The 57671-nt window shown below is 36.3% G+C and carries 46 protein-coding genes, 26 pseudogenes and 2 other annotated features (1 of these 74 running past the window's edge); of the genes and pseudogenes, 12 read left to right on the forward strand and 60 right to left on the reverse strand.

Features of this window, described 5'->3' with window-relative positions; genetic code table 11:
* Nucleotides 1-76: 76 nt before the first annotated feature.
* The 26 genes and pseudogenes from JCM13188_RS11715 to JCM13188_RS19175 form a co-directional block, all read right to left on the reverse strand.
* Nucleotides 77-1164: pseudogene (locus JCM13188_RS11715) on the reverse strand (M42 family metallopeptidase).
* Between the two features lie 67 nt (nucleotides 1165-1231).
* Nucleotides 1232-1726: a dUTP diphosphatase gene (locus JCM13188_RS11720; RefSeq protein WP_054754254.1), complete on the reverse strand. Its 495-nt coding sequence runs from the start codon at nucleotides 1724-1726 to the stop codon at nucleotides 1232-1234.
* Between the two features lie 51 nt (nucleotides 1727-1777).
* Nucleotides 1778-2356, reverse strand: a complete 579-nt coding sequence (locus tag JCM13188_RS11725; RefSeq protein WP_054754255.1) for a TVP38/TMEM64 family protein — start codon at nucleotides 2354-2356, stop codon at nucleotides 1778-1780.
* A gap of 104 nt (nucleotides 2357-2460) precedes the next feature.
* A pseudogene (locus tag JCM13188_RS21055) lies at nucleotides 2461-2568 on the reverse strand (DUF1294 domain-containing protein); the annotation flags it as partial.
* 157 nt (nucleotides 2569-2725) lie between these two features.
* Nucleotides 2726-3082: a 50S ribosomal protein L20 gene (gene rplT, locus JCM13188_RS11730; RefSeq protein ID WP_054754256.1), complete on the reverse strand. Its 357-nt coding sequence runs from the start codon at nucleotides 3080-3082 to the stop codon at nucleotides 2726-2728.
* 34 nt (nucleotides 3083-3116) lie between these two features.
* Nucleotides 3117-3315 (reverse strand): annotated as a pseudogene (rpmI, locus tag JCM13188_RS11735) (50S ribosomal protein L35).
* 26 nt (nucleotides 3316-3341) lie between these two features.
* Nucleotides 3342-3899 (reverse strand): translation initiation factor IF-3, encoded by a 558-nt coding sequence (gene infC, locus JCM13188_RS11740; protein ID WP_279401785.1) that lies wholly within the window; start codon nucleotides 3897-3899, stop codon nucleotides 3342-3344.
* Nucleotides 3900-3959: 60 nt separating this feature from the next.
* Nucleotides 3960-4104: a sequence feature (ribosomal protein L20 leader region), on the reverse strand.
* A 112-nt stretch (nucleotides 4105-4216) separates the two neighbouring features.
* Nucleotides 4217-6157 (reverse strand): annotated as a pseudogene (gene thrS, locus JCM13188_RS11745) (threonine--tRNA ligase).
* Nucleotides 6158-6349: 192 nt separating this feature from the next.
* Nucleotides 6350-6574, reverse strand: a binding site (T-box leader).
* A gap of 198 nt (nucleotides 6575-6772) precedes the next feature.
* Nucleotides 6773-6898 carry a hypothetical protein gene (locus JCM13188_RS19165; RefSeq protein WP_279401774.1) on the reverse strand — a complete coding sequence of 42 codons (126 nt, stop codon included), beginning with the start codon at nucleotides 6896-6898 and terminating at the stop codon, nucleotides 6773-6775.
* Between the two features lie 52 nt (nucleotides 6899-6950).
* A complete protein-coding gene (locus JCM13188_RS11750) occupies nucleotides 6951-7433 on the reverse strand; it encodes a hypothetical protein (RefSeq protein ID WP_054754258.1) in 483 nt (160 codons plus the stop codon).
* A 127-nt stretch (nucleotides 7434-7560) separates the two neighbouring features.
* Nucleotides 7561-8493, reverse strand: a complete 933-nt coding sequence (gene dnaI / locus JCM13188_RS11755; RefSeq protein ID WP_054754261.1) for a primosomal protein DnaI — start codon at nucleotides 8491-8493, stop codon at nucleotides 7561-7563.
* A gap of 231 nt (nucleotides 8494-8724) precedes the next feature.
* Complete coding sequence (locus tag JCM13188_RS11760; RefSeq protein ID WP_279401775.1) at nucleotides 8725-9456, reverse strand: DnaD domain protein; 732 nt, start codon at nucleotides 9454-9456, stop codon at nucleotides 8725-8727.
* Entirely contained in the window at nucleotides 9407-9886 is a 480-nt protein-coding gene (locus JCM13188_RS11765) for a replication initiation and membrane attachment family protein (protein ID WP_054754265.1), read from the reverse strand. Before JCM13188_RS11765 ends, JCM13188_RS11760 begins: the two co-directional genes overlap by 50 nt.
* Before the next feature lie 22 nt (nucleotides 9887-9908).
* Nucleotides 9909-10368, reverse strand: a pseudogene (gene nrdR / locus JCM13188_RS11770) (transcriptional regulator NrdR).
* Nucleotides 10369-10623: 255 nt separating this feature from the next.
* Nucleotides 10624-11648 (reverse strand): annotated as a pseudogene (locus JCM13188_RS11775) (glyceraldehyde-3-phosphate dehydrogenase).
* A 91-nt stretch (nucleotides 11649-11739) separates the two neighbouring features.
* Nucleotides 11740-12369 carry a dephospho-CoA kinase gene (gene coaE, locus JCM13188_RS11780; RefSeq protein ID WP_054754267.1) on the reverse strand — a complete coding sequence of 210 codons (630 nt, stop codon included), beginning with the start codon at nucleotides 12367-12369 and terminating at the stop codon, nucleotides 11740-11742.
* 9 nt (nucleotides 12370-12378) lie between these two features.
* Nucleotides 12379-12747 carry a manganese efflux pump gene (locus JCM13188_RS11785; protein ID WP_279401776.1) on the reverse strand — a complete coding sequence of 123 codons (369 nt, stop codon included), beginning with the start codon at nucleotides 12745-12747 and terminating at the stop codon, nucleotides 12379-12381.
* Nucleotides 12707-12931: pseudogene (locus JCM13188_RS19170) on the reverse strand (manganese efflux pump); the annotation flags it as partial. The pseudogene JCM13188_RS19170 and the gene JCM13188_RS11785, both read right to left, overlap by 41 nt.
* Nucleotides 12932-13067: 136 nt before the next feature.
* Nucleotides 13068-13901, reverse strand: a complete 834-nt coding sequence (gene mutM / locus JCM13188_RS11790; protein ID WP_054754271.1) for a DNA-formamidopyrimidine glycosylase — start codon at nucleotides 13899-13901, stop codon at nucleotides 13068-13070.
* A gap of 15 nt (nucleotides 13902-13916) precedes the next feature.
* Nucleotides 13917-16572 (reverse strand): annotated as a pseudogene (polA, locus tag JCM13188_RS11795) (DNA polymerase I).
* A gap of 21 nt (nucleotides 16573-16593) precedes the next feature.
* On the reverse strand, nucleotides 16594-17349 hold the full coding sequence (locus tag JCM13188_RS11800) for a sensor histidine kinase (RefSeq protein WP_369404989.1): 756 nt from the start codon (nucleotides 17347-17349) through the stop codon (nucleotides 16594-16596).
* 5 nt (nucleotides 17350-17354) lie between these two features.
* Complete coding sequence (locus tag JCM13188_RS11805) at nucleotides 17355-17687, reverse strand: hypothetical protein (protein ID WP_279401777.1); 333 nt, start codon at nucleotides 17685-17687, stop codon at nucleotides 17355-17357.
* Between the two features lie 64 nt (nucleotides 17688-17751).
* Entirely contained in the window at nucleotides 17752-18303 is a 552-nt protein-coding gene (locus JCM13188_RS11810; RefSeq protein ID WP_054754278.1) for a hypothetical protein, read from the reverse strand.
* Nucleotides 18300-18989 (reverse strand): response regulator transcription factor, encoded by a 690-nt coding sequence (locus JCM13188_RS11815; RefSeq protein WP_054754282.1) that lies wholly within the window; start codon nucleotides 18987-18989, stop codon nucleotides 18300-18302. The genes JCM13188_RS11810 and JCM13188_RS11815 overlap by 4 nt, the downstream gene beginning before the upstream one ends.
* Before the next feature lie 57 nt (nucleotides 18990-19046).
* Nucleotides 19047-21106 (reverse strand): annotated as a pseudogene (locus tag JCM13188_RS11820) (thioredoxin domain-containing protein).
* A gap of 122 nt (nucleotides 21107-21228) precedes the next feature.
* Nucleotides 21229-21455, reverse strand: a pseudogene (locus JCM13188_RS19175) (DUF3892 domain-containing protein).
* 155 nt (nucleotides 21456-21610) lie between these two features.
* Between JCM13188_RS19175 and JCM13188_RS21060 the strand changes: the two are divergent.
* Nucleotides 21611-21987, forward strand: a pseudogene (locus JCM13188_RS21060) (TGL-type protein-glutamine gamma-glutamyltransferase).
* On the forward strand, nucleotides 21959-22408 hold the full coding sequence (locus tag JCM13188_RS21065) for a TGL-type protein-glutamine gamma-glutamyltransferase (RefSeq protein WP_369404982.1): 450 nt from the start codon (nucleotides 21959-21961) through the stop codon (nucleotides 22406-22408). The pseudogene JCM13188_RS21060 and the gene JCM13188_RS21065 overlap by 29 nt, the downstream one beginning before the upstream one ends.
* Nucleotides 22409-22670: 262 nt before the next feature.
* Here the strand turns inward: JCM13188_RS21065 and splB are convergent.
* The 11 genes and pseudogenes from splB to JCM13188_RS11875 form a co-directional block, all read right to left on the reverse strand.
* Nucleotides 22671-23700: pseudogene (splB, locus tag JCM13188_RS11830) on the reverse strand (spore photoproduct lyase).
* On the reverse strand, nucleotides 23693-23947 hold the full coding sequence (locus JCM13188_RS11835) for a transcriptional regulator SplA domain-containing protein (RefSeq protein ID WP_054754284.1): 255 nt from the start codon (nucleotides 23945-23947) through the stop codon (nucleotides 23693-23695). The pseudogene splB and the gene JCM13188_RS11835 overlap by 8 nt, the downstream one beginning before the upstream one ends.
* Nucleotides 23948-24023: 76 nt before the next feature.
* Nucleotides 24024-24638, reverse strand: a complete 615-nt coding sequence (locus tag JCM13188_RS11840) for a class I SAM-dependent methyltransferase (RefSeq protein ID WP_054754286.1) — start codon at nucleotides 24636-24638, stop codon at nucleotides 24024-24026.
* Nucleotides 24639-24701: 63 nt separating this feature from the next.
* Nucleotides 24702-25328, reverse strand: a complete 627-nt coding sequence (locus JCM13188_RS11845) for an aminotransferase class IV (protein WP_054754288.1) — start codon at nucleotides 25326-25328, stop codon at nucleotides 24702-24704.
* A gap of 65 nt (nucleotides 25329-25393) precedes the next feature.
* Entirely contained in the window at nucleotides 25394-26428 is a 1035-nt protein-coding gene (locus tag JCM13188_RS11850; protein WP_054754290.1) for a chorismate-binding protein, read from the reverse strand.
* Nucleotides 26425-27006 (reverse strand): anthranilate synthase component II, encoded by a 582-nt coding sequence (locus JCM13188_RS11855; RefSeq protein WP_054754292.1) that lies wholly within the window; start codon nucleotides 27004-27006, stop codon nucleotides 26425-26427. The genes JCM13188_RS11850 and JCM13188_RS11855 overlap by 4 nt, the downstream gene beginning before the upstream one ends.
* A gap of 253 nt (nucleotides 27007-27259) precedes the next feature.
* Nucleotides 27260-28204 carry a malate dehydrogenase gene (mdh, locus tag JCM13188_RS11860; RefSeq protein ID WP_054754293.1) on the reverse strand — a complete coding sequence of 315 codons (945 nt, stop codon included), beginning with the start codon at nucleotides 28202-28204 and terminating at the stop codon, nucleotides 27260-27262.
* Nucleotides 28205-28227: 23 nt separating this feature from the next.
* Nucleotides 28228-29498, reverse strand: a pseudogene (gene icd / locus JCM13188_RS11865) (NADP-dependent isocitrate dehydrogenase).
* A 79-nt stretch (nucleotides 29499-29577) separates the two neighbouring features.
* On the reverse strand, nucleotides 29578-30486 hold the full coding sequence (locus JCM13188_RS11870; protein WP_439646635.1) for a citrate/2-methylcitrate synthase: 909 nt from the start codon (nucleotides 30484-30486) through the stop codon (nucleotides 29578-29580).
* Nucleotides 30461-30694, reverse strand: a complete 234-nt coding sequence (locus JCM13188_RS21825; protein ID WP_439646636.1) for a citrate/2-methylcitrate synthase — start codon at nucleotides 30692-30694, stop codon at nucleotides 30461-30463. Before JCM13188_RS21825 ends, JCM13188_RS11870 begins: the two co-directional genes overlap by 26 nt.
* Nucleotides 30695-30905: 211 nt before the next feature.
* Nucleotides 30906-31379 carry a DUF441 domain-containing protein gene (locus tag JCM13188_RS11875; protein ID WP_054754295.1) on the reverse strand — a complete coding sequence of 158 codons (474 nt, stop codon included), beginning with the start codon at nucleotides 31377-31379 and terminating at the stop codon, nucleotides 30906-30908.
* 77 nt (nucleotides 31380-31456) lie between these two features.
* Between JCM13188_RS11875 and JCM13188_RS11880 the strand changes: the two genes are divergently transcribed.
* Together JCM13188_RS11880 and JCM13188_RS11885 are read left to right on the forward strand one after the other, a co-directional pair.
* The gene (locus JCM13188_RS11880) at nucleotides 31457-31960 is read left to right on the forward strand and encodes an AI-2E family transporter (RefSeq protein WP_279401787.1); all 504 of its coding nucleotides are present in this window, start codon (nucleotides 31457-31459) and stop codon (nucleotides 31958-31960) included.
* Complete coding sequence (locus tag JCM13188_RS11885) at nucleotides 31951-32520, forward strand: AI-2E family transporter (protein ID WP_500796497.1); 570 nt, start codon at nucleotides 31951-31953, stop codon at nucleotides 32518-32520. Before JCM13188_RS11880 ends, JCM13188_RS11885 begins: the two co-directional genes overlap by 10 nt.
* Here the strand turns inward: JCM13188_RS11885 and JCM13188_RS11890 are convergent.
* The 10 genes and pseudogenes from JCM13188_RS11890 to JCM13188_RS11935 all read right to left on the reverse strand — a co-directional run bounded on the left by JCM13188_RS11890 (nucleotide 32517) and on the right by JCM13188_RS11935 (nucleotide 43283).
* Entirely contained in the window at nucleotides 32517-32912 is a 396-nt protein-coding gene (locus JCM13188_RS11890) for an FxsA family protein (protein ID WP_054754302.1), read from the reverse strand. The genes JCM13188_RS11885 and JCM13188_RS11890 overlap by 4 nt on opposite strands.
* Nucleotides 32913-32928: 16 nt before the next feature.
* Nucleotides 32929-34688 (reverse strand): annotated as a pseudogene (pyk, locus tag JCM13188_RS11895) (pyruvate kinase).
* A gap of 20 nt (nucleotides 34689-34708) precedes the next feature.
* Nucleotides 34709-35667: pseudogene (pfkA, locus tag JCM13188_RS11900) on the reverse strand (6-phosphofructokinase).
* Nucleotides 35668-36013: 346 nt separating this feature from the next.
* Nucleotides 36014-36969, reverse strand: a pseudogene (accA, locus tag JCM13188_RS11905) (acetyl-CoA carboxylase carboxyl transferase subunit alpha).
* On the reverse strand, nucleotides 36966-37823 hold the full coding sequence (gene accD / locus JCM13188_RS11910) for an acetyl-CoA carboxylase, carboxyltransferase subunit beta (RefSeq protein WP_054754305.1): 858 nt from the start codon (nucleotides 37821-37823) through the stop codon (nucleotides 36966-36968). The pseudogene accA and the gene accD overlap by 4 nt, the downstream one beginning before the upstream one ends.
* 95 nt (nucleotides 37824-37918) lie before the next feature.
* The gene (locus tag JCM13188_RS11915) at nucleotides 37919-38527 is read right to left on the reverse strand and encodes a FadR/GntR family transcriptional regulator (protein ID WP_054754307.1); all 609 of its coding nucleotides are present in this window, start codon (nucleotides 38525-38527) and stop codon (nucleotides 37919-37921) included.
* A 22-nt stretch (nucleotides 38528-38549) separates the two neighbouring features.
* Nucleotides 38550-39784: pseudogene (ystJ, locus tag JCM13188_RS11920) on the reverse strand (NADP-dependent malic enzyme).
* A 157-nt stretch (nucleotides 39785-39941) separates the two neighbouring features.
* Nucleotides 39942-41021, reverse strand: coding sequence for a helix-hairpin-helix domain-containing protein (locus JCM13188_RS11925; RefSeq protein WP_054754309.1), 1080 nt, complete (start codon nucleotides 41019-41021; stop codon nucleotides 39942-39944).
* 178 nt (nucleotides 41022-41199) lie between these two features.
* Nucleotides 41200-42453, reverse strand: coding sequence for a DNA polymerase III subunit alpha (gene dnaE / locus JCM13188_RS11930; protein ID WP_054754311.1), 1254 nt, complete (start codon nucleotides 42451-42453; stop codon nucleotides 41200-41202).
* The gene (locus JCM13188_RS11935) at nucleotides 42450-43283 is read right to left on the reverse strand and encodes a PHP domain-containing protein (RefSeq protein ID WP_054754313.1); all 834 of its coding nucleotides are present in this window, start codon (nucleotides 43281-43283) and stop codon (nucleotides 42450-42452) included. Before JCM13188_RS11935 ends, dnaE begins: the two co-directional genes overlap by 4 nt.
* A gap of 132 nt (nucleotides 43284-43415) precedes the next feature.
* Here JCM13188_RS11935 and ytrH point away from each other — a divergent pair, with 132 nt between their 5' ends.
* The 3 genes from ytrH to JCM13188_RS11950 all read left to right on the forward strand — a co-directional run bounded on the left by ytrH (nucleotide 43416) and on the right by JCM13188_RS11950 (nucleotide 44542).
* A complete protein-coding gene (ytrH, locus tag JCM13188_RS11940; protein WP_054754315.1) occupies nucleotides 43416-43745 on the forward strand; it encodes a sporulation membrane protein YtrH in 330 nt (109 codons plus the stop codon).
* Entirely contained in the window at nucleotides 43745-44254 is a 510-nt protein-coding gene (ytrI, locus tag JCM13188_RS11945; protein ID WP_054754318.1) for a sporulation membrane protein YtrI, read from the forward strand. Before ytrH ends, ytrI begins: the two co-directional genes overlap by 1 nt.
* Before the next feature lie 105 nt (nucleotides 44255-44359).
* Entirely contained in the window at nucleotides 44360-44542 is a 183-nt protein-coding gene (locus JCM13188_RS11950; protein ID WP_054754320.1) for a YtzJ family protein, read from the forward strand.
* Here JCM13188_RS11950 and JCM13188_RS11955 read toward each other — a convergent pair.
* Nucleotides 44526-45518 carry a DHH family phosphoesterase gene (locus JCM13188_RS11955; protein ID WP_054754322.1) on the reverse strand — a complete coding sequence of 331 codons (993 nt, stop codon included), beginning with the start codon at nucleotides 45516-45518 and terminating at the stop codon, nucleotides 44526-44528. The two genes, JCM13188_RS11950 and JCM13188_RS11955, sit on opposite strands and share 17 nt — an antisense overlap.
* Before the next feature lie 91 nt (nucleotides 45519-45609).
* On the opposite strand from JCM13188_RS11955, the pseudogene JCM13188_RS19180 reads away from it, so the two are divergent.
* Both JCM13188_RS19180 and JCM13188_RS19185 read left to right on the forward strand, forming a co-directional pair.
* Nucleotides 45610-45690, forward strand: a pseudogene (locus tag JCM13188_RS19180) (YtpI family protein); the annotation flags it as partial.
* Between the two features lie 70 nt (nucleotides 45691-45760).
* The gene (locus JCM13188_RS19185) at nucleotides 45761-45901 is read left to right on the forward strand and encodes a YtpI family protein (RefSeq protein ID WP_279401778.1); all 141 of its coding nucleotides are present in this window, start codon (nucleotides 45761-45763) and stop codon (nucleotides 45899-45901) included.
* Here JCM13188_RS19185 and JCM13188_RS11965 read toward each other — a convergent pair.
* Nucleotides 45891-47194 (reverse strand): annotated as a pseudogene (locus JCM13188_RS11965) (DRTGG domain-containing protein). The gene JCM13188_RS19185 and the pseudogene JCM13188_RS11965 sit on opposite strands and share 11 nt — an antisense overlap.
* A gap of 96 nt (nucleotides 47195-47290) precedes the next feature.
* Nucleotides 47291-47971 (reverse strand): annotated as a pseudogene (locus tag JCM13188_RS11970) (metal-dependent hydrolase).
* A gap of 117 nt (nucleotides 47972-48088) precedes the next feature.
* Between JCM13188_RS11970 and JCM13188_RS11975 the strand changes: the two are divergent.
* Together JCM13188_RS11975 and JCM13188_RS11980 are read left to right on the forward strand one after the other, a co-directional pair.
* Nucleotides 48089-49180: pseudogene (locus JCM13188_RS11975) on the forward strand (M24 family metallopeptidase).
* Between the two features lie 212 nt (nucleotides 49181-49392).
* Nucleotides 49393-50001, forward strand: a complete 609-nt coding sequence (locus JCM13188_RS11980; protein ID WP_279401779.1) for an alpha/beta fold hydrolase — start codon at nucleotides 49393-49395, stop codon at nucleotides 49999-50001.
* Nucleotides 50002-50494: 493 nt separating this feature from the next.
* Here the strand turns inward: JCM13188_RS11980 and ald are convergent.
* Nucleotides 50495-51606, reverse strand: a pseudogene (gene ald, locus JCM13188_RS11985) (alanine dehydrogenase).
* A gap of 90 nt (nucleotides 51607-51696) precedes the next feature.
* Nucleotides 51697-52449: pseudogene (locus JCM13188_RS11990) on the reverse strand (SDR family oxidoreductase).
* A gap of 147 nt (nucleotides 52450-52596) precedes the next feature.
* Here JCM13188_RS11990 and JCM13188_RS11995 point away from each other — a divergent pair.
* A complete protein-coding gene (locus tag JCM13188_RS11995) occupies nucleotides 52597-53055 on the forward strand; it encodes a universal stress protein (protein ID WP_054754326.1) in 459 nt (152 codons plus the stop codon).
* 22 nt (nucleotides 53056-53077) lie between these two features.
* Here JCM13188_RS11995 and JCM13188_RS19190 read toward each other — a convergent pair whose 3' ends face one another.
* From JCM13188_RS19190 to JCM13188_RS21090, 8 genes and pseudogenes are all read right to left on the reverse strand, one after another.
* Nucleotides 53078-53620, reverse strand: a complete 543-nt coding sequence (locus JCM13188_RS19190) for an EcsC family protein (protein WP_369404990.1) — start codon at nucleotides 53618-53620, stop codon at nucleotides 53078-53080.
* The gene (locus JCM13188_RS19195; protein WP_279401780.1) at nucleotides 53608-53892 is read right to left on the reverse strand and encodes a hypothetical protein; all 285 of its coding nucleotides are present in this window, start codon (nucleotides 53890-53892) and stop codon (nucleotides 53608-53610) included. Before JCM13188_RS19195 ends, JCM13188_RS19190 begins: the two co-directional genes overlap by 13 nt.
* A 74-nt stretch (nucleotides 53893-53966) precedes the next feature.
* A pseudogene (locus tag JCM13188_RS21830) lies at nucleotides 53967-54951 on the reverse strand (class I SAM-dependent methyltransferase).
* Between the two features lie 84 nt (nucleotides 54952-55035).
* Nucleotides 55036-55599: a GerW family sporulation protein gene (gene ytfJ, locus JCM13188_RS12010; protein ID WP_054754328.1), complete on the reverse strand. Its 564-nt coding sequence runs from the start codon at nucleotides 55597-55599 to the stop codon at nucleotides 55036-55038.
* Complete coding sequence (locus tag JCM13188_RS12015) at nucleotides 55596-55943, reverse strand: DUF2953 domain-containing protein (protein ID WP_054754330.1); 348 nt, start codon at nucleotides 55941-55943, stop codon at nucleotides 55596-55598. Before JCM13188_RS12015 ends, ytfJ begins: the two co-directional genes overlap by 4 nt.
* A gap of 30 nt (nucleotides 55944-55973) precedes the next feature.
* Nucleotides 55974-56243 (reverse strand): hypothetical protein, encoded by a 270-nt coding sequence (locus tag JCM13188_RS12020; RefSeq protein WP_054754333.1) that lies wholly within the window; start codon nucleotides 56241-56243, stop codon nucleotides 55974-55976.
* 93 nt (nucleotides 56244-56336) lie between these two features.
* Nucleotides 56337-57319, reverse strand: a pseudogene (locus tag JCM13188_RS21085) (amidohydrolase).
* Nucleotides 57316-57671: pseudogene (locus JCM13188_RS21090) on the reverse strand (amidohydrolase family protein); it runs 250 nt beyond the window's last position. Before JCM13188_RS21090 ends, JCM13188_RS21085 begins: the two co-directional pseudogenes overlap by 4 nt.

The following is a 57671-nucleotide window of genomic DNA, read 5'->3' on the forward strand; positions in this document are numbered from 1 at the left end:
GAATATTAGGGATTGATCTCTCCTCTAATATTCGTCTTCTTCTAGATTAATACATATTTTGTCCCAGCCTCGTTTATTAATTATAAGTTAATTTTTCTACAGTTTCACGATCTAGTTTCTTAATTACATGAACTAATAAATCAACTGTATTTTCAAAATCATCACGATGAAGCATAGCTGCATGTGAGTGAATGTAACGAGTAGGAACTGTAACTGATAATGACGGAACACCATCGCCAGTTAAATGAATTTTACCTGAGTCTGTTCCACCACCAGGCATAGACTCATACTGGAATGGAATGTTATGTTCTTCCGCCGTATCAATAACTAGGTCACGTACGCCTTTGTGTGACACCATAGAAGCGTCATAAAGAACAATTTGTGGTCCTTTACCAAGCTCGCTTGCTGCATCTTTGTCATCCACGCCAGGCATGTCACCTGCGATTCCAACATCGACTCCAAAACCAATGTCCGGTTGAACAGCATGTGCTGAAGTCCCAGCACCACGTAGGCCAATTTCTTCCTGAACAGTTCCAACACCATAAACAACGTTTGGATGAGACTCATTCTTCAAACGTTTTAGAACTTCAATCGCAATCGCGCAACCAATACGGTTGTCCCATGCTTTTGCAAGAAGAACCTTTTCATTTTTCATTGGTGTAAATTCAAAGTAAGGAACAATCGAGTCACCAGGGCGAACACCGAACTCCTCAGCTTCCTCTTTGTCTTTTGCACCAATATCGATAAACATATCTTTTATCTCAACTGGCTTTTTCGTGCTTCAGCTGATAAGATATGTGGAGGCTTAGAACCAATAACACCTGTCACATCGTCACCATTACGTGTCATAATTGTCACACGCTGGGCTAACATGACTTGGTTCCACCAACCACCAACAGGCTGGAAGAAAACGAATCCATTTTTATCAATTCTAGTTACCATAAAACCAACTTCATCTAAGTGGCCAGCAACCATAACTTTTGGTCCATTTTCTTCTCCAGTTTTCTTTGCGATTAAGCTCCCCAAATGATCCTGAGTCACTTCATCCGCATGTGGAGTTATGTACTTCTTCATGACATCACGCGGTTCCTTCTCATTCCCAGGAATCCCTTTGGCATCCGTTAGATCTTTCAGCATCGTTAGAGTTTCATCTAATTTAGCCATATTCTACCTCCTATAAAATTCGATTTAAAAATACACCTTCTCCATTATAAAAGGTTTTTCAAACATTTCACAAAACTAAATAGCCAGATTGTTGTCGTTCGTGGTTCACTTTATTTTTATCCAAATAGGCATGCAATATATCGTCTTCAGTGAAATTTAACTTTAATCCCACATCTAAATATGTACTCATTAATTTTTGGTAATGCATATTAGTGGGATTCTGTTTAAATCGGTTTATTTTTCCATATAACATATGAAAAAGTTCTGTTAGTGAAGACTCGCTATTCTCCCGCAGCTGTCCATTATAATTATACCCATAATCAATCCCTATGGATAATAAAAATGAATCCCCGTCGACGAATTCTTCGAGAATCACGCTCTGTTCACTCGGTCCTTTTTGAGACCAATACTTAAAGCAGCGTGTTTCGTTTGCTAACTCGCCTACTTCAACAATTAATGCAAGTAATTTATCATCAAATACTTCTTCTCTTGTTAAAGAGTTTCGCATTAAAATATCATCATCTAATTCTTTTTGAAGCTTATAAAGGCTGTCCCATTTCATTAAAAAACCTCCTTTAAAAAACAGTATAACACGTGCATTAGCACATGTAGACTATTTTTGGAGGTCTGGTGAGAAGAAATCTTCCCATTTCAATACGATTTCTTTTTTTCTTAATAAATAAAAGACCAAAAGAATCATTGCCATTAAGATGAATATATGTTGTAAATGTAAGGATTGAAACCACTGGCCAAAAGATGTATACATAACGGCTAATGGTACATTTGAAAGGATCGATAGTTTCGCATACTCTTTAAAGTTTCGCGTCATTTCGATTAGTATAATGGATACGAGATGAAAATGAATGAAAGGTGTGACTCTAAGTAACAATACTTGTGGTAATGAGAGCTGATGGTGTCTTCCAAACATCTTTTCTCTAAGCCTATGAAAACGGTCAAACAGTTTAGGCATTAGCTTAATAAAGAAATAAAAGATTATGCTTGATAAAGTGACACCGATTAATGAATACAAGGCCCCATAGGTTAAACCAAACAGTAACCCTCCAGTAATACAAATAAATGCGACCGGAATAAATAAGAAAGGACGTACGATATGAAAAAAGATAAATAGCATCGGTGCTACATAAGGCGCTGACTCCATCGTCCCCTGTGCCCAAGCTAGAGCATTTTCCATAGCCATACCTCCTTCATTATATAACTTTATGACATAAGACGAGCTTTTATGACAAGTAAAACACAATCCCTAGTAATAATAGACTTAAGATCGGTAAGCCGAACTTAAACGCTTATGCTTAGTTTTATGTCTAAAACAGCCATTCCTAACCACATACCTGGCGCCCCACCTAATAACGCAATGATCCATAAAGTGTTTTCAGGAATTCTCCATTTTGCTTTCTTGCTTTACCCTTATCGATTCCCATAATGATAAAACCAACGGAACTCATAACCAGGACTACTATATACCATAATTTCATTTGACGATTCTCCTATTTAAATATAATAAAACCCTGAAAGGACTTATTCCTCTCAGGGTTAATCATTATTACTTAAGAGCTGATTTAGCTTGATCGACTAATTCAGTGAATGCTTTTTCATCGTTAACAGCTAAGTCTGCTAGCATTTTACGGTTAACTTCAACACCAGCAAGCTTTAATCCATGCATTAAACGGCTGTAAGAAATGTCGTTCATACGAGCTGCAGCATTAATACGTGCAATCCATAATTTACGGAAGTCACGTTTTTTCTGACGACGGTCACGGTAAGCATACTGACCTGACTTCATCACTTGCTGTTTTGCTGTTTTAAATAACGTTCTTTTAGAACCGTAATAACCTTTAGCTAATTTCAATACACGTTTACGTCTTCTACGTGTAACTGTTCCACCTTTAACACGTGGCATTGTAATCCCTCCTAGATCTTTCCGTTAATAAGTCTTATTTGTAAGGTAATAATTTGCTTAGACGACCTTCGTCTGCTTTAGAAACCATTGCGCTTTTTCTTAGTTTACGCTTCTGTTTAGTTGACTTATTTGCAAATAAGTGACTAGTGAAAGCGTGAGAACGTTTTAAATTTCCCAGTTCCTGTTTTCTTAAAACGCTTTTGTGAACCTTTATGCGATTTCATTTTTGGCATGGTAATGTCCTCCTTCTATAGTACCTTTACTTCTCTGCTTTTGGCGCAAGCATCATAAACATATTACGGCCTTCCATTTTAGGCTTCGTTTCTAGTGTAGCAAGTTCACTGCACTGGTCAGCGAAACGATCTAGCACTTCACGACCTAATTCTTTGTGCGTAATAGCACGACCGCGGAAACGAACGCTTACTTTAACTTTATCGCCTTTTTTAAGGAATTTATGAGCATTACGTAGTTTCGTATTGAAGTCATGTTCTTCGATAGCCGGTGTCAATCGTACCTCTTTGATGTTAATGACCTTTTGATTTTTACGTTGCTCTTTTTCCTTCTTCTGCTGTTCGAAGCGATATTTACCGTAGTCCATAATACGACATACTGGTGGTTTAGCGTTTGGTGCTACCAACACTAAATCGAGATTAACACGATCAGCAATCTCTAATGCTTCTTGACGAGATTTAATTCCTAATTGTTCGCCATTCGCGTCAATGAGACGTACCTCTTTGGCACGGATTCCCTCATTAACATTCATATCTCTGCTAATAGTGAGCCACCTCCACAAATTGTAAGAAAAACGAAGAATCATTTTCTTTTTAACTCTTAACAAAGTTACATTGAATAAGGCATTCTCAACAAGTGGTTTTAACCATAAAAAAAAGTGTCGGTACAAGACTGCACCCACACATGATTTCATCAAAAACATACTAAGTCCGTATGTGTCAGAAATATGATGACCTGCCAACAACTTATTGCGTCGATCAGGTGAGAAGCGGGTGCTTCTACTTGTCTATCAATGACCTTATTTAATTCACTTTTAAAAGTATATAATGACAAAGCAAATATGTCAAGAATTAATCTAATAAATTCAAGCAACTGTGCTAGTAAAAGCACAGCTGCTTGGTATTATAACTTATGATGGTTAATTTCATCAACTATTTGTTGAACAAATTCATCTAATCCAATAGTATCGCTATCTTTCTCACCATATTTACGGACGTTTACAGCTTGATCATTCATTTCTTTATCACCTAAAACTAATGAGTACGGCACTTTTTGTGTTTGTGATTCACGAATTTTATACCCTAATTTTTCATCGCGAGTATCTAACTCCACTCGAATACCTTCACGGCGCAGACGATCTTCCACTTTTTAGCATAATCCATGTGGACATCTAGTGAGACTGGAATAATTTTTGCTTGAACTGGTGCAAGCCAAGTTGGAAAAGCCCCTTTATACTCTTCAATTAAGAAGGCAACGAAGCGTTCCATTGTCGAAACAACTCCGCGGTGAATAACGACTGGGCGATGTTCTTTACCGTCTTCGCCAATGTAAGTTAAATCAAAACGTTCGGGTAGATGGAAATCTAGCTGAACAGTAGATAATGTCTCATCCTTACCTAAAGCTGTCTTAACTTGTACGTCTAATTTTGGACCGTAGAAAGCAGCTTCCCCTGTTGCTTCAACAAATTCTACTTCCATTTCTTCCATTGTCTCTTTTAAAAGTGCCTCAGCTTTATTCCACATCTCATCGTTATCAACATACTTCTCTGTATCCTCAGGGTCACGATAAGATAGACGGAAGTAGTAATCATTAATGCCAAAGTCTTTATAAACATTTTGAATTAACTCTACCACTCGAATGAATTCTTCTTTTAACTGATCAGGACGAGCAAATATATGCGCGTCATTTAATGTCATACCACGTACACGTTGTAACCCAGCAAGAGCTCCTGACATTTCGTGACGGTGCATGGTACCAAGTTCAGCGATACGAACTGGTAAATTACGATAACTATGAAGTTCATTCTTATATACCATCATATGGTGAGGACAGTTCATCGGACGAAGAACTAAATCTTCGTTATCCATTTCCATTGTTGGGAACATGTCGTCTTGATAATGATCCCAGTGTCCACTAGTTTTATATAGATCAACGCTACCTAAAACAGGTGTGTACACGTGATCGTAACCAAGTCTAGTTTCTAAATCGACAATGTATCTTTCTATAGTACGGCGAATAGTCGCTCCTTTTGGTAACCATAATGGCAAGCCTTGACCCACTTTTTGTGAAACCGTAAAAATATCTAATTCTTTACCAAGTTTACGGTGATCACGTTCTTTGGCTTCTTCTAATAATCGTAAATGCTCCTCTAATTGACTCTTCTTCTCGAACGCAGTTCCATAAATACGCTGAAGCATCTTATTATCACTATCTCCGCGCCAATAAGCACCTGAGATATTTAATAATTTAAAGACTTTAATTTTACCAGTGTGTGGTACGTGTACACCGCGGCATAAGTCAAAAAACTCACCTTGCTCATAAATAGAAATTGGCTGACCTTCTGGAATATCATCAATTAACTCAAGCTTTAAATCGTCACCAACATCTTTATAACGCTGTTTAGCCTCATCTCTGGATACTTCAACGCGGCGAATTTCAAGAGCTTCATCTACAATTTTTTTTCATTTCTTTTTCAATCTTCGGAAGGTCTTCTGGAGTGATCGTCTCTTCCATATCAAGGTCATAGTAGAACCCACCTTCAATAACAGGGCCGACACCTAATTTAACGTTTGGATATAGACGTTTGATCGCCTGAGCCATTAGGTGTGCAGTTGAGTGTCTTAACACTTCAAGACCCTCATCATCACGATGAGTAATAATTTGGATCTCACCATCATCTTGAAGTGGAGTACGTAAATCAACCATTTCATCATTATATTTACCAGCTAATGCTTGCTTCTTTAATCCAGAACTGATTGAAGCCGCAATATCTTCAGTTGTTGTCCCTTTAGAAAACTCCTTAACATTACCATCTGGGAACTTAACTTGAATCATCTCAGACATGTGATACACTCCTTTGTGATTTATTAAAATTTGAGTCGCTTTCGGCAGACGATTTCCTGGGGCACGGCGCAGGCTTCTCTGAACTCATTTCCATTCGTTCAGAGTGATTCTGCTCGTGCTATTCCCCTAGGAGTCACCGCCTACGCTCATCAAACTCAATTTTTAGATAAACAAAAAACACTCATCCCTAATAAAAGGGACGAGTGTTATACCCGTGGTTCCACCCTGATTCTGCTTTAATAAAACAGCTCTCTCAGACATCGTTAACGCCGATGATACGTCAATCGCTAATCCTAAAAGACTTCACGACTAATGCTCTGAGGTGGTAAACAAATAGTCATACTAGAAAGCTCTCAGCCTCGCTTCCTTCTCTGTAAAGCTGTTTCCACTTGTTCATGTCCTCTTCAACGCACGTTCATAATATTATATGTACGTTATTATAACCATCTGAGAGATAGAAATCAAGTTATTCTAAAATTTTGTACGGAAACTGCTCCACTGGAAACAATTTAATGCGCTCTTGGAAGATATTCATCATCCAATATAACGTATGCATGTGATCATTAGAAGCATAGACGTCAATTTGCTGAGGCGCAATAGATAGTAAGGTTGAGATTAATTTGTTGGATCATATTCTTCTACTGATGTCGTACCTGAAACTTTTCGAAAATGGGCTAGCACTTCTTCTCGAATAGGTTGTCCATGTGAATCAAAAAATCGAATGCGATCCTTAATGTTCACAATCACTTTCGGGAGCTTAGGCTTTTTTTAAACACATAATGCCTAATATCATTCATTTTTCTTGAAAATTTAGTTCAAACTGCCATTCTTCAATTCCATAGCCGACTATTTCTAACCATGCATCTTCGTTTTGAAATAAGGTTAAATATAAATGTTCCATATCGACGACGCCTCGTGTTTCGTGAGTATATAAGTAATAAATCAATCTTTCATATAATGAAAAAGATAAATCCGTGTGTAACTCTTTAGATATAGAACTCACTGATAACACGAATGGTACAATTTGTTCAATTTCATCGTCATGATAATAATAAGCATTCTTAAGTAAATAGTTAGAAACTCTCGGCACATAATAGTTCACAACGAATGGAAATATCAAATCAACTAAGCTTGTCTGTTTGATCTGGCTGTAACCGGAAAGACGTACTTCGCTCCCTTTAATAAGTACATCTCCGTTAAATGTCGATGCCAATACAAATAAATAAAATTGATTAGCATCCTTCTCATCTTGAAACAGAAATAACGTCTCTTTCATGTTTCATCCCTCTTTCCACATCATTCACAGTAGTACAGTTTATGAAAGAGAAATGTAAAACATGAAAATTAGGACAAACTTTATGAAATTTTAAGAAAAAAAGAAGGCTGAACGTTTGTTCAAGCCTTTAGCTGCGGTAATTATCTCCGACCATTTCAAATGGTTTGCTTACCTGTTTAATACGCTCCATAATTCGTGCTGCTTTTAACTGCTCATGATCACCTTTACCTGATTTAGATAAAATTGATTCAAGTTCATCTGGTGCATAGTTTGAAGTGAAAAATACAGGTAACCTTTCCATCATACGGTACTGCAAAATCGCTCCTAATACTTCATCTCTAAACCAAGCAGATGAAAATTCTGCGCCAATGTCATCTAAAATTAAAACCGATGCATTTTTAAAACGATCAATTTTATCATTTATGGATGAATCACTAATAGAAGCTTTCATTTCTCGAACTAACTCCGGCATATAAATAAAATACGTATCAATTTTTAACTCAGCCAGAGCATTCGCAAGTGCCGCAAGCATATAAGTTTTTCCGACTCCAAATTTTCCGTATAAATACAAACCTTTACTCGGCAACTCATTTTGGGTTTGATCAAAAAATGCTTTAATTTGAGCAAACACATCTATTCTTGCTTCTTCATCAAGATAAATTTTATCAAACGTTGCCTCATGTATTTCCCTTGGCATGTGAAGACTTTGGACGAACTTTTGTTTTTCAACGTTTTCTAAATGTTTCTCCTGTCTTGGACACTCGTGATATCTTAACTTAATGCGATTATTTTCTAAGCTGATTTCTGGAACATAACCTTGTACCACATTACGGCACCCTTCAAGAGATGGACATTTCTCACATGCTTTTGATTGAACATCATATTCATATAATTTAATTAGTTGTTTATTAATCTGTTCTTCTGTCAGCTCTGGATGTTTTTTTAAGAAAGCCTGGACATCTTTGGATGATAAGACGTCTTTTCGCATCTGTTGCATCGATTGTTGGAAGCTTTCTTTTCCTTGCATCCAGCGATTTAATGCAGTTTGTATGGATTCCATGGATTTCACCCTTAATGCTTCGTTTTAGAATAATTCTTTATAAATGCTTCTAACTCTTCACGTTTTTTTTCTTCACATCACCTTGAGGCTCAGTTTGAGTTTTAGTCTCTTGAGTTTGCTTTTTCTGTTCACGCTCATCTTGAAACCATTTGGGGAGTACTTCTTTAGTTCGTTGTCTTTTTTTTCTGAGTCTGGTTTTTCTTCTGTTTCCATGTTTCATAAATGGTATGTTCACGTTTTCGCAATTTGCATAGCTTGCTTAGCACTCGTAATTCCTTCACGACTCCAGTGCGCCGCAATCGTTTCAATGTAATTTTTAGACAACTTATTCTGATTTCGTTTCAAAACATAGTCAACTAACACATTCATAACTGGTTGAGGCAAGCCGTGCTCCTCCATAATCGACGTTAGCATATCAATCTCTTTCATAGATGCTCGTCCAGAGGCTGAAAGATCTTCTAATAGTTCACGATGAGAAATGGAATTAAAATGTTCGATTAGCTGTTCTTCTTTAGACTTAGGTTGCTCAGATTGGTTTGATTTTTTCTTAGGTTCTGGCTCTAGTTCTTTTTGTTCTTTTGAATAAAGCCTAGGCGGGATACTGCCATGTTTCTTATAAAAAATATCTTTACACATATCCTGAAACTCTTTACGATCAAACTCTTGCTGTTCATTCACGGCCCATATTAAAGCTTTCTCTAATTCCAAATAGTCAACATCGTAAATCTTAATCATTTTCTCAATATATTCAATATTTGGTTGTGTCAGAATGAGCTGGGCTTTGATTTGTTGCTGAGTTAACATTTTATGAAGCCACTCAAGTGGTAACTTTGTTTTAATAGCCTGAGTTTCTGGCTCTTCGATAACCTGCTTTTCCTTAATTAATTCCGGATGAACCGTAGTAAAGACATCATCAAATGAATGGGTAGCGTTTTTGAACATTTGAAGGCAGATTGACTTCATTAAGTAGTCTCTTTTTCAATCGTTGAAACGAATCTCGCCCAATATGATGCTCTAGCAATACAGATAACATTGGATCATTTAAAAAACCTTTAGCTGAATAAGGGCATTGCAGGATGTAATAAAGTGTGCGAAAACTACCTTCCTCTTTATAAGACTGTAACAATCCAATGGCTTCTAACTTCTTTCTCGCCTCATAAAAGTCATCTAATGTCATATTTAATGTATTCATCATTTGATGGTGGGAAATAGAAGTTTGTGGTTGTTGGTAGTGTGATTCCTTCCAAAGTGCTTGAAATACAGCTACACCTTTTATAGAAATAAGGGGTTGGTATAAAAGAGTTAGCACTGTTTCAGCATCTTCAAAGAAAGGTTCTTTTTGGAAAATTTTCATTCGGTCATTAGGCAAAAGATGCCGAATCCGTTCATTCATATTTTGACACCCCGTACTCCCTTTACTTTTTATTTTTATTAATCATTTCATTCAATTCACTCATAAAACATTAATATCTTTAAACTGCCTATAGACAGAAGCAAAGCGTACATATGCAACTTCATCAACTTCGGCTAACCTGTCCATAATTAATTCACCAATTTGGTCACTTAAGATCTCAGAATTTCCTTGGTTGCGTAGATCTTTTTCTACATCAAAAGCGATTCGTTCAATTTCTTCTATTGAAACAGGCCGCTTTTCACACGCTTTGATTAAACCTCGTTTTAGTTTCTCACGATTAAATTCTTCTCTGTGCCTTCTTTTTTTACGACTATTAACGGAATTTCTTCCACACGTTCAAACGTCGTAAAACGATATTGACACGACTCGCATTCTCTTCTTCGTCTGATTGAACGTCCTTCATCGATCGGTCTTGAATCTAATACTCTTGTGTTTTTCGCATCACAGTTCGGGCAACGCATATTTTTTCCTCCATAAAACGTACCATAGTCTATACCTTTTATAAGTATAACAAACTTCATCATGTTTTGAGAATTATTAATGAGGTATATGCAGCGATAAGAGGATTAAATAGAGCAGAAAAATATATAAGAAGATATTCGACACCACTCTAGAAATTCCTTCAAAAAAATATGTTTTTATAAATTAGATAACGGCAATTCCTTAAAAAACAAATATAGCCAACCAGGTTTCAACTCCTGGTTGGCTAATCAAGTTTACATAGTCATTTGTCCGTTTTTAATATGTTGAGAAACATATTTAGCTAGGTCAACGATTCGGCAAGAATAACCCCACTCATTGTCATACCAAGCTAATACTTTAACTTTACGAGAACCCATAACCATAGTAGATAGTCCATCTACAATTGAAGAATATGGTGATGTTGTATAATCGACTGAAACTAATGGCTCATCATTAATTGATACAATACCTGCCATGTCATCTTCCATAGCTTGATAGAAAGCCTGGTTAACCTCTTCAGCTGTCACATCCTTTTTAACATCGACAACTAAATCAACTAATGACACATTAGGTGTTGGCACGCGTAAAGCCATTCCATGTAAGCGTCCTTTTAGCTCAGGTAAAACTTCATTAATAGCTTTCGCTGCTCCTGTTGATGTTGGGATAATCGACTGTGTTAATCCTCTAGCACGACGCAAGTCTTTATGTGGGTTATCTAAGTTTTTCTGATCGTTTGTAAATGAATGGACAGTCGTCATTAGACCTTCTTCAATTCCAAACTTATCATTTAATACTTTAACAACAGGTGCTAAGCAGTTTGTCGTACAAGACGCATTTGAAATCACTTCGTCAGTTTCAGGGTTAAAATCATTTTCGTTGACTCCCATTACAATCGTACGGTCCACTTCTTTACCTGGCGCTGAAATAATAACGCGCTTTGCACCAGCTGTGATGTGTTGTGATGCAGTTTCTTTTGTTTTAAATTTACCAGTTGCTTCAATAACGATATCAATATTTAAATCAGCCCATGGAAGTTCTAATGGGTTACGGTTAGAAACCTTTAGAACGCTCTTTCCATCTACAATAATTTCATTATCTTTAAACGTAACCTCACCATCAAACGTCCATGAACAGAATCATATTTAATCAAGTGAGCTAAAGTTTCTGTTGGGTAACTTGCATTAATTGCTACAACTTCAAGTGTTTCATCTTTGATCGCCTTACGAAACACCATGCGACCAATTCGGCCAAATCCATTAATTGCAATACGTGTTGTCATTTATAATAACCTCCCAAACTATATATGTTACACTTAACAATATTTTTACGACAATAGTATAACACATTTATTATATTATAGGGGAGAATTATTAAAAAATGTTACTATTTTTATAGATTTTATTTTCAATTCCCCATTCACGAAGAATATCTTTAAGTTGTTCCCTGCTATGATCAACTGAATCAGTGTTATCAATAATAGCATCTGCACGATCTTTCTTCTCTGTAATAGAGATTTGAGACTGTATTCGGCTCAGCGCCTCTTCTTTACCTGATTCATCACGTTCCATCAGTCTTTCCAGTTGAACTTCTGGTTCTACATAAACGACTAAAACTTTATCGACATAATCAAATAACTTACTTTCAAACAATAAAGGGATGTCCAGCACAACGGCAGGCTCGCCATTAGCTACGTGACTTTCTCTTTGCCTAATCATTTCTTTGCGAATCTCAGGGTGAATAAAACTATTTAATCGTTTTCGTTCTTCTTCATCATTAAATACAATCTCACCTAGTTTTTTTCGATTAAGCATTCCATTCTCGTATAACACTTTTTCTCCAAAGTGTTCCACTATTTTTTCATATGCTGGTTCACCAGGTTTCACAACATTTCGTGCAATTTGATCTGCGTCCACTACTGGAATTTCCCATTCCTTAAACATCTTTGAAACAGTTGATTTTCCTGTTGCAATACTTCCAGTTAATCCTATAATAACTGACATTAAAATCACCTACTTCGTTATATTCCAAATCCCTAGCATTATAAATATTAATCCAGGTAAGAATGACAGTTGCTGCATCCAATGATATTTAGTTAGAATTCGACCAGTAATCGTTCCTAATCCTAAAAACATTGAACTAAACCCAATTAAGACAGCTGTTATGAAATAAGGTAAGATCGTGAATGCAGCGCCTACCCCGCTACTAAATGAATCTAACGATAAAGCTAATGCAACAAACAAAGATTCTTTACCTGAAATTGTTCCAGAATGATCTAAGTCTGCCACTTGAGGGTCCTTCAAAATCATCCAAATCGTTTTAAAATTAAATCGAATTGATTCATCGTGGTAGTACTTCCGAAATTTTTTCTTTCTGCTCATCAACCCACTGCCAGAGCACATAACAACCTATTAAAAGAAATATGATTCCGCCAAGATATTCAGAAACTTTAGGGATTAAAATCCCCAATATATCACCCAATAAATAACCTGTTAGAAAACTAACAGACGTCACTAATCCAATAATTAAATAAGTGGTTTTCTTTACTGTAATCGATTTCAAACGATAAGTAAATCCAAAAAGTAACTGTCAAAACTAACTGCTAAGCTTAATAATAATACAGCTGCTATTAGATGATCCAAAATAAAGGCTCCTTCCATAAGAACTCAACTTATCTTATGAAAGAAGCCTAGTACGTGTGTTAGTTTGGAGCTGGTTGACATTGAGGACAAAAATGAGTCCCTCTTCCACCAACTTTTATTTTTTCAATCGTTGTTTGACATGAAGGACATGCTTCCCCTTCTTTTCCATAAACAGAAATTCTAAGTTGAAACAAGCCAACTTCACCTAAACTGTTCAAATAAGAACGGATAGATGAACCCCCATGTTCAACGGCTTCATTTAAGACTTCAATCGTGTAATGCTGTATACGTTTAGCTTCTTCTATAGTAATGGTATTCGCAATTCTTTCAGGATGAATCTGACTTTTAAATAACACTTCATCCACGTAAATATTACCTAATCCTGTCACAATGGCTTGATCCAACAAGGCAGGCTTTATTTTACGAGATGTTTTTCGAAGCCGTTCATATAAATAATCCGTTGTAAAGTCTTCACTAAAAGGTTCGACTCCTAATTTATTAAGCGGAGCTGATGTAAATAAATCCTTAGGTTCTTTTAAGTGCATCGTTCCAAACTTTCGAACATCACGGTACCTTAACTCTTTTCCGTTACTTAATTTAAAGACAATATGCGTATGTGGTTCTATTGGTTCATCTTCATCATACACACCGTATTTCCCTTCCATTCTAAGATGTGACACTAAGCGGTCGTCTGTTAAATGAAAGATTAAGAATTTCCCCAATCGATTTATGTCGGTAAAATGTTGACCTAGTAAACGATGTTTAAACGCTACTGAATCTTCAGGCTCTTTAATAATTCCTGGGTAATAAATAAGGACATCAACAATTTCTTTCCCTTGGATAATAGGCTTTAGCGTCCTTCTTACGGTTTCAACCTCTGGTAATTCTGGCATCGTTAATCCTTCTTTCTACTTCGCATCATACCAAGTGTTGCCATAATCAGCTTCCACTAATAAAGGAACATTTAATTCTACAGTTTGTTCCATAGCATTTTTCACTAGTTTATTTAGCTGATCAATATCACCTTTAGCAACTTCAAAAATTAATTCGTCATGCACTTGTAGTAATAACTGAGCGTTTACGTCCGAATCATTTAATTGGTCCATAACGTCAATCATCGCTTTTTTAATAATGTCTGCTGCACTACCTTGAATTGGCGTATTCATTGCAGTTCGTTCGGCAAAACTTCTTTTATTAAAGTTACGACTCGAGATATCAGGTAAATATCGACGACGTTTCATGATCGTCTCAACATAACCATCATGTTTCGCCTGCTTAACAACATCATCCATATATTGTTTAACACCTGGATAACTTTCTAAATACTTCTCAATAAATTGTCCAGCTTCTTTGCGGCTAATGCCTAAACTTTGACTTAATCCGTAATCGCTAATTCCGTATACAATACCGAAGTTAACAGCTTTTGCATGGCGCCTCATTAATGAATCAACTTCATCTTCTTTAACATTAAAAACATCCATAGCTGTTTGAGTATGAATATCTTTGCCTTCTTTAAAAGCAGAAGTTAATTTTTCATCATTTGCAATATGAGCTAGAACACGAAGTTCAATTTGTGAATAGTCAGCTGCCATAATGACATAATCGTCTTTTGACGGTACGAATGCTTGTCTAATCTTACGCCCCTCTTCAAGTCTAATTGGGATGTTTTGTAAGTTCGGATCTGTAGAGCTTAAACGCCCCGTTTGGGTTAGAACTTGATTAAAGCGTGTATGAATTTTATGTGTGTCATCATGAACGACTTTTAATAGGCCTTCTATATAAGTTGACTGTAACTTACCGAGCTGGCGATAATGTAAAATCTTATCTACAATTTCATGCTCATGTTGAAGCTTTTCTAGAACATCTGCAGAAGTTGAATAGCCTGTTTTAGTTTTCTTAATAACAGGAAGTTCTAATTCTTCAAATAAAATCTTTCCTAATTGTTTTGGTGAGTTGATGTTAAATGATTGGCCTGCAAGTTCATAGATTTCTTCTTCAATTTTATCAAGTCTCTTACTTAAGTCTTGCTGCATCTCTTCTAGACGGTCCACATCTACTTGAACGCCTAAATATTCCATGTCAGCTAAAATTAAAGATAATGGCATCTCTAAGTCATAATACAGCTGCTCTTGTTCGTTTTTCTCTACTTCTTCTATTAATTGTGGGTAAAGTTTTTTTAGCTACGACACCTTTTCGAACAATATGCTCAGCTAAGACGTCCTTTTCAGGAACCTTTTGTTTTGCACCTTTTCCGTAAACTTCTTCATCATATGACACATCAACTAGCCCGTAATTTTGTGCAATGGATGGCAAATCATGATTACTATTTGAAGGGTTCACGATATAGGATGCTAAAATTAAATCAAACTGAACCCCGTTTAAATTAATACCTCTCCATTTTAGAGCCACTTTTAATCGTTTCGTATCAGCAACGATTTTGTTATTTTCTTTACTCTCAAGCCATGTTTTAAATTTTTCAGAGTTTAAGGCCACTTCAGTTGGAATGAAGTAATAACCCTGGTCATTAACTAACGAAAAGCCTAAAATATCGCCATTATGATAGTTTTCTTCTAACATTTCCATAATTAAATAGTTCTCATTAGAGCTTATATAATCGGTCTTAAATTCCTCAACATGTTCGTATGTGACACCTTCACGTTCGACTGTTTCTTCTTCTCCACCTATACGACCCATCAAGGATTTAAATCCATATTGTTTGAAAAGCTCAATAACATCTCTTGACTGATACCCTTCATAATCTAAGTCATCAATTTTTATTTCTATTGGTGATTCACGATTAATCGTTACTAATTCTTTAGACATGAAAGCATCATCTTTGTGATTGATCAAGTTTTCCTTTAACTTTTTACCACTTACGTCATCAATGTTGTCATAGATGTTTTCAAGCGTTCCAAATTGATTTAATAACTTAACCGCCGTTTTCTCACCAACACCTGGAACACCTGGGATATTGTCTGATTTATCTCCCATTAAAGCTTTTAAATCAATAATTTGATCAATCGTAACACCCATTTTTTCCTTAATTTCATTTGGTGAATACTCATCAATATCGGTAATTCCTTTACGTGTTACTCCAACTGTCACATGTTCAGAAGCCAATTGCAGCAAATCTTTATCACCTGAATAAATCAGTGTTTTCTTTTGATTTTCTTGAGCTTGTTTAGAGATAGTGCCGATAATATCATCCGCTTCATATTGCGTGAGTTCATAATGTTTTACGCCTAATGCATCTAAAATCTCTCGCATCACTGGAAATTGTTCCGACAACTCTGGAGGTGTTTTTTGACGTCCACCTTTGTATTCTTTATATGTTTTATGTCTGAAAGTTGTTTTCCCTGCATCAAATGCCACTAGAATATGGCTAGGATCTTTATCTTCTAAGATTTTTAATAACATATTCGTAAATCCATAAACAGCATTTGTATGTACACCACTTTCATTACTTAGCAACGGTAAAGCAAAGAATGCTCGGTATAACACACTGTTTCCATCAATCAAAACGATCTCATCTTTAGACAAGTCAAACACCTCTTTAATGATCATCTTTTTGTCCATTATAACAGATTATATTTTTTGAGGGATTAATACAATAATCGTGGTCCCTTCCCCCTCTTCACTTTCAAGTTTAATGATACCTTCGTGAGCTTCAACGATGTGTTTAACAATCGATAGTCCAAGTCCTGTACCGCCAGTCTGCCTACTACGATCTTGATCAACCCGGTAAAATCGTTCAAATATGCGGCCTTGATTCTTCTTAGGAATACCGATTCCATTATCATGGATCTGAAACTTTATGTATCCCTCATCAAGGGTCACGTTCCATTCTATGTGACCTCCACCAGGTGTATATTGAATGGCATTGGAATACAGGTTTAAAATTAACTGATACATACGATTATAATCAGCATATAATGCAATCGATTCATCTACATACAAATCTCTAGTTAAGCCTTTTTCCTTTAATTGATTCTCTACGACTTGATCGACATCATGCATTAACTCAGTGACATAAAAGTGAGATTTATATAGCGTAAAATCATCTTTTTCGATGGTCGATAGTTCTAATAAGTCTTCAATAAGCGCATTTAAGCGCCTTGATTCCTTATTGATAATGTTTAGAAATTTTTTCACGATCTCTTCATCATGTTCATTTCCATCTAATAACGTCTCTACAAAACCTTGTATAGACGTAATCGGTGTGCGAAGCTCATGGGACACGTTAGCTACAAAATCTTTACGGATATTCTCAAGCTGTTTGATTTTCGTAATGTCATGACAAACGACGACAACACCTTTCCAAGAGTCATGTTCATTACGAATTGGTGCTAAATAACTTCAAAATAATTTCCCTGGACGGTTTCAATTGTTAACTGTTTTTTTCTTTCCATGAAAATAACTTCTTGTAGAGCATCGTTTAATTCTTTATGTTCTATCACATCGTAATAAACTTCACCTAAAATCGAAGTGTCTTTATTCGTAAAATTATTAATAAATGGTTCATTTGCAAGTCTTGTTAAGCCTTTTTCATTAATCAGTAAAAGGCCACTCTCCATATTATTAACCACCGTTTTTAAACGATCGTTCTGATTTCGGTATTTTGACGTGATATATTCTAAATTACGAGCTAACGTATTAATCGATTGACTCAATTCAGACACAATGCCATAAGGCGCATCGTGGATTCTCGCTTTATAATTACCCTCAGCTAGTGACTTGGCTGTATCAGAAGCTTTTTATTGGTGTTACGTAATTTTCATAAAGACGATTTCCCAAACCCCAGATAAAAAATCCTACTAATAAAGCTAATATAATGACAACGGACCACAACGTTGTATTTAAATACTCAATGGGGAGCTCTTCTGAAACTACGATGATCCTTACATTCTCATTAATTTGCCTTACCACAGCTAGTCTGGAATCTAATCTGAGTGCTGAATTAAGATTAAGTTGATGATCAATTAACTCGTTTAACGTAATCGTCTCATTCCGATTAAAAGTATGTAAATATTCCTGTGTATTTGTCTGGTAAAGAACAAGTTCAATTGGAAAAGATTCAGAATAATGCTCTAACTGCTGCTGTCTTTCTAAACTCGAGTCAGTGTTGAGATTAAAATCTTCCGCAACAAAATTAGCATCATAATGAAGCTGCTCTTCGTAAGCTTTTGTCACATAATGCTTAGCAACCTGAACGAATAAAACTCCTAGCACTAGAATAAAGACAATACCAATTAACGTATAAATGATTAATGGCTTACGATTACTGATTCCTTTCATGCCTGACCCTCTAACTTATACCCAATCCCTCTTACTGTTTTAATCAACTGGGGCCTCTTAGGTTCATCTTCAAGTTTTTCCCGAAGATGACTGATATGAACGTCTACAATTCTTGTATCTCCAATAAAATCAAAATCCCAAACATCTTGCAGAAGAACTTCACGCTTAACAGGTTTATTGATTCGCTTGGCGAGATATAAAAGAAGCTCAAACTCTTTTTTCGTGAATTCAATTGGCTGGTCTTGCTTAAACACTTCATAAGTCTCCGTGTTGATTTTAATATCACTAAAACGAATGATGTCCTGATTGGCATCAGAATGACTTGTCCTTCTCATCACCGCTCGTATTCTTGCACTTAACTCTTTTGGGCTGAATGGTTTTGTAATGTAATCATCAGCCCCCACGTCAAGACCTGTTATTTTATCATGTTCTTCACTTTTAGCTGTTAGCATAATAATTGGAACACTAAAACCTTGTGAACGAAGCCTCTGACAAACTTCAATACCACTTATATTAGGCAACATTAAATCTAATAAAATTAGATCAAAATTCTCTTTTTCAGCAAGACTTAATGCCGTCTCCCCGTCATGAACAACTGTCGTTTGGTGCCTTTCTTGCATAAGGTTATAGTCAATCAGAGTTGTAATTGATTCTTCATCATCAACAATTAAAATACGATATTCCAAGCTCCCCAACTCCTGTTTTTATATTTGTCTTAATTTTAACTAAAAATAGTCCGTAATCTACTTAGAGATTAACTGATCGATTACTTCATTTATATTTGTGGTCGGTTGCCTACAAGTGAAGTTTTCACACACATAAATGGTCGTCTGTCCATGTAACGATATATAGTCTGTCGTAAAAGGTGCTATATGAGATAACTTCTTTTGCCTATCCGATTTAAGCCAACTGATATGAGGTAAAAAGTGATTCACTTTAAACTCCTCAAGCTTATCCCATGAAGAGTCTTGTCCCTCATCAATAACCACCACTTCTGCGGAAGGATATTCTGTTAATAATAAGCTAATTAAGAAGAAGGTACTTCCTTCAGGTATACGCGATAATGCAGGATAAAAAACATGATATAGATCGTCAACTAGATTCGCATACTCGGTATTTGCTGTTAATGATGACAATCTAGCTAATACGACTGTAGCGACACTATTACCAGATGGTACAGCCCCGTCGTGAATATCTTTTTCATTTGAAATGAGGGGTTCACTATCCTGACCTGTTAACACAAAACCTCCATGCTCATCATCCCAGAACAGTTCGTACTTGGCATCAGCTAGATTCTTAGCCTTACTTAAGTCATCAACTTCAAACTCGGCATCATATAACTCTAAATAAGCCCAAGCTAAATATGCATAGTCATCCAGATAACCTTTATATTTTACTTCTCCATCACGAAAACGCGCCATTAATCGTTTATTTTTGAAAAGGTTATTTTCAATGAACTCAGCTGCTTGTCGTGCACGTTCTATATATAAAGGCTTCTTAAAAATTTGACCTGCTTTAGCTAATGCTGCAATCATCATAGCATTCCATGAAGTTAAAATTTTATCATCTAAGTGAGGGTAAACTCTTGATTCCCTTGCCTCTAGTAACTTTGTTCGAGCTTGTTCAAGCTTTTCTTCTAGTTGTTCTAATGACATATTAAACTGATTCGCAATAGAATCAACGTTAGTATGAATCAAATTCGGAATATTTTTACCATCGAAATTTCCTTCAGTTGTTATGTTATATGTTGAACTATACAACTCTCCAAGTTCTTCACAAAGGATTTGGTCAATTTCACGTTTTCCCCATACATAATAAGCCCCTTCTTTACCTTCAGAATCAGCATCAATAGCTGAATAAAATGCACCTTCAGGACTTGTCATTTCTCTAAAAACAAATTCAATAATTTGTTCACTAATCCTTTTGTAATACTGATTACCGGTTAACTGATACGCTTCTACATAAGTCATTAAAAGTAAGGCCTGATCATAAAGCATTTTCTCAAAATGAGGAACTAACCATTCTTCATCCGTTGAATATCTGGCGAATCCAAATCCAATATGATCGTACAACCCACCTTTAGCCATTGAATATAACGTTTTTCTACCATTTGACGGGCCATTAATTTACCAGTTTGCTTATAATATCTCATTAAAAACATTAAATTATGAGGTGAAGGGAATTTAGGTGCTCCTTCAAAACCTCCATGTAATGTATCAAAGGTTTTTCCTAATTCATGGAAGCCTTGATCAGCAGCATCTTTAGAAACCCGCTCCTCACCTTTATTAAAAATAACTTGATTAAGTGATGTCTTAACACTTTCAGTTACATCTTCAATTTGCTTAGGGTCGTTATGATAGGTCTCCGCTAAATATCCAATGACCTGCTTAATACTTGGTAAGCCATGTTTACTTTCTTTTGGGAAATATGTTCCAGCGTAGAAAGGAATTTGATCTGGCGTCATAAAAATGCTTAAAGGCCAACCGCCATGCCCATTCATTCTTTGGCATACCTTCATGTAAACAGCATCAATATCAGGACGTTCTTCACGGTCGACTTTGATGGCTACGAATTTTTCATTAATTTCCTTAGCGACCTCTTCATCCTCAAATGATTCATGAGCCATCACATGACACCAATGGCATGTCGAATAGCCAATACTTAAAAAGATTGGCTTATTTTCTTTCTTAGCCTTTTTAAATGCTTCATCACCCCATGGATACCAATCTACAGGATTGTATGCATGCTGCAGCAGATACGGTGATTTTTCATTAATCAATTGATTTGGTTTTTGGCTTGCCACAAGATCACCTACTCGTCTAAATTATGTCTATTACTATTTTAACTTACATCAAGAGCACTTCTCTACTCGTAAGCTAAGAAAAAGCACCAACCCAAATAGGCTGGTGCTCATTGTTTATTTTATTAAAATGTTTCAAGGTTATCTAAATTATTAGTTGGATCTCCATCAGCATTCCCACGTATGACCGGTCTACCATTTCTAGCTTCTCCTATATTGACTCCTGAAATGGTACCGTTTTGAATCTCATTTAATGCTTGCTGATAGTCTAATTCACGTCCACTAGACGCTTAAAATGAGTGATGTCACCATCTTGGTCTTTTCTGACTGCGACAAACGTTTCTTGATTCATGTGATCACCCTCCTTATCCTATAGCATGTGTAAGTTGGTCATTTTTATTCATCACCGTTTGCACATGATATGAGTAATATAAACTAACACCTACTTCAGAACAGGAGCGTATTAGAATGATTAGAGTTTCGGGTGATTATCTTCAAAACGCAAATATGTTGACGCTTGATCCAATTGAAAAAGTCATCTTTAATCGATTATTAGAAGATCCTTTAACGTACGCTTATAGAAACCTATATGAATTAGAATTTGAAATCCAGCTAAGAAGCCAAATTATACACAGTGCAAAGTTAATGAACGATAGTCAAGCGACTTTCGAAGTATTTGCTCAATCTAGGCGCAATCCTGACTACTGGATTCGTACGATGATGGGTGGTTTTTATTAAGGGCCGATGTTAATCCTTCAGACGCTATAAAAGATATCTATATTAATAGTGATCAATATGGATTTGAATGCGCAACCGCAATGCTGATCATCTATTATCACGCTGTTTTAAATACGATTGGCAAAGAGCTATTTAATCGATTTTAAATATCTTTACTTATATAGCTGGCATTCAGATTCAGACTTAAAATTACAAACCATTGATACCGACTTCTTAATTCCTGGAGACATTGTTTATTTTAAAAATCCCGATGTGAACCCTCAAACCCCTTGGTGGCAAGGAGAAAATGCTGTGGTATTAGAAGATGGTAGTTACTTCGGTCATGGAATGGGTATTACGTCTGCTGAACAGATTATTCATTTTTTAAATGAGAATAGAAAAGACAATAGCACACGATCGGCATACTTACACAAAACTGTAACAAGACCTAACTTCAGATATTTAGCGAATGTTTCATCTAATCGTAACCTCGATAAACCACAACTAGAAGTTATTCACCACGGTGAACCTTCCATATCAAGTAGTAAATATTTGTACTATTTAAATATGTTTTACTTGAAAAATTAAGTGGTTGTGAGATGGATAGTGGCTGAGATAATTGGTGATAAATTATAGTTTAAACAAACTATTTATGTGAAAACACAACCATTCCATAGTAACGCACTGTTAGTTGACATACACAAAGATTTTACCAGGGAAAGCGAGGCTAGCTAGACTCCGCAGAACGAAACAAAGTTGGAGTGCGAGGAGTCTTGCAGACCGCTCGCAGAAAAAGAAGTGTATGTCAACTGTAGTGTCCTAAAATCTAGGAAAAAATAAATATCTATATTTAAGTAAAATACTCAAATTTAGCTTCAGGAAAATAGTCAACTAAATACTTTCCTAATGTATTTTTCATATCCTCCTGCTCTTCGTTAGTATAAACATACTTCCAAATGCCGTATTTACCCCACTTTGGTTTACGTTTTGACTCATCAAGTTCTAACTTAGTCATTGGGTAGTTTTTCTCAATTGTCTTTTTAGCTGGCTTTGTAAAACGATGCTGAATGAATTCAAAAGTCAAATCGTTACGGGCATATTGTGGCAATAGCGCCTCTAATTTTTCGAACATTTCTTTATAGCCTTCCCTCCAGCCCTCATGAAGGTAAATCGGAGCGACAATAAAACCTAATGGATAACCCGCTTCAGCAACCTTTCTTGCTGCTTCTAACCGATCATCTAGCTTAGATGTTCCAGGTTCAAAATATTTAATTACATAGTCTGCATTGATGCTAAACCTAAAACGAGTCTTCCCATTGTGTTTTGCATCTAATAAGTGATCAACATGAGCGAATTTAGTCACAAAACGCAATTGTCCCAAATCAGATTCGCCGAAGTATTCAATTGCTCTTTTAAGTGTATGAGTTAAATGATCAATTCCAACAATATCTGATGTACAAGACGCTTCGAATCGTGTCATTTCTGGGGCCCGTTCCCTCATATATTGTTCAGCTTGATCAAAAACTTCCTCTACATTAACGTAGGTTCGAATATATGGTTTACTTCCCATTGTCGTTTGTAAATAACAATAATGACAATGCCCCATACATCCAGTCGCTAAAGGGATTGCATATTCTGCAGATGGCTTTGATGTATCAAACTTTAACGTTTTTCCTTAGTCCAACAACTAATGTCGACTTAGCGACGCGATATCTTTGAAAGTGATTATCTCCAGGTAAGTTTCGAATATGGTTATGAGAAGTGGTTTCTCTTATTTCAATTCCCATATTCTCAAACTTATTTACTAATTCTTTACCTAAATCATATTCAAGTGCTCGAGGTTCAACATAGACAAGTTCAGGAACAAATGGCTTAACCATAAAAAGTCTCTCCATCTTGACCGAAGTAAAAATCGTAAGCCTCATTAGCTTCTTCTTCAGTTTTAAATACAGCAATTTGGTCATCTAAAGGATAATAGGTCTCATATAAAAATAGTGCCAATTCGCCTGGCTCGTCTGGATGCTCAACAACAGCAGCTTCTTGAACTTGAGCAACATTTTGAGTATGTGGGTTACGATACATAACGTAAACGATATCACCAGGCCGATATTCATTTTGGATTTCCATCTCTACACCTCCATAAAAATGGTACAAGCTATTATTTAGCCTGTACCATTAAAGGAGATTTATCCGATGTTACCATTCACTTATTAGGAGATAAAATTAACCTTCTCATAACCGATGTCATTAAGTATTCTTGCTTTTCGACTTCTAAATTGGCCTGGTATATATTTGAAATCGTTTTACGATTGACATTTACTCCAATTAAATTAACACTAACCGGATTAAAGAAATCTAACACTTTACCTATGAACTCATTTTCACTCCGCATATGTTCTAACATGACTATTTTTCCTTCAGGTTTAACCACTCGTCTAAGCTCTTTCAAACCTTTTACTGGGTGAGGTACAGAACAAAACACACAAGTGGAGACGATATAATCAAAGCTGTCATCGTTAAATTCGAGATTCTCAACGTCCATTTCATATAATTCAATTTCACAGGCTGCTTCATCTACCTTTTCACGGGCTCGATCAAGCATTTTCGAGCTAAAATCTATCCCAACAACTTCAGCTTCTTTTGGATAATATTTAAAATTAGTTCCAATACCAACACCGACTTCGAGTATTCGACCATTGACTCCTTTTAATAACTCTTTTCGCCAATCTTCTTTTACGAGATGATCCATGACTTCAAATTTACTTGATATTCGGTCGAATCGTTTTTTATCTGTTCTGTATCTGCCATAACCCTGCACTCCTTTAATGTCTTGTATTTAATAAGTTACACATATTTATCACAGATAAACCACTCGTCATATTTATATAATCTCGTCTACTTTAATCCATCCCCTGACACTATTGATGAACCAAAATTCATCCACCATGCCTACTTCATTTCTAGACAATGAGCGCTCAGTACACTGATTTTCTCTTAACAATCGCTCTCTAAACGTACCAGCTAAGAGTCCGTCCGAAACAGGTGGAGTAAAATATTGCTCATTTATTTTATAAATAACGTTACCAGTTGTAAATTCAGTTACGTTATCATTCTCATTCCATAATAGAACATCATAAACGTCATTCCTTTGAAACGATTTATAAAAATCACGATAGGTCGTCTTGTGATAATAAAACATATTTGAAGCATCAATTGGTTTATTGGCTAATGCAACTTTAATCGTCGAAGGTGTACTTCCATATGGCTTGATTTCGTATTTGATATTACCTTCTCGATTTAAAAGCAGTCTAATAACATGTTCTTGATTAGGATGTTTGGATAAAATAGTTTTAGTAACTCTTTCGACCTCTTCTAGTTTGAAAGGAATTTTGAAAAAATGCGCTGATCTCTTCAACCTACTAATATGCTCATCGTAGTACTTGATTTGTCCATATTCTAATTTCATCGTCTCAAGTAATTCAAATTCAGTTCCTTGTTGCTTTAACACGTTCGATTTAGCTACTGTCTCTTCGTATTCATTTTCTGGAGTAGAATCCCAAGTAATGCCCCCACCTACACCATAGAAAGCCTTTTATCTCGATGATCAACTAAAACAGTTCTAATTGGCACATTAAAAACTGCTTTTTGATCGGGAGTGATCATTCCAATGGCGCCACAATAAACTTCTCTTGGTGAGGTTTCTAATTGCGAAATAATTTCCATCGTACTAATTTTAGGTGCGCCAGTTATAGAACCGCATGGAAAAATGGCTTCGAAAATAGATGCTAGTCCGACATCACTTCGAGTTTTTGCGGTCACTGTTGAAGTCATTTGATAAACCGTAGGATAGGCTTCTATTTCAAAGAGCTTAGGCACTTTAACCGACCCCTTTTGGGCAATTCGTGATAAATCATTTCTAAGTAGGTCCACAATCATGACGTTCTCGGCTTGATCTTTTTTCGAATTTAACAGTTGCTTCTTACATAACTGATCATCTTCACCGGAATAACCTCTTTTGACAGTACCTTTCATTGGTTTAGTTTCAATACGATGACCGTCCCAGGCAAAGAATAATTCTGGTGACACCGAGATGATTTCAAAATCATTAAATTGTAAGTGACAAGTGTAGTTAGCCATTTGACTTTGTCTAAGCTGTTCATATAGCTGCCTAGTATTTAACTGGTCAAATAGTGCCACCAAACGAAAAGTATAATTAACTTGATAACTAATTCCTTGTTTGATTGCATCATGGATTGACTTAATAGCCTTAAAATAGCTTTCTGGCTTAGTATCACTTTGCCAGTTCATTTGTTGAAAATGTTCAGTCGGAATGTCATATAAATGATTTGTCTCTTTGTAAATCCCGAAATAAAGATAGGGTAACCTTACATCTTGATGTGTTCTCATTTTAGGGTTAAATGCCTGTGCCGCCTCATAACTGAGATAGCCAACACCATAATAACCATCTTTGGAATATTGCTCTATCTGTTCTAAAGCAGGTTTTACTTCATCTAAACGATTAGCCACCACATAATCTATTGGCTGCTCAAAAATATATGAATGTTCATCTAACCAATCGTGTTTGAAATGAACAATTTGTTTAGTCACTTATTCCACTCCCGGTATGTCTTTATAAAGTTATGAAGCATGGTTTGTCCTGAGGAAGTTAAAATTGCTTCTGGATGAAACTGTACACCTTCAATTGGATCTTTAGTGTGCCTTATTGACATGATTTCATATTGATTGGTCTTTCCAGTTACAATAAGCTCATCTGGCTTCGATTCAGGGTCAGCAATTAATGAATGATAACGGGTAACTTGAATGGGATTTTCAAGATTATTATATATCGATAGGCCGTCATGGAGGACGTCATCTGTCATTCCATGCATAGGACGATTAGCTTCTATAATGCACCCACCAAAATATTCGTAAATCATTTGAAATCCAAGACAAACACCTAAAATTGGAATTTTGCCTTTAAACATATCAATTACCTTTTTAGAAACGGCGTGTTCTTTAGGGTGACCAGGCCCAGGCGATAATATCACATAGTCAGGGATGAAGTTGTTGAAATAATTGAATGAAATGTCAGTATGGCTAATCGTTATAACCTCTTCATCTAAATCCTCTAACATGTGAACTAAATTATATGTAAATGAATCATCGTGATCAATCATTAAAATCATCGTTACCATCCTTACCTAGTCATGTGATTGAACTTTATTTTTGCTACGTGCATTAGTTTATATGAGACATTTTTCAGCCACTTTTGAGACATTTTCAATTAAAAATTCGGTATCGAATTTTGTCGAAAACGTGAATTTATCTTAATTTATGAGACATTGAAGACGATATATAGGACATTCAAGGCAAAATATAGGACAAATTTACAAAAAAGCTCGAGGAAAGAAATCTTTCCTCGAGCTTTATTATACTTTATTATTCGTGATCCGCTAATACTTTCATGACGTTTTTAACCGAGTCAGCTGATTGATCTAGTTGAGCTTTTTCCTCTTCGGTTAAATCTAGCTCAATGATTTCCTCAAGTCCGTTTCCTCCCAAAATAGTAGGAACGCCTAGGTACATATCATTGTAGCCATATTCACCCTCTAAATAAGCAATTGAAGGAAGAATACGACGTTGGTCTTTCAAGATAGCCTCGACCATCTCCGTAATGGATGCAGCTGGTGCATAATAAGCAGAACCATTACCTAATAGACCAACAATCTCTCCGCCACCTTTACGTGTACGTTCAACAATCTCATCTAATCGCTCTTTAGAGATTAATTTTTCAATAGGGATACCGCCAGCAAACGAATAGCGAAGCATAGGAACCATATCGTCGCCGTGACCACCAAGAACGAAACCAGTAATATCTTTAACTGAAACATTTAACTCCTGCGCAATAAATGTTCTACGCGATGTATCAAGTACACCGGATTGACCGATCACTCGATTCTTAGGAAAGCCAGCTTCTTGGAACACTGAGTAAGTCATCGCATCAACCGGATTTGTTAATACAATAATGTAACAGTCTGGTGAATACTTGACAATCTCTTTAGTAACTGACTTCATAATTTTTGAGTTCGTTGCAACTAAATCATCTCGGCTCATACCAGGCTTTCTAGCAATACCTGCAGTAATCACAACTACATCTGAACCTTTTGTATCTTCATAGTTTGATGTGCCAATAATGTTCGAATCAAAACCTTGAACAGGACTTGCTTCTAACATGTCTAACGCTTTACCTTTAGTTGGGTCTTCCATATCTGGAATATCCACCAAAACAACATCGGCTAGCTCTTTTTGAGCAACCATAAGAGCTGTTGTTGCACCTGTAAAACCAGCACCTATGACAGAAACTTTTCTTCGCTTAATTGTCATGAGCGTTCCTCCCAAAAATATAATTAGTCCATATTTTTGATTAGCTCGTCACCGAATTCAGAACATTTAACTTCAGTAGCACCGTCCATTAGACGAGCGAAGTCATATGTTACAACTTTGCTAGCAATTGTTTTATCCATAGCTTTATGGATTAACTCACTAGCTTCTCTCCAGCCTAAGTGGTCTAACATTAATGTACCTGAAAGGATCACTGATGATGGGTTAACTTTATCCATTCCAGCATACTTAGGTGCAGTACCATGAGTTGCTTCAAAAATAGCATGACCTGTTTCATAGTTAATATTCGCACCTGGGGCGATTCCAATTCCACCAACTTGTGCAGCTAGTGCATCAGAAATGTAATCACCATTAAGTTCATAGTCGCAACCACATCGAACTCTTTCGGGCGAGTTAAAATTTGTTGTAAGAAGATATCAGCAATCGCATCTTTAACGATAATGCGACCAGCATCCTCAGCTTCTTTTTGTGCTTGGTCTGCTGCTTCACGGCCTTTTTCTTCAACAATTTGATCATATTCTTTCCATGTGAATACCTTATCACCATATTCACGTTCAGCAAGGTCATAACCCCAAGCTTTGAAAGAACCTTCTGTAAACTTCATAATATTACCTTTGTGTACAAGTGTTACGCTCTTCTTACCTTCAGTAAGAGCATATTCAATCGCAGAACGAACTAGACGTTCCGTACCTTCTTTTGATACTGGCTTAATACCGATTCCTGAAGTTTCAGGGAAACGGATTTTGCTAACGCCCATTTCGTTTTGAATGAAGTCAATAACTTTTTTAACTTCATCTGTACCTTCTTGCCACTCAATACCAGCATAGATATCTTCTGTGTTTTCACGGAAGATTTGCATGTCTACATCTTCAGGACGCTTAACAGGAGATGGTACACCTGAGAAGTGTTTTACTGGACGTAGGCAAGTGAATAGGTCAAGCTCTTGACGTAATGCTACGTTTAAAGAACGAATACCGCCACCGATTGGTGTTGTTAAAGGTCCTTTAATTGCAATCTTGTATTCACGAATAGTATCTAGAGTTTCATTAGGTAACCATTCACCTGTATTATCTTTAGCTTTTTGACCAGCAAGAACTTCTTTCCATTCAATGCTTTTCTCACCATTATATGCTTTCTCAACTGCTGCTTCTAATACACGAGAAGCTGCTGCCCAGATATCTGGTCCTGTCCCGTCACCTTCAATAAAAGGAATAATCGCATTATTTGGTACATTCATTTTTCCATTTTCAACAGTAATTTTTTCACCTTTTGTCAATGTCATAACCTCCTAATTCTCGTTACACTTTATTTAGATTTAATAACATCACAAAAGCCGGTTTAAACCGGCTTTTGGTTTATCGCTTGTCAATTGGTGTATAAGTTTGCTTGTTAGGTCCAACGTATTCAGCACGAGGACGAATTAAACGGTTGTTATCATATTGTTCTAAAATATGAGCTAACCAACCAGATACACGGCTCACAGCGAAGATCGGTGTGAATAGATCATGATCAATTCCTAAGCTGTGATAAACAGATGCCGAGTAGAAATCCACATTAGCTGGTAGACCTTTATTCTCTTTAATATAGTCTTCAATTTTAACTGACATGTTGTACCACTTAGATTCACCAGTGATTGTAGTCAATTGTCTAGACATTTCTTTTAAGTGCTTCGCACGAGGGTCACCATTTTGATAAAACGCGGTGTCCCATACCCATGATTTTTCTTTATTAGCTAACTTTTCTTCAATGTATTCAATTGCTTTAGAGTCATCGCCAATTTCAGTTAACATCTTCATAACGCGCTCGTTCGCACCACCATGTAGAGGGCCCTTTAGAGCACCAATAGCAGCTGTTACACCTGAATAAACATCAGATAATGTAGCTACACATACACGAGCTGTGAATGTTGAAGCGTTTAGCTCATGGTCTGCATGTAATACTAATGCTTTATTAAATGCTTCTTCTTCAATGTTTTCAGGTTCTTTACCTTTAAGCATGTATAAGAAGTTAGCTGCGAAACCTAAATCAGTCTTAGGTGAAATAGGCTCTTCACCGTTACGGATACGAGCAAACGCAGTTACAATTGTAGGAATCTTAGCTTGTAAGCGAAGTGCTTTGCGACGGTTTGCATCTTGTTCCATCACGTCAGCCTCTTCATCATATAATCCAAGCATAGATACAGCTGTTCTTAGAGCAGCCATAGGATGTACAGTTTTTAAGTCATATGATTTTAAGTGATCAATCACTTCTTGAGGAAGACTCATGTTGTTGGCAAGTTCTTTTTTTAAATGAGTCGAGTTCATTTTGTGTAGGTAGTTTTTGATTCCAGAGTAAGTAGATAATTTCTTCAAAGCTTGAATTCTCAGCTAAATCATCAATATCATAACCAACGTAAGTCAATTTGTCATCAATGATTGAACTGATGGAGGATTCGGTTGCAACGATTCCTTCAAGACCTTTAGGGTTTGCCATAGTATCTCTCTCCTTTTCCACAAATTAGTCATAGAGCAATAAGTGTATGCATAAATATACACTTTAATCTATTATTCCTCTAGCATAATTGTCCCACAGACCATTATAAACAAAATTCTAATGAATGTGAAATCTTTCTACTCAAAAATAATAATATCTTTAATGTCTGCATAGCTATTAAATATATTCCCTTGTAAATATTCCATTAAACTTAAGAGAATATCTTGATAATCGAATCTACAGTTTGCATCACTAAGTATGCAATACCGGCACCGATTAATGGTCCAACCGCGACACCTTGGAAAAACACAACAGCTAGTATTGTCCCGATTACTAATGCCGCTGTTAAATGTGGATCATTTGCTAATAAGTGGAGCCCATCTTTTGCAATGTAAGCAACAAACATACCAGCTAAAAGCGCAATCCAAGCGTAATAAGACTTAACACTTTGGACAAGCTCTTGAAAACCGATCTCACCTGTTGCAATTGGAACTAATACAGCAACGGTAATCACAACGACACCAAGAAATAATCCTTTAGATTCAAGAAAAGGAAATAGCTTATCATCCAAATTAAAAAGCTTAATTCCAAATAAGATATAGACCGCAATTAAAATAGCTTGGTTTTTAGCAATAAAGCCAAGTAGTAGCAAAATTAATAAAAACAAATTAGAAGATGTTAGCATCCTTAACCCTTCTTTCTAGATGGACAAGCGAAAGGAATAGTATGATGACAATTAATTACCTGAATTTCATAAAATTAATGATATGGTTATGTATAATTGGTTTAATTATCTATATGGTATTTCATCATTTATTTCCTTTTGCATTAAGTTTAATCATTGCTGTAATGATTAACCCGATCGTACAACTCTTACAGGACAAGCTTAACCTTCACCGAAAATTAGCTGTTTTAAGCGTACTCGTACTTATATTGTTTAGTTTTATCACGATTATAACTTTTAGTTTGATTGAGCTAGTCCATTTATTTCAGTATCTTACTCAAATTATGCCTCACAGCATTGAGGAAACGTTTAAAGCCATTCAATTGTGGAGCGAAAGAATCATAGATCGTTCATATGATCTAATGTCTTCGTTTATGAACTCTATACAACCACAATCTCAAGCGCTGCTTAAAGAGTTAATGAACGATATGGTTAATAGTGTCAAAGACTACAGTCAACATGTTTTAGTCAGTTTCTTTCAAAATACAATCAATACTCTAACGAACCTATTAAAAGGCAGCTATTTTGTGTTATTCATTTAATCGGGACATTTTTTATCAGCTCAGATGGCCCTAAATGGCTCACTGAACTGAATGAAAAACTCCCGGGTAAAATGACAAATTATATTCATACCATTAAGGAAAGTTTCGTATCTTTGATTAAAAAATATGCCCTAGCTCAGCTCATCATTGTGTTCATCACAGGAGTTATTGTTTATTTTGGATTATTAATATTTGATGTTAAACATGCACTAGCAATTGCATCAGTTGCTATTTTTCTTGATCTCATACCTTTTATAGGCATAAGTGCTCTGTTTACACCGTGGATTTTATATTTGTTTTTTACTAATCATTATACTTTAACAGTCCAGCTTAGCATTTTATTTATACTTCTAATTCTTATCCGTAATATTATTGAACCTAAATTAATTGGTTCATCAATAGGTATCCACCCATTATTTTTAATTATGATTTTATTTGTATTTATGAAACTGTTTGGTTTCTTCGGTATTCTAATTGGTCCAATGGTTGCCGTAAGCATTAAAGCCTTATCACAGGCTGGAGCATTTACATCGCTAAAAAATTATCTGTTTGATGGTTAATAATTTCTAAACACTTTTATGGAACCTTTACGAAACATCTCAGAGACAATCTTTCTAATATAGATCTTAGCTGGTTTTCTAGTTTGCGGGATTAATAATAGAAATCCTATTGTATCTGTTACAAACCCCGGAGTAAATAACAGTACAGCACCAACTAATATAGCAATTCCATCTAAAATTTCATCAGTAGGAGCTCTGCCATGTGAAAGCTCAAACCTAGCACGGTTTAATGTATCAGTGCCTTGATATTTAGCTAAATAAGCACCTGCTAATCCTGTTAAGATAATACCAAATAAAACAAACCAAACATTAAATACGTTCCCTAACCAGACGAACAATGCAATCTCAACAGCTGATATAACAATAATTAAAAAGAATAAGATACGAAACATCCTAATTTCCCCTTTTTTAAATCACAGTTGTGCGACCTTGATATACATTTCCATTTGAAGGATCTATCGTAATTTCTTCACCATGTTGAATTTTGTTTAAAGCTTGATCGACACCAACGACTACCGGAATACCTACATTCAGTGCAACGACTGCAGCATGACTTGTAAGACCGCCTTCTTCTGTAATAATACCCGATGCTTTTTCTATAATTGGCATCATGTCACGATCTGTCGCTGATGTAACTAAAATATCGCCTTCATTAAAGTCTTTTTTCCATACTCTTCAGGTCATTGGTAACAAAAGCTCTGCCAATCGCACCTTTTTGGCCAATCCCTTGTCCTTTAGCGACAACATTACCAACAATGTGCACTTTAATTAAATTAGTTGTTCCACTCTCTCCGACAGGAACTCCTGCGGTAATCACGACGCGGTCTCCGTGATGAAATAAGTTGGTCTCAAGCCCTTTGTCAATAGCGTGTGCTAACATTTCATCTGTTGATTCAACACGATGACCTTGAACGGCATGTACACCCCATACTAGACTGAGCTGACGACTAACATAAGCATGAGACGTCACTGCTATAATCGGCGCCTTAGGTCGATATTTAGATACCATACGAGCTGTATTACCACTCTCAGTAGGTGTAATAATTGCTTTAACTGATAAATCTTCCGCTAAACTTGCAGCTGAGTGACTAATGGCATCTGTAATATTGAAGTCAGTAGCAAGAGTTTGTTCACCTGAAAAAGCCTTGTTATTCAATGTTTTCTCGGTATAAACAGCGATGTTATACATCGTTTTAACCGCATCAACTGGATAATCACCTGCGGCCGTTTCCCCGCTTAACATAATGGCATCCGTTCCGTCATAAATAGCATTCGCAACATCACTTGCCTCAGCACGTGTAGGACGCGGGTTTCGCTGCATTGAATCAAGCATTTGAGTTGCTGTAATAACTGGTTTACCAGCTACATTGCATTTCTTAATCATTGTCTTCTGAATAAACGGAACTTCTTCTGCTGGTATTTCTACTCCTAAATCACCACGTGCAACCATAATTCCATCACTAATGTTAATAATCTGGTCTAGATTCTCAACGCCTTCACGATTTTCAATTTTCGGGATGATTTTAATATGATCTGCCTTATTCTTCTCTAAAAGTTCTCTAATTTCGAGTACATCTGAAGGTCTTCTAACAAAGGAGGCGGCAATAAGTCAACATCCTGTTCGATACCAAATAAAATATCATTGGCATCTTTATCCGTAATACCAGGTAAATTTACTCTAACATTTGGAACATTGACACCTTTACGGTCTTTAATCACACCTGTGTTTAATACTTTAGTTACAATTTCTTGTTTATTTTTATTAACTTCCGTCACTTCTAATGCAATAAGTCCATCATCAAGTAGGATGTTTTTTCCTACTTCAATATCATCAATAAGCCCTTTATAACTAATGGTAAAACGGTCTTTATTACCTTTAAACTCTTCCATTGTAAGCGTGACTGTTGAACCCTTTTCAAGTTCAACTTCGTCTTCCTCAAACAAGCCAGTGCGAATCTCTGGGCCTTTTGTGTCTAAAAGAATGGCGATCGATTGCCCCATTCTTCTGCAGCTTGTCTAATATTCGCAATACGCTGCTTTTGTTCTTCGTGATCACCGTGAGAAAAATTTAATCTTGCAACATTCATTCCTGCTTCAATTAATTGCTTTAATGTTTCAACTGACTCTGAAGCAGGTCCAATCGTACATACTATTTTTGTGTTCTTCATCATGATCCTCCTTAAAACTTCTAAATCGATAACTGGTTGGATAGTTTATACAAGTCTTTTGAAATTTCATTTGTTTTCTTTAAAGCGTCAATAATATCGTGGTGAACAAGCTCATTGTTTTGAACTCCAACCATACGTCCTGCTTGACCCTCTAATAATAAATCCACTGAGTAGGCTCCTAGTCTACCAGCTAATACTCTGTCGAACGCTGTAGGAGATCCGCCTCTTTGAGTATGACCTAACACCGTCACCCTCGTTTCAACTTGCAGATCATCTTTAATTTGATCAGCAATATCACTCGCACTTCCAACGCCTTCTGCCACCATAATAATGCTATGACGTTTTCCGCGATCGTGACCACGTTTAATTTTATCCGTAACTTCATCTAAGTTATATGGATATTCTGGAATTAAAATACTTTCAGCACCAGCGGCAACTCCTGACCATAGAGCTAAATCACCAGCGTCTCTTCCCATCACTTCAATAACATAAATTCTTTCATGTGAAGTGGCTGTATCTCGTATTTTATCAACTGCTTGAATCACAGTATTAAGCGCCGTATCAAAACCTATTGTATGATCTGTACCAGGAATATCATTATCAATCGTTCCTGGAATTCCTATACAAGGAAAACCTTCCTCTGTTAATTTTTGTGCACCTCTAAAAGAGCCATCTCCACCGATAACGATTAACCCTTCAATACCGTGTTTTTTCAGTTGTTCAATGGCTTTTGTCGTCCTTTTTCTGTCTTAAATTCTTCTGAGCGTGAAGAGTATAACATCGTTCCACCTCGCTGGATGATGTCACCGACAGAACCTATATGTAGTGGTTTAATTTGTCCATCAATTAAACCTTGATACCCATAATAAATTCCGTAGATCTCAAGTTCGTGAAAGATGCTACTTCTAACGACTGAACGAATGGCGGCATTCATGCCTGGTGCATCCCCACCACTTGTTAAAATACCAATTCGTTTCATTTATGACACCTCGACTCTCTATTATGTTTATATTTTAGTACATTACCGAACCAAATACCATGTAAACGGCTACTAATCTAAAAGTACAAAAGTTTGGAAATTTTTTAAACGACCAATTGTTGAATCCATATTCATCAGAAGTTTTTAATTTACCATAATTCATAAACATTATTCAACTTAAAAATAAGGTTTATGGTGACGATTCTGGAGTGTAAACCTTCAATCTATGGGTGTATATTATGAGCGTAAGTCTTAATTCTATAGGTGTAAGTTGTTCTCCAATGGCTGATAACAGCAGTCCCACCTCATAGAAATGAGAAAAAGAGCTGAAATTAAATTCAGCTCCTCACAGCAGTTGAGACGGCACCAATTTTTGATACTTTTCCCATCTCTGGTCAAGTAATTGGTCGTCCGTTAATCCATTTAATTCACCTAATCCTCGGCGGATCATATCACGAATCGCCTCGGATTGCTTTTGAATATCGCGATGCGCACCACCTTGTACTTCCTCAATTACTTCATCAATAATATCTAATTCTTTTAAATCATAAGAAGTAATTCTCATACTCTCAGCAGCCTTTTGTGCTAGGTTTGAATCCTTCCACAGCAGTGCCGCTGCACCTTCAGGAGAAATAACAGAGTAAGTAGAATTCTCTAGCATATAAAGACGGTCGCCAACACTAATGCCTAAAGCACCACCACTACCGCCTTCACCAATTACTACACAGATAATTGGAACTGTTAATCCAGCCATCTCTCTTAAATTACGGGCAATGGCCTCACTCTGACCACGTTCTTCTGCAGCCCTTCCTGGATACGCACCCTTCGTATCAATAAACGTTATGATAGGACGGTTGAACTTTTCAGCTTGATACATTAATCGTAGTGCCTTACGATAACCTTCTGGATGAGGCATGCCAAAGTTACGACGAATATTTTCTTTCGTATCTTTACCTCTCTGATGACCGATCACCGTTACTGGAGTGCCTTCGAAATTAGCAATTCCGCCTACAATTGCTTCATCGTCACCATAATAGCGATCACCGTGTAATTCTAAAAATTGAGTAAAGAGATGCTCAATATAATCTAAAGTTGTTGGACGCTCAGGGTGACGAGCCATTTGTACCCGGTCCCATGGTGACATATTTCCGTAAACTTCTTTTTCTAATTTCTCAAGACGACCTTCTAATTTCTTAATCTCATCTGTGAAATCTATATCACTATCTGATGTAATCTTCTTGAGTTCTGCAATTTTTCTTTGAGTTCTACTACTGGTTTTTCAAATGGTAATACATGCTTCATCGAACTCCACCTCCTACTTGGTGTAGGTCAAGGACATCTGTCAGTACTTGTTTCATATCTTGTCTATGAATGACTCGATCGAGTTGTCCATGTTTAAATAAAAATTCTGCAGTCTGAAAGTCATCAGGAAGCTTTTCACGAATCGTTTGTTCAATAATACGTCTACCAGCAAATCCTATTAATGCACCTGGTTCTGCAAAATTATAGTCTCCAAGCGATGCAAAGCTAGCTGATACACCGCCTGTAGTAGGATTAGTAAAATATGAAATAAATAGTCCACCAGATCTTGCGAAACGTTCTAAAGCAACGGAAGTTTTGCTCATCTGCATTAAGCTTAAAACCCCTTCTTGCATTCTAGCTCCACCAGAAGCTGTGAAAATAATAAAAGGAATTTGTTCTTCCCTTGCACGTTCAACGGCTTGAGAAATCTTCTCACCAACAACAGATCCCATACTACCCATTCTAAATCGTGAATCCATAACGGCAATAGCCGTCTCAAGCCCGTTAATATAACCTTTTCCTGTAACAACAGCTTCATTAATACCCGTTTTTTCGCGATCCTTATCTAACTTTTCTAGATAGCCAGGGAACTCTAATGGGTTTTCAGAAACCATGTCTTCATCCCATTCTTCAAACGTATTCCCCATTAAATGCTCAATTCGATCACGAGAAGTAATTTGATGGTGATGATCACACTTCGGACAAACCATTAAATTTTTCTCTATTTCTTTTCTATAAAAAATCTCACGGCAAGAAGGGCATTTGACCATAAGGCCTTCAGGGACATCATCCCTTTCTTCTTGTTTCGTTACCGTTGCATACTTTTTCTTTTTATTAAAAATATCTTTTAACACACGGATTCCTCCCTATTGAAACAAGCTCTTTCAACTATATAAAACTTTGAGTAAAAAGTTTGTCGGAATTCATCGTTCATAGATTTAAACATTAGTTATTTTTCGTAAATTGAATTTAAGTCTTGCAAAGCACTTGATAAATCTTGACTCTCTACACTTAAAACAAGATTTATATAACGATCATAGTCAAGCTTATTACTATAGGTCGTTTGAGAGAAGTTATTAATCAAATGCCAAATCTTATAGAACAATTCATTATCAACTAACTCAAAAAGCTCACTAAACACAAATGTGTGTAAATCTTGACCATTATATTGTTTGGTCGAATCAATAAGTTCCTTAAATGATTGCTGCTCACTAGAAATAAGTTTGGATAAACACTGTTCTTCTAATAGATGACGAACCTCTAGCAACTCATGTTTGGTTGTCGGTTGCCTAAGTACAAATGTAGCAAGTAATTCAACAGTATGGTATGGGCGGTATGTTTTTAGGAATGTTCCTTCCCCGTGCTTTGTTTCAATTAACCCTAATAACTCTATAGCTCTTAGTGCTTCCCTTACCGATGAACGACTTGCATTCAATTGTTCAGCTAACTCTCTTTCAGAAGGGAGTCTGTCACCTTCAGAGAGAGAATTTGCCTCTATAAATTGGCGAATTTTATCCAAAACCTCTTGGTAAACCTTGATTTTTGACGTATTAGTCATTTGGGCACCTCAAAAAATGGTTCTAATCTTCATCAATGGTCGTGAGTTCTTGTGTACGTCTTTTAACTTCTTCTGGATTGACTTGTATTCTAGCTACACCTGATTCCATAGCAGCTTTAGCCACTTCGCTTGCAACTGCTGGTGCAACGCGTGGATCAAATGGATTCGGAATCACATAGTCTTCTGTTAATTGATCTCCCACTAGATTAGCAATTGCTTCTGCTGCTGCAACCTTCATGCGTTCATTAATTCGAGTTGCACGTACATCTAATGCACCTCTAAAAATTCCAGGAAAAGCTAACACATTGTTGACCTGATTCGGAAAGTCAGAACGACCTGTACCAATTACTTTAGCACCTGCAGCTTTAGCATCATCAGGCATAATTTCTGGATCTGGATTGGCCATGGCGAAAATAATAGGATCATCATTCATACTCTCAACCATTTCCTTAGTTAACGCACCGCCAACTGAGACACCAATAAAGACGTCTGTTTCTTTAATTACTTCTTCTAGCGGACCTTCAACTTTATCTTTATTCGTCATTTTGCGACTTCTTCCTTAACAGGGTTCATACCATAAGGGCGTCCATCAAAAATAGCGCCTTTAGAATCGCACATGATCATGTCACGAACGCCAAAGTTATACAGTAGTTTAATAATGGCAATACCAGCCGCACCTGCACCATTAGCTACAACTTTTATATCAGAGAAAGATTTACCACTTAGCCTTAGAGCATTAATTAATCCTGCTACCGTTACAATAGCAGTACCATGCTGATCATCGTGGAAAATTGGGATATTTGTTTCCTTTTTTAGACGGTCCTCAATAATAAAGCAGTTAGGAGCAGCAATATCCTCTAAATTGACGCCACCAAACGTTGGTTCCATCAATTTTACTGTGTTGACTATCTCATCAACATCATTTGTATTTAAGGCAATTGGAAATGAATCAACACCAGCAAACCCTTTGAAAAGTGCTGACTTACCTTCCATTACAGGCAATGCCGCTTCAGGTCCAATATTACCCAGTCCTAATACAGCAGATCCATCTGTCACCACGGCTACCATATTTCCTTTCATCGTAAAATCATATACGGCATCTTTATTGTCATATATAGCTTTACAAGGCTCCGCAACCCCTGGTGAATAAGCTAAACTTAAATCCTGTTCATTACGAATTGGGATTTTAGAATGCGTCGCTAGTTTCCCTTGGTTGACTTTATGCAAATGAAGTGCTTCTTCTTTTAAGTTCGTCACGAGAACCTCTCCTTTTCAAGAACTTTAAATTCAAGTGGTCTGACCACTACTTTAACTTAATTCATTATAACAAAACACCATTTTGTGTAAAGCATTTCAATTGATAAACATAGCCCGCCAAAAGTTTTATTTTGGCGGACCCTTAAAACACTTGCAATTATTCTGTTCTTTTAACCTTTACATTTTCTGGAGAGAATATGTTTTCAAGTTCGTTTAACAGCTCTTGGCTTTCTACTAAATCATACCCCTCAGATAACTGATAGGTTCGCTTTCTTGCAGGTGAATAAATCACAACAGGCGTCGTTCCTGTATATTTCTGACTAATAGCTTTAATTTGTTCTAATTGACCGACTTCATCCTCAGAATCAATTTTTATATAAATCTTAGCAGCATTTGTCTTAGGAACTTGGTTGATGTCAAAAGGTTCGATTGCGTCTAAAATAATTTGGTTTTCACCGTTTCTTTGATCTTTTCGGCCTTTTACTTTCACAAATTGCCCTTCTTTGAGTTCTCTATGAACCTCTCGATGCAGTTTTGGAAATAGTACAGCATCAATTTCAGAGAATTCATCTTGCAGCGTTAAAAATGCCATTTGTTCGCCTCGTTTAGTCCGCACTTGTTTCATTCTCTCAAGGTGACCTACTAACTGGACAACACTTTTTAGCTTAAGGTCTGAAACATCACGAATCGATTGATATCCATACCTGCGCAAGGTTCTCCTAATATACGATAACGGATGAGGACTAATCACGAACCCCAGAGCTTCTTTTTCAAGCTTTAACTGCTCAATAATAGGGAATGGTTCAACTTCAGGATACTCGATATCCATATCAAACAATTCATCTGACCAGTTAAGTTGTTCATCCATATCAGAAAATAACTCACCTTGTTCGATTGCTGGCATAACCGCAGCTAATAGTTGAGCCCTGTGTTTTCGCGTCTCATCAAAGGCTCCTGCCATAATTAAATTCTCTATAATAGTCTGATTCATCACTTTAAGGTCAACTTTTTTACAGAAATCAAATAAGTCTTTAAATTTGCCTTTTTGACGGGACTTAATAATTTCCTCGTAAGCCTGTTTACCGACTCCTTTGACAGCTAATAACCCAAAACGGATCTGATGTTTATTTGAGACTGTAAATTTTCCAAAACTTTCATTAATTGAAGGTGGTAAAACCTGGATACTTTGAGTTTTTGCCTCTTTAACATACTTTTCAACTTTCTCATCGTCATGCATAACAGATGAAATTAATTCTGAATAAAAATATGCCGGATAGTTAGCTTTAAAATAAGCTGTTTGATAAGAAATTAAAGAATAAGCAACAGCGTGACTTTTATTAAAACCATAATCAGCAAAACGCTCAATCCATTCAAATAATTCTAATGCCGTGGATCGATCATAACCGTTTCTCGCACTACCTTCTAAAAAATTTCTCCTTCATTTCTTGAATAGCATCACGATTTTTCTTACTAATGGCCCGTCTTAATAAATCGGCCTGTCCATAAGAAAAGCCAGCAAATTGGTGCACAGCTTGCATAATTTGCTCTTGGTAAACTAGAACCCCATAAGTATCTTTTAATACATTCTTTAAATCGTCATGTATATATGACACAGTCTCTTGTTGATGCTTTCTTTTAGCAAAGGTTTCGATAAATTGCATCGGTCCAGGTCTAAAAAGAGCATTAACAGCTACAATATCTTCAAGTTGATTCGGTTTAATAGCACGTAGCGCTTGCTTCATGCCGTTAGACTCAAGCTGAAAGACACCTGTTGTCATTCCTTTTTTAAGAAGATTATAGGTTAATTCATCATTCAGCGATAAACCTTTAAGGTTAATCGTTTTTCCTTCATTCTCTTCAACTTGTTTAACCATTCGTTCTAATAAGGTTAAGTTACGAAGTCCAAGCAAATCCATTTTTAACAAACCTACAGCTTCTAACTGTTGCATGGGGTACTGGGTTAACATGACTAAATCCTGACCTAACGTAACTGGCACATAATTCGTTAATGGTTCGTTACTAATGACAATCCCTGCTGCGTGAGTTGAATAATGTCTAGGCAGTCCTTCAACTAATATAGCTGCTTTGAACATTTCTTTTAATAAAGATGAGTTTTTAATGGTTTCTTGTAACGAAGAATCACGCTTAACCAGCTCTTTCAAGGACGTCGAATGGTTAGGTAACTGCTTGAGTAAATAAGCAACTTGATCACGATCGATTTCAAATACTTTACTTAATTCGCGTATCGTTGAACGAGCCTGAAACGTACCAAACGTCATAATTTGTGCAACTCGGTCTTCACCATACTTTTTAGAAACATAGCGAATCACTTCATCTCGTCTATAATCAGAAAAATCAATATCAATATCAGGCATATTCTGTCTTTCTGGATTTAAAAACCTTTCGAATAATAATCCATATTTTAATGGATCAACTTCTATAATGCCTAATAAATAGGCGACAATGGAGCCTGCTGCAGACCCTCTCCCTGGTCCAACAAAAATATGTTCACGTTTTGCATAATCAACCATGTCTTTAACGATTAAAAAATAATCCGAAAATGACATGGATTGAATCACTTCTAATTCATGATTAAGTCTCTTATAAGCCTGATCATGCATTTCTTCCCTATAAACTCGATTCACTTGTTCCTCACAGATTTTTCTCAAATATTCATCAGAAGATAAACCATCCGTCTCCTGATATGACGGAAGATCAAACCATTATTTGGCATAGTCATCTCGCATTGATCAACCACTTCAACACTACGTTTTTGAGCTCGTTCCCAATCTTGCCCGAATTGTTCGACGATTTCATTTAACGTTAACAGATGTGTGCCAACATTAGCTTCTCGTCTAACATTAGATACAGTTGTTGATTGATGCATGGCGTATAATGCTTCAAACCCAACACGATCTGAAACTTTTAAATACCTTACATCACACATTAGAACAAGGCGTTTCTTCAAATCATTTCGAGTAGAGAACCATTCTGTCACTAAATTTTTAGATGAAGTAATAGGATCGACTTTAACATAAAAATGTTGTAATTGATTAAACGTATCTACGATTTCATTTAATTTATGCTGATCATCTAAATAGATTAATTCTTCAACAAACGTATCATAAAAGGAAACCACTGGAATGACTTGCTCGCTTTGTAAAATATGTTTCAGCGTCACCCGTTCTTTTTCTAATTGAATTAAGTTTGATAAATTTACAAGCGATTGGTACCCTTTAAAATCTTTAGCATATAAATAAAATGTTAGTGGTCTTTGTTCTTGATTTAAATAAACATCAACAGACATACCAATAACCGGTTTGACCTCTTCTTGCTTACAGATTTGGTAGAATTCATATGCCCCGTGTAAAACCTGATGATCGGTTATAGCACATGTAGATAATCCTAACGATTTTATGTATCTCACATATTCTTTTATATTAATGGTACTTTGCAGAAAAGAGTAACTACTTTTAACCTGCAAATGAACAAACGACATGTTCGTCACCTTCTTTTATTAGACCTACTTCAATTATATCGAACCTGCTTCATTCTTGAAATGTTTCAACATATAATAAATCTCGTTTTCATATTAATAAGTAAAGACAAGCATTTGAAGAGGTTGATTAATATGGAAGAACGTTTCTATGCAGCGCTAATTACATGCTTTTTCATTTCTTTTGGTGTATTAATTGGTGGATCAGTCTTTGGCAGCCTTAGCGCCTATATAACTGGAGAGCCACCTATTTCAGAAATGATGTCATCCGCTCAGCGATTAAGAATATGGGCGATTGTTGCAGCTATTGGCGGGACATTTGATGCGATTTCCACATTTGAAAGGGGAATCTTTGAAAGTTCTACTATTGATTTAGTCAAACAAATTATGTTGATTATCGCAGCTATGGGTGGCGTCAAAGCAGGTATTCTAATTATTTCCTGGGTGACACAAGGAGAACTATAATGATGCATATACCACCTTATTATAAAAAACCAAAATGGCAAGCTTTTTTTGTTGGTATAATCGTTGGAACTATGGTTGGTTATTTGTTTTTTCTTTATATTTACGGAGAACATACTGAACGTTGGATTGAAGAAAATTTAACACTTAGAAAAGAATTAAGAAACCTTGAGCAAGATTATGAATTATTAAAGAAGGATACGGATGATTTAAGTAAACAAAGTGAACAATTGCTTAGAATTAAAGATGTCGAAATAGAACTGCTTAACATAGACCAACTTAAACTTGATCGTTTTACAACATTAAGGCTAACAGCTTTAATTGAAGATGAAATTGGAGCAGTTGTTGGGAATAACATCTCATCTGTAAGTGAACAACGCGACTTACTCGTTCGAACCATTGAGAACAAGACCTTTAAAGTAAATCAAATTCAGTATCAGGTTAAAGTGATTTATCTTACAATCGGACCGACTCTTGATGTCTCTCTTGAAATTAGTATTCAATCTAGCTAGGGACGTAATATGTCTATTTTTAGAAAGTTATGTCAAAAAGCTATAATAATCAAATTTTCGGTTACAATATAATTATAGAATTTCTTAATGTAAGAGGTGAGGATGATGTTTGTCTTAAATAAACGGCAATTAGCCGATGAAAAGCTAAATGAGTTGCTTAGCGGCAATACCGTTTATGCTGAAACAGAAGAACTCATCCGACTAATGAATCGTAGAATTGAGTCGCACGAATTAGATATTACAGTAGACGAAACCGATATTGGTTGTTGGTTTACACCAAACAATTAATGTAAAAGTTAGCCCTAATTGATGGGCTAACTTTTTGTTGATACTCAAGACAAACTTTCTCTAAATCCTTAACAAGCTCATCTGCTTCATCCCATGTGCTTACTTTAGCACCAGATGCCATCGGGTGTCCCCCACCATTGTATTTAGCAGCGACATTATTGATAATAGGGCCTTTTGAACGTAATCTGACTCGAATAACATCTTCTTCTTCAACAAAGAAAACCCAAGAGAGAATCTCTTGTATATCTCCTGCGATTCCGACAAAAGCATGCGTTTCTTCAGATGTTACACCGTACTCCTGAAGCATTTCTTGGTTAATTCTAAAGACTGCAACCCCACTTGTTCTAGGTTCCAAATCCGTTAACAAACGACCTCTTAACTTAGCCACTTTCAATGGAATTTGATACATTTTCTCATAAAGTTCTGTTCGATCAAATTGATAAGTTATGAGTTCACTTGCCGCTTCAAACGTTCGATTCGTTGCACTCGGAAACAAGAACCTTCCAGTATCCCCAACTATACCAGCATATAAAAGTCTTGCCGCATCATTATTTAATTTAAACCCCTCAGATTTTCCAGCTTCATATAATTCATAAACCATCTCACTCGTTGAAGATGCTTCTGTGTCAACCCACATGATATCACCGTAAGGTTCACGATTAGGATGATGATCTATTTTAATTAATTTTTCTCCTGTAAGATATCGCTGATCACAGATTCTTTCTTCATTAGCAGTATCACAAACAATGACTAGTGATCCTTTGAAGTCTTCATCTTGTATCTCATCCAATCGAGCTAAATAATTTAGGGAAGGCTCCTCTTCACCGGCTAATAAAACTCGTTTATCAGGAAATGAATTTTTAATTAATTCACCTAACCCTACTTGAGATCCATAAGCATCTGGGTCAGGTCTGACGTGTCTGTGAATAATAATTCGGTCGTATTCTTGGATTAATTTTATAATTTCATCTTTCATGAATTCGTCAACCTTTCTTCAGTTTTATACTAGAAATTTTATAAAACAGTCGGTACAATGAATGAAGGTTTCAGTTTAGAGGAGGAGCACTATGCCAATACTTATAACCTTATTTATCGTTTCAATTATTTTATATATTTATTTTAAAGTTAAAATAACGAAATCTAAAGATCCCTTATATATGCATATTACAAACGCTAAGGCGCGCATCACTTTGGGGATCTTCGTATCGACATTTTTTTATGAATCAATATTATTATTATCAAACGAGATTAGCTCTTTTTATCACCATTCTCTTTTTAATCTTAGGAATCGCACAAATTGTTTATGGCTATAAGCTTTATAAGCATTATAAAGGCGAAATGGACAAAGTTAACGGTTAATAAACTGAGTCATAATCATTGCTTTCCCAGCAAGTTCATCGTTTGATAGCACTTGAACATCCACTTTCGCAAACTTACGACCTAACTCTAATATTTGCGGAACGATGGTTAAATGACTTCCAATTTGAACAGGCTTCATGTAGTAAATCGATAAATTCTCGATGACCATGTCGCCTGTTTTTGTTGTTTCAAAATCTGATTACAAACCTCTGTCATGAGTGAGGCGAACACTCCATATGATAACGATCCTAGATGATTCGTCATTTGAGGGGTGATCTCGGTTGAAAATGTTGATAATTCCTCATCATAATGAAGTTGCTTTTGAACTATGTCATCAATCGTTTCACCTATTTGCGGTTGGCGCTGATTGTTTTGAAGTCCTTTAATGACGTCCTGCCTTGTAATGACACCTTGAAACACATTATGTTCATCTACCACAGGTAAAAGTTCAATACCTTGCCAAACCATCGTGTGGGCCGCGCTTGCTAGTGATGTTGTCGTTTGAACGGAAATAGGATGTTTCGTCATAACCTTATCAACTCGTAATGTATCAGACTTACCAATTATATCTTTAGAGGTCACAATACCTACAACCCGTTGCTCATCGTCTAATACCGGGTAACGACTATGTTTCGTTTCATTGTTCAAAGCATACCATTTAGCAATTGTATCGCCTTCTTTTAAAACAAAGGTGTCATCAAGCGGCGTGTAAATATCATCTACTATAATAATTTCCTTTTTAATTAACTGATCGTAAATAGCTCGGTTAATCATTGCGGCAACTGTAAATGTATCATATGAACATGAAATAACTGGAAGCTCATACTGATCAGCGAGTTGTTTAACATGGTCTGTTGTATCAAAGCCTCCTGTTATTAAAATGGCTGCCCCTGCATTTAAAGCTTTTTCTTGAGCTTTAACGCGGTTACCTACAATTAAGAGCGAACCTTTATCCGTATAACGCATCATTGCCTCTAATTTCATGGCACCAATAACGAATTTATTTAATGTTTTATGTAACCCGCTTCTACCGCCTAGAACTTGTCCATCGACTATATTGACCACTTCAGCAAACGTTAGCTTTTCGATGTTCTCCTTTTTCTTCTTTTCAATACGAATGGTACCAACGCGTTCTATTGTACTGACAAAGCCAATATTCTCAGCCTCTTTAATTGCACGATAAGCCGTACCCTCACTCACATTTAAATCCTTCGCAATTAGACGCACAGAAATTTTTGAACCAATGGGTAGTTCTTCTATGTAATTTAAAATTTGTTCATGTTTCGTAGCCATGAAGCATCACCGTTTTCCTTTTATAATAATTTAATTATATCGTTCTATTTTTCATAATTAAAGTGCCAGTCGCAAAACTGGCACTTATACAGCTTCTTATAATGTTAATTCATCTCCAGGATTCATAACTTGTCCCATTCCAGATGGTAAGCTATCGACAAATGCCTTAGGGTCTTGCTCAATGACAGGGAATGTGTTGTAGTGAACAGGAACCACTTTTTTTAGCCTTAATCCATTCACAAGCTAGCTTGGCATCTTCAGGTCCCATCGTAAAGTTATCTCCTATTGGAACGAATGCTAGGTCAATATCATTTAAATCACCAATAATTTTAAATCAGAAAATAAACCAGTATCTCCTACGTGATAAATTGTCTTCCCTTCAATCGTTAACAAAATTCCGCCAGGCATACCTGTATAAACAATCGTTCCATCTTCTTCATTGTAACTAGAACCATGGAATGCTTGTGTATACTTTACCTTACCAAAATCAAATTCATGTGCCCCGCCAATATGCATGTTATGTGTATTCAAGCCCTTGCCGGCTAAATAATCCGCTAGCTCATTTGGAGCCACCACTAATGCATCATGACGTTTCGCAATGTCCACAGTGTCTCCAACGTGGTCATTATGACCATGAGTTAATAAAATTACATCTGCCTTAACCTCATCGGCATTCAAATCACACAATCCATTTCCTGTAATGAATGGATCAATTAGAATAGTTTTGTCATTGTGCTCAACTTTGACTACTGAGTGTCCATGATAAGAAACTTTCATGTTAAAAACCTCCTAATTAATTTTTATCTACATAAATTAATTCTCCACAGTTCATTTATTTCCCTTGTTTCGTTATGATAACACATATAGACAAAATTTTATTAGAGGTGATTCTGGATGGAAGGTAGATTAAATCAATTAATTCAAAAGCTGAAAGACAACAATCTAGATAGCGTTTTTATCACATCGAAAGAAAAATGTCTTTTATTTTACAAATCTTTACGCTGAAGCACATGAACGATTAATAGGAGCATTTGTTGACCAAAAAGGCAATTCAGCACTCATCGTTCCTGCTTTAGAAAAAGAAGATGTTAAAAACGCTGGATGGGAAGGCGACACCATTACATATTTTGACCACGAAAACCCCTGGACTAAATTATCACGTTATATTAAAGACCTCGGTCAGCCGCAAACATTGGCTATCGAAAAAGAAGATCTTAATGTCGTTAGATATGAAACTGTCATTAAGGAACTAAACGGAACTGACATTGTAGATGGCCAGCTAATGCTAAACGAACTCCGACTAATTAAAGATCAAAAAGAAATGGGTATTTTAAAAGAAGCTGCGCAATTTGCTGATTTTGGCATTGAAACAGCCCTTAAACATATTCAAGAAGGAAAAACTGAATTAGAAATTATAGCTGAAATTGAATACGCACTGAAAAAAGAAGGCATTCGAAATATGTCGTTCGACACGACTGTATTGGCCGGAAAAAAATCAGCCGCACCCCATGGAACACCTGACTTGACGCCGATCCAAAACGGAGATTTTGTGTTGATGGACCTCGGTGTCGTACACAAAGGCTATTGTTCGGACATTACCCGCACAGTTGTCTTAGGTCAAGCATCTGATCAACAAAAGAAATTTACAATACAGTCTTACAAGCTGAGGAAAAAGCTATCCATGCAAGTAAAGTTGGTACTCGTTTAGGAGATTTAGACCAAATCGCAAGACAGGTCATTGAAGAAGCTGGTTACGGTGAATACTTCCCTCACCGAATTGGACACGGATTAGGGATTAATGTCCACGAATTCCCATCCCTTGCATCAAACAATGATGACGTATTAAAAGAAGGTATGTCTTATACGATTGAACCTGGTATATACGTACCAGAAATAGGCGGCGTTAGAATTGAAGATGATGTCTTTATAACAAGTAACGGTGCGACCACATTAACAGAGTTTATGAAGGAATTGTTGGAACTATAGTAATTATAAAAACTTGTCACGATTAACATGTGGCAAGTTTTTTTTAAGCTGTAATTAATCTGTCGCTGTTCTGTCACACTTTTTGGCTTGAACTGTTATAATTTCAAGTGCTAATAATTTTTTTATGTGACAGCAAGGTAGGTAACATATGTTAGATTATAAAATTCACAATGAAATCGAAACTCAAGATTATTTAGTCTTGATTCATGGTCTTGGCGGTAACTCAAACATTTTTTTATAAACAATTAAAACATTATAAAAGACAATTTAACGTTGTCACCATTGAACTACCTGGCCATGGAAACTCACCTGATATAAATACTTATAAAAATGGATTCACATCAGAAATAGCAGCCAGTGAAGTCATAGAAACTTTAGACTTTTTAAAAATAGGCCAAGCCCATTTTGTTGGAGTATCATTAGGTACTATTATTATTCATGAAATTCTTCAAACAGCACCTGAGAGAGTGCAAAGCACCGTGTTAGCTGGAACAGTGACACGATTTTCATTATTCTCTAAGATGTTATTACAGGTTGGAAACATGGTTAAAGGATTCACGCCTTATATGTGGATCTACAGACTCTTTGCACGCATCATGATGCCTAAACTTAATCATAAAGAATCCAGATTAACATTTGTGCGAGAAGCTGTAAAAATGCACAGAAAAAACTTTTTAGGTTGGTATAGCTTATGTTATACCATTGAACAAAGCTACCAGAAAGTACAAAAGATGGCACCTCATATTCCCAAACTTTATATTTCTGGAAGTGAAGATCACTTATTTATCCATCCATTAAAAAAGATATTAAACAAGATGTAAGCGCTAAGCTATGCGTGTTAGATCATTGCGGTCACATATGTAATATTGAAAAAGCTAAAGAATTTAATCAAATCTCGCTGAATTTTTTACTTGAGAATCAGAATAAACTTAAACAAGCGAATTAGTATGACAACTTGACTTTTTCAACTATAGAAAATAATTAAAGTCTCTTCTTTCTGAAGAGGCTTTTTATATTTATAAGAGATTAATAATTACAACATTAGTAAAGATGCTACCATTCAACCGGCTTAAAGTATACTGGACTATGCATCTTGCAGAAAATCAATATAAAAAGGCGCCCTTTTATTAAAAGGATGCCTTTTTGCATTATATAGCTTTTTTCTTTTTACGTCGCCCCAATTTGTTTTTGATCTTTTGTATAAAAGGGAAAATAATCGGGCCGTATTTAATCAATCTAATAAACCATTTCTTCATGTCATACCACCTTCAATCTTCTATATCTATAGTTTTTCACAATTGAAGGAAAATATGATTACAATAATTCACTTAAATCTTTATAGTCTAATTCATGCGCATCCGCAACAGCTTTGTATGTTACATAACCATCTAATGTATTAATCCCTTTTAGAAGGTTTTGGTTATCTTTAACTGCTTGCTTGTAGCCTTTGTTAGCTAATTGTAGCGCATAAGGTACCGTCACGTTGGTTAAGCCGATTGTTGATGTTCTTGGCACGGCACCAGGCATGTTAGCAACAGCATAGTGTAGAACGCCGTGTTTTTCATAAGTAGGGTTATCATGAGTTGTAATATGGTCTACTGTCTCAACAATTCCACCTTGGTCAACTGCCACATCAACAATAACTGATCCAGGTGACATTTCTTTAACCATGTCCTCTGTCACTAGTTTAGGTGCTTTTGCACCAGGAATTAGCACAGCACCAACAACTAAATCCGAATGCTTCACAGCTTCTGCAATATTTAATTCATTCGACATGACCGTATTAATTTGATTACCAAAATATCATCAAGCTCTCTTAAACGCTCAGGGCTAAGGTCGATAATCGTTACATCTGCACCTAAACCAACTGCGATTTTAGCAGCGTTTGTTCCAACGACACCACCGCCGATTACAGTTACTCTCCCTCTTTGAACACCAGGAATTCCACTCAATAAGATTCCTTTACCACCACGAGATTTTTCTAAGAACTGAGCACCGATTTGACTTGCCATACGACCCGCAACTTCACTCATTGGTGTTAATAGTGGAAGTGAGCGATTATCTAGCTGAACGGTCTCGTAAGCGATTCCAACAACTTTGTTATCAATTAACGCTTTAGTTAATTCAGGTTCAGCAGCTAAATGTAAATAAGTGAATAAGATTAAACCTTCATAGAAGTAATCATATTCTTCAGGAAGTGGTTCTTTAACTTTCATAACCATTTCTTGAGACCAAGCGTCCTTAGCTGATGGCACAATCGTTGCGCCCGCTTCTTCATATTGCTTGTCCGTAAAGTTAGAACCTTCTCCAGCATTTGTTTCAACAAAAACACTATGTCCAGCGTTAACAAGTGCAATGACCCCTGCAGGAGTTAATGCAACACGGTTTTCATTGTTTTTAATTTCCTTAGGTATTCCGATCTTCATCAGTCAAAACCTCCCTGATTATGTAATAAAAAATGAAAAATATCATAACAAATTTTACTATAACACTAATTCCAATAAAGTTGTACACTTTTATAAATAACGGTGAATGACATCCATGCCTCCGTTAACATCGACAACGGAACCAGTAATCATATCAGAATTCTCATCACATAAAAATCCTACCGTTCTAGCGATATCTTCACCAGTCCCTTCACGTCCAATCGGTGTATCTTGACTGGGGTGTTTTCGGCTTTCTTCAATATTTTCTTCTTTCATATTGTCAATTATTTTACCTGGCGCAACCATATTAGCGGTAATTTTATATTCTGCTTCTTCAAGTGCTATTGACTTCATCAGTGAAGCTACCCCAACTTTTGCCGAAGCAAAGCCTGATCTGTATATCCAACCCGAACTGTGATTGACTCCTTGAAACCCCCATAAATACAATCCTGCCAAAATTTTGCTTCCTCATGATAGGAATACAAGATTTAACTAAATGAAAAGAGGCATCTAAATTCCCACGAACCATTCGATCCCATTCATCTGTACTATAATCCATTAGCTTTTTTCTTTCAAAAATAAATGGGCCTGCGTTACTAATTAAACAATCAATGCGTCCAAACTTTTGATATGCCTCATGTACAACTTGTTCTATCTTATGATGGTTTTGCACATCTAATTGTTCGATATGTAACGGATAGCCAATATACTCATCTTTTAACTTATTAGCCTGATTTTGTCTGAACGATAAGTCGCGGTGACACTATAACCATTTTTGAGAAAGTACTCTGTCATTTTTCTGCCTAACCCTTTTGTACCTGCAGTGATTAAGGCATGGCGCATGGGACCCCTCCATTCTCCTGTTTAACTATATGAACATTTTACCATTACATAATCAAATTTAAAAATTTCTTAATTCATTGTTAAAAATAAAATGTTATGAATGCGCTTACAATCATGATATACTTAACATAAAGGAGGTCTTAACAGATGGCGTTTGAATACCACAATATTTTAATTGCTGTTGACGGATCTAAAGCATCGGACTTTGCTTTTCAAAAAGCAATCGACATTGCTAAAAGAAACCATGCCAAATTAATTATTTCTCATGTAGTTGACACTCGTGTGTATTCCACCATTGAAGCTTATGATCGTAATGTTTCGGATAGAGTTCAGAACGACGCACAAGAACTCTTAAAAGGCTATGAAGAGCGTGCTTCTCAAGCTGGTGTAACCAATGTGGTGACAGACATGGAACATGGCTCACCTAAAGTAAAAATTGCAAAAGAAGTTGCACCTAGACACGGGGCAGATTTAATCATTTGCGGAGCTACCGGAATGAATGCTGTTGAACGCTTTTTCATCGGAAGTGTGTCTGAACACATTACTCGTTATGCTAAAGTTGATGTACTCGTCATAAGACCAGAAGATGAACATAAACAAACTTAAGAGGAGAGTAATCTCTCCTCTTTTATTGCTCTTCTAAAAAACGATGCTGATAAAAGTACTTCGCAAATAAGGTTACATCTTTCGATAATTTATAATTAGAAAGAGCCCCAATCCCAACACTTATTAATGGTACACCTTGCACTAACTTTTTTCTGAACATTACAATTGCGAGCGTCTTAAAAAGCTGATTAACGGGCTGTTCTAACCATGTCTCATCAAGAGTACCGTCTACCTGTTCCATAATAGTATCAAGTGAGTTTAAGTCATTTTTAAGCTCTGTCCATGCCTCGTATTTGAACCGCTGTGGCATAAGCCCACCATGCAGTATTTTTAAGGCTAAAATCATCTCCACAGGGTTGTTCATATCATAACCAAAACTATTTCCAATTAACTGAACTGACCTTAAGTTTAATGTCATAATTAATGGAAAATCCACACCTAAAAACAACCATCCACCAGTTCCCGTTAACCCGCCTTGAGCAAATGAATACACTCTGCTCTTAGCTAATTGTTGATCAGATAAATAAGTAAGCTGTTCTATCGATAGAGATTTTAAATCATCAATTTTTTTTTTTCAATTTGTTCATTAAATGATCTTGCTGTCTGAAGTATTCTTTCTTGAGAAGCCTGTTGCGAGTTAGTTCCCTGAAGAAACGTGTACGTGTATAAGAACCACTGATCAGCCCAATTGAGAATTTTCTCTTGATAGTGATTAGGAATTTTCCCAAACATGCTATCTAGTGATATCTCATACATTCTTTCAAAATCATTTGTATGATAAGCTTCTAGTTCAGCTTCCCATTTTAAAATCGAACGACGTACTCTTTCCTCTCCCATTTCATCACCCTTTTTACCTATTGATAAACCAGCCCCTACCTAAGGACTGGCTATAGTAAACATTTATAAAGGTTTTATCGCTCGTTTTCAAACCACTGATTCAATTGTTGCAACACTTGCTGCATGGCTTCAGCTTCTTTAAATGAAGGCAAGTCGGCAAGCATAACCTTTTTAGGATCTTTCGTGGCCTCACCTTTCTTTTGCAGAACGAAAATACTCTTTCTCATCGTTTCATTCTTAAACATCGATTCAGGTAGCTGAAGCAAGCCAACAATATGAGCATGCTTTTTTAAGTAAGCTTGAAGTTGATCCTTTTGATCACTTTCAAACAACATACTCGGTACTACAAAAATAAATAGCCACCTTCTTTAGTATATTTTATACTCTGTTCAATAAATAAATGATGAGAGTATGAATGATCCTGCTCTGCCTTAAGCTCATAACCTTGTGCCGTTTCATCATCAGGGTAATATCCTACTGGTAGATCCGAAACGACGACATCAACTGGTTCAAGTAAAATAGGCTTTAAACTATCTTGATGAAAGAACTCCACCTCTTTTTCTTGTAAATTAGCATTGATATAAGCTAATCGAATTAAGGTCGGATCCACTTCACTACCATATAATTTAATCGACTCTTTTAATACCTCTTGTTGATTTAAAACAGCAAACAATAAATTAGCTGTTCCGCATGCAGGATCAAATAATGTATAAGGTTTTTCAGTTCCAACAAAACGCTGCACTAAATACCAATAAACATACCCACTGTATCTGGGGTGATGTAGTGATGCTGCTGTGTCTGTCCTTTCATACCTTTTAATATTGCGAGTTGAAGCCCTTTACGCCTCATCTCACCTGTATATTCAGAAAGATTAATCTGACTAAGTTTTGTCTGTAATTGTTGTTCATATGTTGGCTCTAAATCATCGGGTAATTCTCGATAAAACAACAATTCACTTGCTGCAATTAGCCCGTCTAAGTACGGAACATCTTCTTGTTTAGTAATGATTTCAGTAGTCTCATCTAACCATTTAAATATTATTTCAATTTGTTGCTCCAATCAAAGTCCCTCCGCTTTCTAACCGATTCCTTGCGTTACTTACTTTATTTTAGCAAATTTAAAGGGACATTGATAGATAAATGGTTATTCTGGAATATTGCCTCTTCGGTCATAATCTTGGTCACGGTAACCTTGGTCTTGATAACCTTGACCTCCCTGATCTCGATAACCTCGACCTCCTTGATTACCCTGATTATTTTGCCCTCGTCCGCCTCTCTGAGATTGCTGAGATTGATTGGATTGTTGTTGTTGAAAGTATTGCTGCACTTTTTCAACAGCTTGCGGTGCAAAATCAATTAATTTCTCTACGATATGAGTCCCTTGATCCAAATGAACCATCTTCACATCGTGCGGACGAACTACTAAAAAGCCGATTGGATTAATCGAAACACCCCCACCAGTTCCTCCACCGAACGGATGCGATGAACCACTTTGGCCTTGACCTTGCCCATCATCGCTTTGTTGGGATGATTTACCGAATTCACTACCACCTGCAGCAAAGCCAAATCCAACTTTAGATACTGGTAGAATGACAGTTGAACGGTCTGGCGTTTCAATAGGGTCACCAATGATGGTATTAACATCGATCATATCTTTTAAGTTTTCCATGGCTGTAACCATCATGTCGTGTATAGGATGTTCATTCATTTTAAGCCCACCTTTTTAAGTTTTCCATATTGTTTTCCTACGCTATATAATTCACGCATAATTTTACCGAGTTTAAAGGATAATATACACTTTAGCTCTGTCTGATAAGTCGGTTTGACATAATAAGGTTGCACCGTGTAATCGGGATTGGTGCTAAGCGTTAAATAATTCAACATCATAGCTGCAATTCCACCTTTAACGGTATAAAGGACTCCAGTTAATTCAGCTGTATGGTCAGCACGACTTACTCCTAGCATGGTATCCCAATTGAATTGATTGACTTGAATAGCCTTAAGTGCTTTTTTTAAATGTGGTAACGTCTTTAGTCGTTTTAATAACTTCATTAATTAACGTCCATTGCTGTTTAAGATCATCTATGGTGAATGATTTTTCTTTTCTTTTTGCTTACCAAACATTTCGTCTTTCTCGACTAAATCAACTGAAAACGTATCAGTATTTAAATCAATAATTGGAATCGATCGAGTAAGTTTAATATATTTCCAAAGAATTAATTGAATATAGAGGTCTTGCCTTTGATGACGATATGTAAAATGTATGGCCACTTTTACCTGACTAAAAATTAAACATAGGATTAGCAATATAAAAACCAATAAGATTGCAGCCAATATCGATAACACGATCATCTAAAGCACCCCTTAAATTTAAGGTGTCTATTTATTGGAAAAATATGCGTACATAAATAGAAAAGCGTTTGGAAGTAAATCCAAACGCTTTTGTCATGTAGATGAATAAACCACTTTCCCATTCACTATGGTTTTTTCAACTTTAATGTTATGAAGATTTTCTATTTCAATTAAAAAAGGGTCTTGATTTAAAATTACAAAATCAGCATAAAACCCTGCCTCAATTTGTCCTTGAACATGCTCTTTTCCAATGATTTTTGCAGGATTAACCGTATACAACTCAAATGCTTCATAAACTGATAAACATTCACTTATGTTATAAGTCATCCCATCATAAGTTGACCTACGATTAACCGCAGCATCAATACTGGTTAACGGATCAACAATCTCAATTGGAGCATCTGAACCACCGCCACATAATATGCCTTCACGAATATATGATTTCCACGGATAGGATTGATTCGCTCGCCTTTCACCGACCCGGTCGATTACCCATGGGAAATCAGAAGAAACAAAAGCGGCTGAATATCTATAATAACTGATTTTCCTTTAAGGCGTTCAATTAACTCAGGGCGCATTATTTGCCCATGAATTAATCGATCTTTCATCCCCTGTGGAGGCGGATATTTCTCAATTAAATCAATAACTTTTTCAGCTGCTAAATCACCAATAGCATGAGTGGCAATTGGCATTTGGTAATCCCTAGCTTTTTTAACCAATTCTTCTAAACCCTCATCCGTATGAATGGCAACCCCATTTGTAGTTGGATCATCCGAATATGAATCAGACAAGAGTGCAGTCCTACCACCTAATGCGCCATCAACAAATAATTTCATAGCTCCAAATTCCAACCAATCATCCTTCTCTTGCGATTGGTGACCCTCAGCGTGCAGGTCATCTACTACTAGGTGATGCACTAATAAATGAGCTCTAAAAGATTCTTGATTGGGTATGATTTGTTTGAAAGCTTCATATGTTTTGCTAAAGCCACCATAATAACTTAAATCTTCACTGTGGCCAGAAACAATTCCTTTAGATAATAAATCTCTAACCGATGTTTGAATAGCCTTCTTCAAAAATCTAAATCAGGGGTAGGCATATGCGATTTAATCAATTCCTGTGCCTGATCGTGAAAAGCCCCTGTTAAGTGACCATAAAAATCTCTTTCTATAACGCCTCCAGGTACATCCTCCGTCTCCTCAGATACGCCTGAAATTTCCATAGCCTTAGAGTTAGCCACTAAAGCATGTCGACAGATTCGTGTTAAAACAACTGGATGGCCATTCGAAACTTCATCTAACTCCTTGCGGTGAATCATAATGGGTTCATCCCAGTTATTTTCATTAAAACCTTCACCAATCAGCCATTTCGTTTTCACTTAATTGGTTTGATGCGATTTGAACTTTTGAATGACTTCTTTTCTTGATT

It is taken from the genome of Piscibacillus salipiscarius JCM 13188 (assembly GCF_001311865.1).
Classification (GTDB): Bacteria; Bacillota; Bacilli; order Bacillales; family Alkalibacillaceae; genus Piscibacillus; species Piscibacillus salipiscarius.

Coding starts and splice junctions, on each gene's coding strand:
- JCM13188_RS11925 (WP_054754309.1), bottom strand. CDS start 41,021: ATGCATGACGATGAGAAAGTTGAAAAGTATGTTAAAGAGGCAAAAACT.
- JCM13188_RS11760 (WP_279401775.1), bottom strand. CDS start 9,456: ATGAAGTCAATCTGCCTTCAAATGTTCAAAAACGCTACCCATTCATTT.
- JCM13188_RS11890 (WP_054754302.1), bottom strand. CDS start 32,912: ATGTTTCGTATCTTATTCTTTTTAATTATTGTTATATCAGCTGTTGAG.
- JCM13188_RS19185 (WP_279401778.1), top strand. CDS start 45,761: ATGAATCAATATTATTATTATCAAACGAGATTAGCTCTTTTTATCACC.
- mdh (WP_054754293.1), bottom strand. CDS start 28,204: ATGACAATTAAGCGAAGAAAAGTTTCTGTCATAGGTGCTGGTTTTACA.
- JCM13188_RS11955 (WP_054754322.1), bottom strand. CDS start 45,518: ATGAAAGATGAAATTATAAAATTAATCCAAGAATACGACCGAATTATT.
- JCM13188_RS11750 (WP_054754258.1), bottom strand. CDS start 7,433: ATGAAAGAGACGTTATTTCTGTTTCAAGATGAGAAGGATGCTAATCAA.
- infC (WP_279401785.1), bottom strand. CDS start 3,899: ATGATTCTTCGTTTTTCTTACAATTTGTGGAGGTGGCTCACTATTAGC.
- mutM (WP_054754271.1), bottom strand. CDS start 13,901: ATGCCAGAATTACCAGAGGTTGAAACCGTAAGAAGGACGCTAAAGCCT.
- JCM13188_RS11810 (WP_054754278.1), bottom strand. CDS start 18,303: ATGAAAGGAATCAGTAATCGTAAGCCATTAATCATTTATACGTTAATT.
- JCM13188_RS11720 (WP_054754254.1), bottom strand. CDS start 1,726: ATGAAATGGGACAGCCTTTATAAGCTTCAAAAAGAATTAGATGATGAT.
- JCM13188_RS11950 (WP_054754320.1), top strand. CDS start 44,360: ATGTTTGTCTTAAATAAACGGCAATTAGCCGATGAAAAGCTAAATGAG.
- JCM13188_RS11785 (WP_279401776.1), bottom strand. CDS start 12,747: ATGAGCAGAAAGAAAAAATTTCGGAAGTACTACCACGATGAATCAATT.
- JCM13188_RS11880 (WP_279401787.1), top strand. CDS start 31,457: ATGATATGGTTATGTATAATTGGTTTAATTATCTATATGGTATTTCAT.
- JCM13188_RS11870 (WP_439646635.1), bottom strand. CDS start 30,486: ATGAGTCTTCCTCAAGAAGTGATTGATCACTTAAAATCATATGACTTA.
- JCM13188_RS12015 (WP_054754330.1), bottom strand. CDS start 55,943: ATGAAGTTATTAAAACGACTAAAGACGTTACCACATTTAAAAAAAGCA.
- ytfJ (WP_054754328.1), bottom strand. CDS start 55,599: ATGAATGAACATCCTATACACGACATGATGGTTACAGCCATGGAAAAC.
- dnaI (WP_054754261.1), bottom strand. CDS start 8,493: ATGGAATCCATACAAACTGCATTAAATCGCTGGATGCAAGGAAAAGAA.
- ytrI (WP_054754318.1), top strand. CDS start 43,745: ATGATGCATATACCACCTTATTATAAAAAACCAAAATGGCAAGCTTTT.
- JCM13188_RS11915 (WP_054754307.1), bottom strand. CDS start 38,527: ATGACTAATACGTCAAAAATCAAGGTTTACCAAGAGGTTTTGGATAAA.
- JCM13188_RS19195 (WP_279401780.1), bottom strand. CDS start 53,892: ATGGGAGAGGAAAGAGTACGTCGTTCGATTTTAAAATGGGAAGCTGAA.
- JCM13188_RS11725 (WP_054754255.1), bottom strand. CDS start 2,356: ATGGAAAATGCTCTAGCTTGGGCACAGGGGACGATGGAGTCAGCGCCT.
- coaE (WP_054754267.1), bottom strand. CDS start 12,369: ATGTCAGTTATTATAGGATTAACTGGAAGTATTGCAACAGGAAAATCA.
- JCM13188_RS11765 (WP_054754265.1), bottom strand. CDS start 9,886: ATGAATGAACGGATTCGGCATCTTTTGCCTAATGACCGAATGAAAATT.
- JCM13188_RS12020 (WP_054754333.1), bottom strand. CDS start 56,243: ATGATCGTGTTATCGATATTGGCTGCAATCTTATTGGTTTTTATATTG.
- JCM13188_RS11855 (WP_054754292.1), bottom strand. CDS start 27,006: ATGATTTTAATGATTGATCACGATGATTCATTTACATATAATTTAGTT.
- JCM13188_RS21825 (WP_439646636.1), bottom strand. CDS start 30,694: ATGGCAAACCCTAAAGGTCTTGAAGGAATCGTTGCAACCGAATCCTCC.
- JCM13188_RS11995 (WP_054754326.1), top strand. CDS start 52,597: ATGGCGTTTGAATACCACAATATTTTAATTGCTGTTGACGGATCTAAA.
- JCM13188_RS11835 (WP_054754284.1), bottom strand. CDS start 23,947: ATGGAAATCCAAAATGAATATCGGCCTGGTGATATCGTTTACGTTATG.
- ytrH (WP_054754315.1), top strand. CDS start 43,416: ATGGAAGAACGTTTCTATGCAGCGCTAATTACATGCTTTTTCATTTCT.
- JCM13188_RS11875 (WP_054754295.1), bottom strand. CDS start 31,379: ATGCTAACATCTTCTAATTTGTTTTTATTAATTTTGCTACTACTTGGC.
- rplT (WP_054754256.1), bottom strand. CDS start 3,082: ATGCCACGTGTTAAAGGTGGAACAGTTACACGTAGAAGACGTAAACGT.
- JCM13188_RS11935 (WP_054754313.1), bottom strand. CDS start 43,283: ATGTCGTTTGTTCATTTGCAGGTTAAAAGTAGTTACTCTTTTCTGCAA.